We start from the raw sequence: 56,946 nt of genomic DNA on the forward strand, positions 1-56,946 counted from the left end.
AACGCTCGACTGGGAAACCCCAGCCGAGCGCCTGCATAAACTGCTCGCGACCTGATCAACACGACCACGTGTTGCGACGACCCCTAGAAACCGCCGCCTACAGGGGCCGTCTTCGAGCGATGCCAGAACTGGGCGACACCGGTGACGGACCGCTCCGCAAGATCGAGGCGGCAGCCGGGGCAGTACCGCCCACCGGCCGGCGGGACCTCCTCCCAGTCCACGCGCGGGTGAAGAGACCTCTCCGTGAAAACGGCTGTCTGAGAAGTCGCCGCCGTCGAAGGCCACGCCGTCGAAGTCGAGATCGCAGGCGCCTCAGGAGGTCGGTGCTCGTGAACATCGCCCTGACCGCCGGGCGGGTACCTCCCGCAGACCGACCTCACGGTGGAAATCGGCGCGCTGCGGAGATGCCGGGCCGGCGTGCTTGAAGCGGCTCAGGGTCCTCGCGGAATGCCCCGGTAGGAGGGTGTCACGCCTGCGGAGCAGCGCGTCGGCCGGTCGCCCGTTGGCTACCTGATGAGGCCGAGCCAGTGGCGGTACACCGAGGCAAAGGGTTCGATGCGGTCACCATCGCGACGGCCTGCCTCCATCAACCACGCGCAGGCCTGTCGGGCCTTGTCGGTGACACTATCGGGGTAGCCATAGCGCACTCGGTGTTCGGCGAACTCGTCCTCGTCCTCGATATGGACCTCGCCGCCACGAGGCCGCACGACATCAAGATCGAGGTCCACCGTGTGCAGGACCGTCCCGTCCGCGTTCCACTCGGGCACCGTGCACACGTCGCAGTACATCTCGGGGCCCGGGTCCACACAGAACGTGGCCGTCCACCACTCACCACGCGGGACCAACATCACGTACGCGAACCGGCTTGTCCAGCCGCCCGTTTCCGAACTGACGTGGACACCCTGCGCCGTGCCCAACCACACGCCGTACTCGTCCTCACCGAGCCGGGTAGCAGTCCACTGGGCGCTCGGGCTGCCGTCGTACTTCCGGATGTCGACCAGCACGGAGGTGCTCTCTGTGATCATGCCAAGACGCTAACCCGACGGGCAGCCACGGACCCTGCCCCGGAGGAACAGAAGCCCGACAACGGTCCAGAGGCCGAACGTTGTGGCGGTTGACTGGCCCACCACTCCTGGCGAGCAAGTCGGGGGCGTAACGCCTCACATGGCGGGGAGTCCGGTAGGGCACGTATATCGCTTTGTGGGTTCGGCGGTGCCGACATAAGGTCACCGGCATGTCTCTACGTCTTCGTTTGCGTCAAGCACTGCCGGAAGCGATGCGCGCCCGTGACAAGGCTGCGGTGAGTGCCCTGCGCGCAACGCTTGCTGCGCTGGACAACGCTGAGGCGGTGCCCGCCGACGAAGCTGAGCTCCGCGGCGTGGCCCTTGAGCAGTCGCCGGTTGGTGTCGGCACCACCGAAGCAGTGCGGCGTGAGCTGAGCGAGCGACATGTGGTGGATATCGTGCGCGCCGAGGCCGCCGAGCGGCTGGAGGTTGCAGCGCAGTTGACTGCTCCCGCGCACGCTGACCGAGCCGCGCGGCTTCGCGCGGAGGCCGCCGTACTGCATCGCTTCCTCGACGGCCCCAGCACCACATAGGACACCGCGTCGCATCACGTCCGAAGCGACGCAGGAGCAGGGCTGGAAATCGGTACGGCCACCGCGTGATCATCAGAGGTTGTGTGGACTCCTGAGGGTGGTGCGGTGGCCGCGGGCCATACCGTAGACCCTGCCCGCTGGCGGGCGATGTTGACCAGGCCATGGCCCGCATCGCGGGCCGGTTCCAGCGCGTTGAACCCCGGGCGACGGCAAGGGCGTTCCTTCTCGGATTATTGTCCGGCATCCAACGCAAGAACTGCTGGCAGCCGGCCGAACAGGCCGGTCACCAGCGTCCCGGCGCGATGCAGCGACTCCTGCGAAGCGCACGTGGGATGCCGACGAGGTGTGTGACGAGGTCCGCTCCTACGTCTTGGAGCACCTTGGCGGCGACGAGGTGCTGATCGTGGACGAGACGGGGTTCCTGTAGCACCATCCGTCGCAAAGGAAGCTCCAGAGGACGTCGGCAGCGGCGAGCGAGGCGTCACCCATTCGGCCCGTTGTGATTGCTGGTGCGCGGAGTTGGGGGTGGGCTGTCAGTGTGCCTGGCGATAGTCGCAGGCGCCAAGAGGGCGGGGCGCCCCCTGCCTAACGAGCGGGGCCAGCCCACGCCGACCCACACGAGACTTGGAGATTCCCCATGCCTTACCGCAAGGGACAGCACGTGGAGTACCGGGACCAGCAGGACGAGCTTCAGCGGGGCGAGATCCGAAGCGCCGAGGGCAGCGGGGCGCAAGCTCGCTACGCCGTCCAGAACGAGGCGACCATGCGCGAGGACAAGATCAGCGAGAGCCAGATCGAGCGCGAGCTGTAGTAACACCTCTGCCGACACAGCCCGTCGTTGCACCGAACCGAAGTGCAACGGCGGGCTGCCAGCTGTCCCGCGACAGTGGCTGCAGCGGCGGCAGCCGGTAATCCGAGTCAGGACATCGTCCGCAGCGACACCACTTGCCGCCGGATCTCACTCGCCTCCGCGCCTTGTCGCCGGAATCGTTCTCTATTCCGGCGCTGAGCTCCTCCACTTCGTAGAGCGGACGCGCTCTGCCCCCGTGCTCTGGTTGCCGAGCTCGTTGCTGGTGATCACGAGCTGTTCCGCATCCAGGCCGGAAAGCGCGAGTCGCGCAATCTGCGCCGGATCAACCTTGGGTACGACCGCCGACCCTCCATGTCTACTCCCCTGCGAGCCGGCTACGGACCTTCACCTCGGCGAGGGCCAAGGGATTGGTGTGCGACTCAAGCTGAATGCGCACATACCGGCCGGGTGTTTTGTCGAGGTCGATGCTCGTGGGCCGTCCAGCGACGTTCGACTGGTAGATCGCTGTGACACCCGGGGTCTTGCGAGCCTCGCTGAGAGAGCTGCTGGTGATCGGCGTTTCCGAGACGAGCACCCAGTATTCGGCCAATCGCTCAGAACAGCAGTCCGTGCGGTTCCAGATCTCGATCTGGTCGATCATGTGCTCGTTCTGAAGATCGACCTGCCACCATGCCTGGTTCGACGGCTCGGCCGTGTGGGTCGTGGAGTTGTCGCCGAAGTAGTCCCCACCCGTGTTGCCGTCGACGGCTCTGCCGGCCACGCCTCCCCACGCGGTACTCGCCTGCGTGGCGGGTTTACCGACCGCCACGTTCGGCAGGACGACGTTGACGTCGTTGGTCAGGCCGAGCACGCGTGCGTCGGTGTCAAGGTCCGAATGCAGCCGGTAGGTGCCCGGCTCGCCCTCGCGGGACACGGCCAGCTCGATCGGCTGGGTCCGAGTCGCACCCGGTGGCACCGTCACCGCCGCAGCCGGGCCGAGGGTGAACGGCCCCTGGCCGTCCAGTCCGACCTGACCGGTCACGGTCCGGCTGCTCAGGTTGGTCACGTGCACCGGGATCGGCGCCGTCGCTCCGAGCTCGACCGGGTTGGGCGGCTGCGACCACGCGACCGCGGTGCCGGTGGGCCCGACCATGACGGCGTCAATACTCACTCCGAGATCCTGGGATGTGTACTCCGGTTCGGCTCTGGTGATGGTGAGGGGCAGCACGCGGCCGGGTTGCACGACGAACGGTCCGACGGCCGATCCGACCAGTTGCTCCCCGGTCACGACCTGCTCGCGGCCCCCGAGCCGGACCCGGTACCGGGCGGCCGGGTCCGCGCGACCGGCAAGGGCGATCGAGACAGGTCCGCCCCGGTGGGCGCGCAGGTAGGCCGTGTGACGCACCACGGTGCGACGGGTGCTGGAGTAGGAGCCGTTGTCGGCGTAGCTGTAGCCCGTTTCGATGTCCTCGGGGGACAGCACCCACGCGCCTTCAGTGTCGGCAACCGTGCGCGTCGGAACGATCCGCAGGTTTCCGGCCAGTTCGACCCTGATGACCGGCAGCACCTTGTCCGCGGCTTCGGCGGGCAGGGTCACAACCAGGTCGTTTCCGTCCTGCCGCCACCCGAGCTCTCCGGCCCCGTCCTCGAGCACCCGCCTGACCTCGGTCGCCAGGCCGGGCAACCTCAGCTCCCCGTCAGCCGGCCATCGAGTGACGTGGAGAAACAGGTCGTGGCCGTTGACGGTCACCTCACCCCACGGTTGGCCGCCGAACCGGGTGGGAGAGGCCCCGAGGACCGCTCCGGGGTGGCGCTTGAGCCAGGCTCCCATGCCACGGAGGACGTCCGCCTCGAACTCGACGATGCTGCCGTCGCCACGGGGGCCGATGTTGAGCAGGTAGTTGCCGCCCCGGGCGCGAACGCTGGCCAGGCCCTTCACCAGGTCGCGCACCTTGCCGGGCAGGTCGTCGCGGACCTGCCAGCTGCGGTAGCCCCAGGTCGAGTGGTAGATCGACGCCGGTGTCTGCCATGCGCCGTCCACGGCGACCGATGGGATCTCGTTGTCTCCGAGGGTTCGGAAGTCGCCGACGTTGTTCCAGATCCGGCTGTTGATGACGGCATGCGGCTGCAGCTCACGCACGACGCCCGCAAAAGTCTCGCTCTGTTTTTTGGTCGGTGACGACATGTCGAACCACACCTCAGCGATGTCCCCGTAGTTCGTCATCAACTCGCGGAGCTGCGCCTTGATCACCGGCTCCATCGCCGGGGGTATCGGGTTGTTGTTGTTCCCGTCGAACGCGTGGCCCTGGTGCCAGTCGACCAGCGAGAAGTAGAAACCGAACTTCAGTCCCTGGCTGCGGCACTCGTCGGCGAGCAGCTTGAGCGGGTCCCTGCCGTACGGCGTCGCATCCACAACGTTGTAGTCGGTGGTGCCGGTGTCGAACATCGAGAAGCCGTCGTGGTGCTTGGAGGTGATCACGACGTACTGCATCCCGGCGTCCTTGGCCAACGAGCAGATCGCCTTTGGGTCGAACCGGTCCGGCCGGAACCGCTCGGCAACCTTGAGGTAGTCCGCCTCGGGGATGTTCGCCCACATCTGGATCTGTTCGCTGTAGCCCTGCCTGACCGGTTCGTCCTGCCAGACACCTCCGAGTTCGGAGTACAGACCCCAGTGGATGAACATGCCGTACTGCAGCCGCTGCCAGGCGGCCAGGTCCGCGTCCCCGCTGACAGGAATCGTGCCGGGGATGCCCTTCACCCGTTCCGGTGGCGTCCCGGCCGGCTCGGCCGCCGTGGCCGGGCCGGACAGCGGTACAAGAGCGGCGACGAGTAAACCGACCAGAATGGTCATCAACCAGTGACGGTGGCGCACATCAGGCTCCTTCGCAGGTGGGCAGGGGCCGAGCGATCATGGTTTCGCCCCTCACGCTCAGCCGATTCCGATATTCCGGACCCGGATATCGGGGAGCTTTGGTCACGCGGATGCAGGAGCTGCGCCCATCCCGGGAAATCCCGTCGCCGTCGCTCGGACGTTCATGACCTCTCCGGTCCGGGCACCCAGCATTGGGCCTTAGAGATCCGACGTCTAAGACCCACCTTCTCCAGCTTCCGACGATTGACTCTCAGTAATGGAAGTGCAGGCAGGAACATAGGATGACTCCGAGCGATCGTCAAGACCCGAGGTTCAAGAGCTTCCCGACGAGCGCCTCAGGAGGTCCTGGCCTGTAGGCTGCCACCAAGACCACACGGCTTTCACCAGCAATAATCGCCGCTGGAAAGCCCGACAGATCATCGGATGAATCGATCCATACAGCGTGATCGGACCGGCGATCTTGCTCGCCCATGCAGTCTTATTGGCTACTGTGCGCATTCACGAGCACGTATGCCGTAGATACGATCACCAATGAACTCTCAGACGCCCGCACACTCAGTGGCGAAAGATCCGACCTCATCTCGCACTCGGCGCGCTGATGACCGCCGTTGTCCCCGTGCTCGCACTCCCGGCACAGGCCGAACCTGGTGAGGCCGTCATCGGCCCGATCGCCGCGTCCGGACGATGCCGGCGTCGGCGAGGATCTTGTCGATCAGGGCGGGGTACTTCGCGTCGCGGTCGCGGATCGGGTAGTCGGCGTGCGCGCCCACGTCCTCAAGGTCCAACCTGATTGCCGCCGCCGCGGCCGTCGCCTGCGCACCGAATCACCAGAACCGGCCCAGGTCCCCTGAAGCAGTTTCGTGACTCCTCCCCCCTCATGAATTGAGGGGGCTTCTCGCTATGCCGGTTGGGCTTCGCGACGGACCAGCCCGGCCCGTAGAACGTTGAGAGCCCCGACGGTGTCCGCGTGCGCGGTGTGGCCGCACGCGACGCAGTGGAACTTCTCCTGTGTGGGCCGGTTCTCCTTGGCGGTGTGCCCGCATTCGGGGCACCGCCGGGAGGTGTTGCGGGGGTCCACGGCCATCACTTCCCGCCCGGCGCTCTCAGCCTTTGCGTTCAGGATCGCGAGGAACACCCCCCATCCGGCATCGGCGATCGAGCGGTTCAGCCCGGCCTTCGCGGCGGCCCCGTTGGGCAGGAAGCAGCCCGGCCGGTCGGGGTCCGGCTTCCGGGCCGGGATCCTGCTCATGTTGCGGATCTTGAGGTCTTCGTGCGCAATGACATCGTGCTCGCGGACCAGGGCCAGCGCGGTCTTGTGGGCGTGGTCGAGCCGCTGACGGCGGACCCTGCCGTGCAGCTTGGCGACCTTCTCGACCGCCCGGCGGTGATTCGCCGTCCGCTTGTCCCGTCGGACACGCGGAAACCGGGCGAGTGTCTGCTGCGCTGCTTCGAGCTGCGCGGCAGCGCTGCGTCCGTGCCGCGGGTTGGGGACGAACCCGCCGTTCGAGTCGGCGAGGAAGTTGGCTATGCCCAGGTCGATACCGACCACGCTGCCAGTCTTGGGCAGTGGTTCGGGCTGTGGCTGCTCGGCGGTCAGCACGACGAACCACTTGCGGCCCTCGCGCTTGACCGAGACGGTCTTGACCCTGCCGACCACGGGCCGGTGCTGGTGCACCTTGACGTGCCCGAGGCCCTGCAGACGAACGCGGGCGACCGGGTCGTGCGGGGTGGCATCCCACCGGCAGCCGTCGCCATCCCTGGGGAAGTCGACCGTGTCGAACCAGTTGACCCCACGAAAGCGCGGATACCCCGGCGTCCGGCCGGCCTTGACCCGACGGAAGAACGCCTGCATCGCCTTGTCCAGCCGGCGCAAGGTGGCCTGCTGCGACGAGAACGACCAACGGCCCTGGCGTTCCGGGTCGAACGCCCGGATCTCCTTGAGCTGCGCGGACTGCTGCCCGTACGTGATGCTCGTCTTCGAGGTGTGCCGGTAGGCGTCGCGGCGTTCCTGCAACGCCCCGTTGTAGAGCGAGCAGTGATCAAGCAGCATCTCTCCGAGCGCGATCTGCTGGCCCACGGTGGGCCGCAGGAGGAACTTGTACGCACGGATCATCCGGCCCACCCCCTTCCAGCCTGGTTTCGACGAACATACCGCGCTGGGCGTATGCCACCACGCTGGGAACCAAACCCCGGTATCCGCACCGGTCGTCACGTCGCCTGCAGCCTCCACGCACACTTGGTGTTCGTCACCAGGCACCGGCAGGATGTCCTCTACGACGACATGCTGACACGGTGCGAAGAGATCATGCGCGAGGTCTGCGCCGGCTTCGAGACGGATCTGCGCGAGTTCAACGGCGAGGCCGACCACGTCCACCTTCTGGTGCACTACCGGCCGAAGACTGCCCTCTCCAGGCTGATCAACAGCCTGACCTGAAGGGCGTCAGCTCCCGGTATCTGCGGGCCGAGTACACCGGCCGCATCAACCGGATCGGCACGGGATCCGTGTTCCGGTTCCGCTCCTACTTCGCCGGCTCCTGCGGCGGCGCACCGCTCACCGTCCGCCAGTACACCGAAGGACAGAAGCGGCCCACCTGACCGTCACCGACACAGACGCAGAGAACCCCCGGCGCTCCGCGCCTCCGCACACAGAGGGCGTTAAGTCTGCTTCTGGTAGCGGCCTCGTCCAGGTTGCGTGAGGAAGCCTTGGCGGGTGAGGCGTCCGAGGCGGCTGCGGGTGACGTTCAGGGCCGGGTCGTCGGTGGGCATGCCGAGGAGTTCGTGCAGTTCACGGACCCGGAATGCCTGGGCGGGGTGCTGGTTGAAGGCGTTCAGGATGGCCTGGTAGACGGTGGCTGGCTCGGGCGGGTCGGGTTCGGTCCCGGTCGGGGCGAGTTCCGCGATGACCTTCCGGGTCGTCGCGAGTTCCGTCAAACGTGCCTCGGCCTCAGCCAGAGCGGCGGTCAAGTGCTCAATTTGGTCGCGCAGTTCGCCCACCCGGGCGGTGGCCTCATCGTGGCGGGCCTGGAGGTCTGCCAGGAGTTCGATGACGTTCACGCGGCCATCTGGAGGCCGTCGCGCCAGGCCGGTGTGGGTGTGGTGAGGCGGCGGGCCATGTTCGCGGTGGAGGCCCAGTAGACACGCGAGGCGGAGTTGTCGGGCCGGTGGTCGTACTCGCGGGCCAGGCGCCGGTGCAGCATCAACGTGCCGTTGACCTGCTCGACTACCCACCTTTTCGGCTGCGGCACGAAGCCTTTGTCTTGGTCGTCCGGGTTGCGGCGGACGACCTCGACGGTGATGTCCTGCAGGGCGCCGTGGATGATGACCTCGTCCTTGAAGCCCTGGTCCACCAGGGCCTTTTCCAAGCGGTTCCCGCACCGCTCGGCTGCCTGGTCGAGCAGGGCCACCCCGGCCGTGTTGTCGTGTGCGGAGGCGGCCAGCACGACAACGCCGATAATCAGTCCCAGCACGTCGACGGCCAGTCCCCGCTTGCGCCCCGGCGTCCGCTTGTTGGCATCCAGTCCCGTCGTGGTCTTGGGGACGCCCGCGGCCGCGCGCACGGACTGGGTGTCGATGACCACGAGGGACGGGTCCTCTAATCGGCGGGCCTTCTCCCGTACCTGACAACGCAGGAGTTCCTGGATCCGCTGGTCAAACCCGTCCTCACGCCAGAGCGTGAAGTAGTAGAACACCGCCGACCAGGCAGGAAGATCGTGGGGCAGGTAGCGCCACTGACAGCCCGTCCGATTCTGATAAAAGATCGCGTTCACCACCTCCCTCAGATCGCAGGCCCCGGGGTCTCCAGTCGCCGAATGTGCCACCCGGCCCTGCTTCCAGGCCGTGACCATCGGCTCGATCAACGCCCACTGCTCGTCCGATAAGTCGCTCGGATACGGTCTTCGCTCCACGCCCCGCATCTCAGCATGCACATGACGAGCAGTCGACCGGTACGACGATCAACACCACGAACGAGCGATCACGAACCGAGAGAGAAGGGACTTAACGCCTGCTGCTCGTGTCGGTCTCGACCGGCACGAGCAGCAGGGGCGGCGAGGTCGCATCACGCGACGGCGGTTCCCTCGAGCTCGACCAGTTGGCCGGGGATCGCCAGTCGCGTCACCTCGAGCATCGTGGAGGTCGGCGCCACCCCGGCGGCCCCCAACCGCGCCGCCAGCACACCGTAGTGCGGGAAGAGCTGATCGACGTCGGTCGTGTAGACGTTGAGCCGGACGAGGTTCGCGAGAGACATGCCGGCCTCGCCGAGCACGGCCTCCAGGTTGTCGATGCTCAGCGCCAACTGCGCCGCGATGTCACCGTCGTGCTGGGGCTTGCCGTCGCCGTTCATCGCGGTCTGCCCCGAGATGTACAGGGTCCGTGTGTGCCCGGAGACGACCTCACCCTGGTTGAATCCCAGCTCCTGCGACCACGTCACCGGGTTGACCGCCGTTCGTTCCACTGCCACGTCAGCTCCATTCGATTCATGGGGAGTACGTACGTCCATCGCTCGGTAGCCGTAGCCGCCGCCTTTGGCGTCGTATCAACAAGCCTGCCAACAAATCACGACACCCTCAGTCATGTATTCCGTTAACGTTCTCGCATGCGTGCCGATCGGCTGGTCTCACTGGTACTACTGCTGCGCCAGGGCGGTCGGATGACAGCGGACGCGCTGGCCCGCGAGCTGGAGGTGTCCACCCGCACCGTGCTGCGCGACATCGAGGCGCTGTCCGTGGCCGGCGTCCCGGTCTACTCCGAACGCGGCAGGCACGGCGGTTTCGCGCTGTTGCCCGGCTTCCAGACCGAGCTTGCGGGACTGAACCACGACGAGGCCCTGGCCTTGCTGACCGCCGGATCGGGGCGCGGCGAGCAGGTATTCGGCCTCGGCTCGGCGCTCGCTTCGGCCATGCGGAAGGTGGTCGACGCGCTGCCCGAAGGCCACCGGGCCACCGCGAGCGAGGCGGCCCAGCGTTTTCTCGTCGATCCGGAGGCCGACCTGCTCTCACGTCGGGTGGTCGCTGAGGAGGTGCCCGACACCACCATGATCGAGGTCAGGCGCGCGGTGCTCGCCGGACACAAACTGCGCATCCACTACGCGGCCACAGGCCGGACACCACAGTGGCGCACGGTGGACCCGATCGGCCTGGTTACCGTACGCGACCGGGGCTACTTGCTGGCCACGAGATCCGGCGCGGACCGCACCTACCGACTGTCCCGCATCCTGGCCGCCGAGCAACTCCCCGAAACGGCACAGCGACCAAACCGGGTCGACCTGGACCGGATCTGGCGGGAACGCTCCGCGCAGTTCCTCTCCGACGGCGACCACATCACCGTGCTCGTACGGGTGAACCCTGCGCGGCGGGAGGACCTGCTGGACACCGCGCTGGCCGTCCGCGCAGAAGAACCCGACGCAGACGGCTGGCTATGGCTGGAGGTGACCTTCCAAGATTCCCGACACGCCGAATGGGCGCTGTGGCAGCTCAGCACGGACGCGGAAGCCCTGGCCCCGCAGTCGTTGCGCACTTCCCTACGCAACCGCGCCGCCGCGATTGCCACCCGCTACGGAGACTCATCCTGAAACGGACTTAACGCCCTCTCAGAGGTCGTTTTATCCCGCTGTTTTATCCCGGGATCGGTTGTTTGGTCTGTGGTGTCGGGTCGCGCCAGGAGACGGTGTTCTCGCCGGTGAGGCGGCGGGCCATGAGGTCGGTCATGGCGAGGTGGATCACGGCTTCGGAGCGGGTGGGCAGGGTTTCGTAGTCGCGGGCGAGCCGGCGGTGGAGCATCAGCCAGCCGTAGGTCCGCTCGACCGCCCACCGCTTCGGTATGGGGGTGAAGCCCCTGGTCCCGGGCTTGCGAGTGGTGATTTCCATGTCTATGCCGAGGGCGGCGGCGTGCTCGACGAGGTGCTGGCGGTAGCCGCCGTCCACCCAGACCTTGCGGATGCCGGGGTGGTCAGTGGCGACCTGGTCGATGAGCCGGGTGCCAGCGACGGAGTCCTGCATGCTGGCCGCGGTGACCAGCACGGCCAGCAGAAGGCCGAGCGTGTCGGTGACGATGCTCCGTTTGCGGCCCGCGATCTTCTTGCCTGCGTCGATGCCCTGGCTGGAGGCGGGAACGCTGGTGGAGGTCTTGACGCTCTGCGCGTCGATCACACACGCCGAGGGCTCCGCGTCCCGCCCTTCCTTCTCCCGTAGAAGTTGTCGGAGTAGACCGTTGAGCTGGGCGAACACGCCTTCGGCGGCCCATTTGGCGAAGTAGCCGTAGACCGTGTTCCAGTGCGGGAAGTCGTGTGGGAGGTAGCGCCACTGGACCCCGGTCCGGTCCACGTACAGGATCGCGTCCATGATGTCGCGCAGGTCGTGCTCGGGCGGCCGGGCGAAGTCCAGAGCCCTGCCACGGCGCTCGAAACGCCAGGCCGCCAGCACCGGCTCGATCAACTCCCAGCGGGCATCGGACAGATCACTCGGATACGGGCGTCGCTTGGTCATGCTTCCGACGTACCGCCGCAGACCGAGTGCGCCCAGGCGCACAGCCGCGACACCGGAAGCATGCAGGCCACGCAGGCCACGAAGTCCGGACGTTCTGGGATGAGACAGGAACAAGACCCAACCCGCCCCACCCGCCACCCCACCCGCCCCAGAGGCATCAACTGCACTCATGGCCACTACCGCACCACGATCACGCGACTTGAAAATCACCCCAAACATGCATAGTACATATGAAAACGACCTCTCAGGACGCGTTTCCCTCCCCGGCCGAAGCCGGGGATACCCACGCAAGATCAGGGATGGGTGCTTCGTGTCGCACTGCCACTTCCGCAGCACGCCCATTGCGTTGTTCAGTCTGCCGGGTCCCTGCTCACGGGGAACGGGGAGGGAACGTGTCCCCCCCGAACCGCGCCCCTCACGCCGCCCCGCTCCCGGCGGCCCAGTCCACGCCGTCCGCTGCGGTCCATGCCAGCCTGTCCGCGGTCCACAGCCTGCCGTGAGCGGTGATCCGCCGTGCGAAGTCGTCCCAGTCACGGACCTGTTGGGGCGACCAGGCGACCTCGGCGATGGCGGGCAGCCGGGGCAGCAGCATCCGCTGCAGGCCGGCGGCATCGGCGATGGTCTCCGTCCACAAGGGCGCCTCCACCCCGACGACCGCACCGCCCGGCAGGCCGGGCAGATACGCGGCCGGGTCCCAGTCGTACGCGTCGCGCAACCCCACCGTCCCGGCCCAGTCCGTGCCGAGCGGTGTGTCGGCGTCGTACTTCATGTCCAGGTAGGTGCGGTCGGCCGGCGACATCACCAGCCGGGCCCCGCCCCGCGCGGCAGCCCGCACGGCCTCGTCGACCGGGGGGCCGGTGTGCCGGCGCGGCCGCCACACCTGGACCACGTCGACGGTCGCAGGCCCGGCGAGCGCGGCCTCGTCCCAGGCCATGGGCTGTTTGCCGTGGGCGCGCACGATGCCGCCCACTCGCGTCATGAACCGCGCGTAGTCGGCGGCACCGATCCGCAGGGCCTCGTCGCCGCCCACGTGGAGCAGCGGCCCCGGGGTCAGGGCGGCCAGTTCCCGCACCACGGTGTCGACGAACGCGAAGACACGCTCCGAGTCGGTGTCGACGCGGCTGCGCCCCACCTCCCGTTCCACGTAGGGCAGTTGACTGGTCTCGCCCGGCACGGCCAGCTCCGGGTACGCCGCCAGCGCGGCGTTCGTGTGCCCCGGCAGATCGACCTCGGGCACGACCGTGATGTGCCGCTCCCCGGCGTACGAGACGATCCGCCGGTAGTCCTCGGCGCTGTAGTACCCGCCCGCCCCGCCCACCTCGGCGAGCCGCGGCAGTGCACCCACAGCGATGCGCCACCCCTGGTCGTCCGTCAGGTGCAGATGCAGGTGATTGAACTTGTACGCGGCCAACAGGTCGACGTAGTCCAGCACTTCAGGTACGCCGAAGAAGTGCCGGGCCACATCCAGCATCCCGCCGCGGTACGCGTACCGCGGCGCGTCCACGATCTCCCCGAGCGGCGGCGCCGCGCCCAGCTGTGCGAGCGTACGCACCCCGTGCAGCAGCCCGGCCCGCCCGGCAGCGGTGATGGTCACCCCGTCGGTGGCGGAGACCAGCCGGTATGCCTCAAGACACGCGCCGCCGCTCTCCTCCAGCCGCAGTTCGATGCGGCCGCGCCTCTGAGTGCCGCGCCCGCCGGTCTCGAGCCCGAGCAGCCGGGCCGCCGCCTGCGCGCCCTCCCCGTACACCGAAGCGGGCCGGGCTCCGGTTCCTCCGGTCCACACGGCATACGCGGGCCGGGGCACCAGACCAGGGACGGGAGCAGGGGCGGGGGCCTGTTCCGTCACGCGGCGACCGGCGGCAGCAACGCCGCCAACTCATCAGGGGTGAACACCCGTCGTCCTGGCGCCAGTTGGAACGACTCGGCGTACATCACCTGCGCCGCCTGCTTCTTCCCGTAGCGCACAGCAAGCGCATCGCGCATATCCTCACTCGCCTCGAACCACGGCCGCCAGTGCTCCAGCAGGTAGGCGCGGCGCCCCGCCCAGTCGTCGGCGGGCGGCACCGTGCGGTCCTGACCGTGGGAGGAGAACTCGTAGAACTGACTGGCGTGCGCATCGCAGCCGCGCAGTTTGCGCTCCAGGACCGGTGCGAGATCGACAGCAATGTCGTGCCGGTGCACATGCGTGGTGGCGTAGTCCGGCATCAGCAGGTACAGCGGAGCCGCCGACAGCGTCGGCACAGCTGGCAGCACATTGTTCAACTCGGTGAAATGCAGCGCGTCAGCGAGGATACGGCCGGCCGCCCGGTTGTCGGGGTGGCCGCCGCCATCGGGGTGGAAACCGACGACGACATCGGCCCGCCAGCGCCGCACCGAGCGGATGACGCGCATGCGCAGGTCGAGCGTCGGCACGAGGGAGCCGTCGTCGACGTCGTCGTAGATCTCGTACTCGGCGACGCCGAGCCGCTCGGCGGCCAGATGGGCCTCGCGGGCGCGGCGGGCTACGAGTTCGGCGGCGCCGAGTGTGGCGTGCCCGGCCGAACCGTTGGTCAGGGTGAGGAACTTGACGTGGTGTCCGGCCTCGGCGTACGCGGCGGCGAGGCCGCCCGCGTACTCTTCGGGCTCGTCCGGGTGGGCGGCGACGACGATGACCTGGAGCGGGCGGGGGGTGGGGGCGGTGCGGCTGGTCAAGATATCTCCTTCTGGGCGGATTCTGCGGGTTCTGCGGATGCTGCGGTCTGGACGGCGGTCAGGTGGTCGGCCGACCGGCAGATGAAGTCCAGGGCCCAGTCCTCGCTGGGCGGTTCGGGGTAGTAGTCGTCGAGGCCGGGCGCCGTGCCGGCTCGCATGCGTTCCTCGGACAGATCGCACAGCCGGACGAGTTCGAGGACGTCGGACATCGGGAGCTGGGGGTGGGCGGCCTGCCAGCGCGGGTCATGCAGCGGGATGCCGTTCCAGTCGCGGGCCATCGTGTTCTCGATGGTCAGGTTCAACGGGCCCCGGCCGTCCCGGTGCTGGGCCAGGACGTCGAGTACGGCCGCGAAGTCGATCACCCCGTCGCCACACGCCCGGATCTGCCGTTCCATGCCCTCGTCCGTGAAGGCGAGGACGATGTCGCGCATGTGGGTCTGGTGGGTGTAGGGGGCGACTCGGCGGGCCGCGGCCACCGGGGCCTCGCCGCGCACGACGACGTTGGCGAGGTCGAGCGTGATGCCGACGGCGTCCGGGCCGACGGCCTCCACGAGCGCCACCACCTCGTGGGTGGTGATCTCCTCGTGGGTCTCCAGGTTGATCCGGCAGCCGTTGGCCCGCAGCACGGGTGCCAGGCGTTTCAAGTACCGCTCGATGGCGGCAAGTTGCTCGTCCCAGATGACATCGGTGCGGAACCGGTCGACGGCGTGCAGCCCCCAGCTGTGCCGCTGGTAGTTGGCCGTGTCGGCCCACAGCTCGGTGATGCCGATCGCCGCCGCGGCCTCGATCATCCGGGTCATCCCGAGCAGATGGTCGCCGTCGCCGAGGTCGCGTACAGAGGTCTCCTCGGAGATGTTGTACGGGTTGACTTTGCCGAGCCCGGCCTCCAGGTACAGCCCGTCGGCGTCAGCCCGCGCCCGCAGCTCGGCCAGGTATCCGGCGTCCAGGTCCGGGCTCATGTCGGTGAGGGTGCGGAAGAACACGCCCGCGCGCCCGAGCCGGGCCGTTGCCGCCAACACCCCCTCGGGGCCCAGTCGTTCGACGCCGGGGAACTTCCGTCCGCACACCCCGACCCGCATCAGTGCCTCGCTCATGCCGCGCTGACCTTTCTGGCAGCCGCGTACTGGTCCGCCGCCCGGTGGCAACGGCTCCACCGTCCGTCGGCGACCTCGGTGACCGCGGGCTCCTCGGTGCGGCACTTGTCCACGGCCAGCGGGCACCTCGCGGCGAACGGGCAGCCCGTGGTCGCGGTCCCGGCGCGGGCCCGCTTGACGGGAGCTGTGGCGCGGCGCGGGTCGGGCACCGAGCCGACCAGCAGGTCCGTGTACGGGTGCGCGGGCCGGTCCACGACGCGCCCGGCGGGTCCCGACTCCACGACCTGGCCGGCGTACATCACGAGGATGCGGGCGCCCAGGTGCCGGGCGCTCGCGATGTCGTGGGTGATGTAGAGGAACGCGGTGCCGCGTTCGGTGCGCAGCTGCTCCATCAGTTCGAGTACGCCGAGCCGCAGCGACACGTCGAGCATGGATACCGGTTCGTCAGCCACGACGACCTCCGGTTCGACTGCGAACGCCCGGGCGATGGCGACGCGTTGGCGCTGGCCGCCGGACAGTTCGTGCGGATGCCGGTCGAAGAGCGACCGGGACAGACCTACCAGATCCATCAACTCACCGGCTTTGACGTCGAGTTCGCCGCGTGTGGCCCGCCTGTGCAGCAGCAGCGGCCGTACGAGGTGATGGCGCACGGTGTGGGCCGGGTTCAGCGAGCCGAACGGGTCCTGGAACACCATCTGCACCCGCGAGCGGTACTCCCGCTCCGGTACGTCGCTCGCGCCGCCCAGGCTGATCGTCCCGGCGGTCGGCTTCGTCAGCCGCGCGATCATCCGGGCCGTCGTCGACTTGCCGCACCCCGACTCGCCGACCAGCGCGAGGGTCTCGCCCCGGTGCAGGTCGAAGGAGACGTCCCGCACGGCCCGCACCTCGGTGCCGCGGGAGTGCGTGAACGGGAGCGACCCGCCCTGACGGAACGTACGACTCAAGTGCTCGACGGACAGTAGGGGTTGAGAGGGAGCGGCCATCACGCGTGCACCTCCTGGGAATCTTGTGAATAGAGGTGACATGCCGTCACATGGGTAGGGTCCGCGCCGTTCAGCGGCAGCAGCGGCGGCTCGTCCCAGCGGCACACGTCCATCGCTTTCTCGCACCGTTCGGCGAACCGGCAGCCCGGCGGCGGCGCCGACAGGTCGGGCGGTGTGCCGGGCAGGGCGGTGCGGCTCACGGAGCGTCGGCCGTGCAGATCGGGCGCGGCGGCGAGCAGGCCGCGGGTGTAGGGGTGGGCGGCGCCGTCGAGCAGCGGCAGCGAGGGCGCCGCCTCCACGAGTCGTCCTGCATACATGATCGCGATCCGGTCGGTGAACTCGGCGAGCAGCTCCAGGTCATGGCTGACAAAGAGCACGGCGAACCCCAACTCACCTTGAAGACCCTTGAGTTCATCCAGGATCTCGCGCTGCACAACCACGTCGAGCGCGGTCGTGGGCTCGTCCAGGATGACCAGCCGGGGCCGCAGCGCCAGCGCGATGGCGATGGCCGCGCGCTGCCGCATACCGCCCGACAGCTGGTGCGGGTACGCGCGCAGCCGGTCCCGGCCGATCCCGACGAGGTCGAGCAGCTCGCCGGCCCGCTCCCTGGCCTGCTCCGCGCTCACCTTGTCGTGGTGCCGAATCACGTCCACCAGCTGTGCGGACAGCCGCAGCACCGGGTTGAGGGCGTTCATCGCGTTCTGGAAGACGAGCGCGATGTCGCGCCAGCGCACGGCGCGGATCGCCGTGTCGTCCACGCCCAGCAGGTCCGTCCCGTCGAAGACCACCTGCCCGCCCGTTATCACGGCGGGCGAGCGCAGCAGCCTCGGCAGGGCGAGCGCGATCGTCGACTTGCCGCAGCCGGACTCGCCGGCGAGCCCCAGGATCTCCCCGGGACGCAAGGTGAACGAGACCCGGTCCACAGCCGTGACGAGCCCACCCCCGGACTCGTACGCGACGCTCAAGTCCCTGACATCGAGCAGCAGTTCATCGGCATTATCGCGCATCGCACGACCGGGGTCGGCGCACCCGCCACGCGGCGGATGCGGGAGCGGGCGCGCAGCCGGGGATGGGCGGCGCGGTCGATCGCGAAGTTCACGAGCGTGAGGCCGCCCGCGGTGGCGGCGATGGCCAGACCCGGGACGGTGAACGTCCACCAGGCACCCTGCAGCAGCGCCGAGTCGTTCTGCGCCCAGTACAGCATCGTCCCCCACGAGGCGGTCCCGGCGTCGCCGAGGCCGAGGAACTCCAGGGCCGAGCCGGCGGTCAGGGCGAAGACGACCTGGCCGAAGAAGAACGCGGCGATCACCGACCACATGTTGGGCAGGATCTCCACGAACACGGTACGCAGCGGCCGTTCGCCGACGACCGTCGACGCGGCCACGAAGTCCCGCTCGCGCAGCGTCAGGGCCTGCGAGCGGATGACGCGGGCGCCGTACGCCCAGCCAGTGACGGTCAGGACAAGCATGATCGTGCCGGTGCCCGGCGGCAGGAACGCCGCGAGCACGATGATGAGCGGCAGGCCGGGGATCGTCAGGACGACGTTCACAAGCAGGCTGATCAGCTCGTCGCCCATGCCGCGCACATACGCGGAGAAGATGCCGACGGCGACGGCGAGCACGGTGGTGCCGGTGCCGACGACGGCCGCCATCAGCAGCGACGACCGGGCGCCCCACACGAACTGGGCGAACACGTCCTGCCCCTGCCCGTCCGTGCCGAACAAGTGGTCGCCGGAGGGCGCGGCAAGCAGCCTCACGTCCGTGGCGGTCGGCCCGTCGGGCGCGAGCAGCGGAGCGGCCAGCGCGACCAGGACGAGCAGCAGCAGGACACAGGCGCCCGCCGTGGCACGCCGGTCGAACCCGGCGGTCTTGCCGACCTTGGTGACGAGGGTGTTCATGGACGTACCTCCTTTGGTACGGGTGGGGTTCACGCGGCGGCGCCGGACCGCACCCGCGGGTCGAGCAGCACGTACACCGCGTCGACCAGCAGGTTCACCAGCATCAGCGAGAGCGTGATGATCAGGAACAGGGCCTGCATCAGCGGATAGTCGTGGGTGGTGACGGCCTGGTAGAGCTGGTGGCCGACGCCGGGGTAGGAGAAGACGACCTCGGTGAGCAACTGGCCGCTGAAGACGGCGCCGATGGCCATGCCGAGGGTGGTGACGGTCGGCAGGATCGCGTTGCGGGCGGCGTAGGCGCCCATCACGCGGCGCTGGGTGAGCCCCTTCGCGTGGGCCATCGTCAGGTAGTCCTCGTCGAGGACACCGATCATGGTGTTGCGCATGGTCAGCAGCCAGCCGCCGATCGAGACGAGCACGACGGTCCCGGCGGGCAGGATCAGGTGCTGGGCGACGGAGCCGGCGAACCACACGTTCCAACCGGGGTCCGCATCGAGCCCGTACGCCTGGCCAAGCGGCAGCAGCGGCCACTTCACCGACAGCAGGTAGACGGCGACGAGCGCAAGGAAGAAGTACGGGAACGCGCCCACCAGCATGGTCAGCGGCGGCACGACCGAGTCGAAGCGGCTGCCCTGCCGCCACGCCGACAGCGTCCCGAGCCCGGCGCCGATCGCGAAGCCGAGCACGACGACGGTCGTGCCGAGCAGCACCGACCAGCCGAGCCCGTCGCCGATCACACTCGTGACCGGCGTCGGGAACTGCGACAGCGATGTCCCGAGATCGCCTTGGAACAAGTGCCCCAGATATTCGGTGAATTGGGACCACAATGACCCGCCGCTGAGCCCGTACGCCTCGCGCATCGCGTCGATGTCGGAGGGCGAGAGGTGGTCCTTGAAGCTGGCGAACATGGCGGTCGCCGGGTCGCCCGGCATCAGCCGCGGCAGCAGGAAGTTCAGTACGACGGCGGCCGCGGCGGCCAGCAGATAGAACAGCGCCCTGCGCAGAAGATAGGCCATCACGCCGTCCTCAGATGAGGGAAGACCAGGAAGGTGCTCGGGAATCGGGAGACCGGGCGCAGCGCCGCGTACGGGTTCTCCTTCGTCGGGAAACCGGTGTATCGCTGCGTGTTGTACGCGCCCCACTCCGGCTGCTCGTAAAGCGGCACGGCTGGCATCAACTCGGTGAAACGCGATGCCAGTTGGCGTGCCAGGTCCTTCTGTTCGGCCTGGTCGGACACGGCTGCCCAGCGGGCGAGCAGGTCGTCCGAGGCGGGGTCGGCGAGCCGGTGGAAGTTGAGCGTCGCCGCCTGCCCCTTGGGGGCCTTCGTCGCCTTCGACATCATCGCGCGGAAGTAGTTGTACGGCGTCGCGCCCCACTCGCCCGCACTGATGCAGGCCTGGAACGAGCCTCCGTACACATCCTGCGACCAGCTGTCGAAGCTCGTCGTGCGCATGGTCGCATCGATGCCGACGGTCCTGAGGTTGTCGGCGGCGATCCGCGCCACGGACACGAAGTCGGTCCAGCCGGCGGGCACGACAATGTCGAGCCGGACGGCCTTGCCGTCCTTCCCGACGCGCGTCCCGCCCCCGCCCTTGCGCTTCAATCCGGCTTTTTCCAGGGCGAGTTCGGCGGCCTTCGGGTCGTACGCGGTGAGCTTGTCCTCGCGGTGCAGCGTCTCCTTCTCGAACCAGCCGGGGTACGCGCCATCGGGCAGACCCACCGCGTTCGCGGGCACGCTCTTGCCCCACACCGCGATGTCCACCATCCGCTTGCGGTCGAAGGCGGGTGCGAGCGCGCGGCGCACGGCCGGGTCGTCGAACGGAGCCATCGTGGTGTTGAAGAAGATCTGCACGTCGGTGGCGTGCGGCCACCAGTAGCCGAAGTGCTCGGGATCGCGCCGTACGAAGGTCTTGTCGGGGTTCGGTATCAGTGCCCCCCAGTCGACGGCACCGCTCACGGTCGCGTTGTTGATCTGGTCGTTGCCCGACCAGCCCGACAGCTGCAGCCCCGGTATGTGGATCTTCTGCCAGTACAGCGGGTTGCGGTGCATCTCGTAGCCCTGCGGCCGGAACTGTGTGACCTTGAACGGGCCGGTGCCGACGGGGTTCGGGTTGGCGAACCGCAGCGGGTCGTCGATCTCGCCCCACACGTGCTGGGGCACGATCGCCTGCCCCACCAGGTCGTGCAGGGACGGGGTGTTGACCCGCTTCAACGTGATGCGCAGGGTGCCGTCGTCGGGCGCGGTGATCGTGTCGACGTCGGTGAGCGCGGGCGCCGCCCGCCCGATCAACCCCTTTGTCCTGCGGATGAGTTCGAGCGTGAAGGCGGCGTCGTGGGCGGTGAACGGCCGCCCGTCCGACCACCGCACGCCCTGCCGCATGGCGAGTGTCAGGGTGTGGTTGCGGTCCGACCAGCGGTAGCCCGTCGCGAGCTGCGGCTCCAGGCGGCCCTTGGCCATGTTCCAGACCATGAGGGGCTCGTGGAGCACGTATTGGGCGGCCCAGCGGGCGTTGGGCACGAACGGGCTGAAGTTCCGCGTCAGCAGCGAGCCGGTCTCCGCGATCACGGTGAGCAGCCGCCGGGAGCGGCCGGGCGGGCTGCCGCACGCCGTCAGCAGCCCGCCGGCCGCGGTCGCCGCGGCAGCGGACAGCAGGGCGCGCCTGCCGAGAGGGGGCATGGGGCCTCCAGGGCCGGGACAGAGGTGAACGAAGGAGGACACGAACGAACGGTCAGGGGATCGCATGGACCTTCCTTCACTAACAGTTCGTTCGAGAAGGTGACGCAAAATTAGAGCGGTGCAGGTGTCCGGTCAATACTTGCTGCACTCCGAGTATTAACTTCCTGTTAGAGAAAGCTCCGACACCGTACGATGAGGCCATGCCGTCGACCTCGCCGAGCCTGCCCGGCTCGCCCTCCCCGATGCCCTTCGGTGCCGCCCCGGTCCTGCGCTCCCTCAACGAGTGGTCGGTCGCTGCCCACCTCCTCGACGCCGGTCCCCTCACGCGCGTGGAGCTCGCCGAGCGCACCGGGCTCGCACTGCCCACCGTCGGCCGCGCCGTCGCCAGCCTGGAGCAGTCCGGGCTCGCCGCCCGCACCGGTCAGGACACCTCGCGCAAGGGCCCGGCCGCTCTGCTCTACGGCATCGAACCGCAGGACGGCGGCCTGTACGCGGCACTCGTCGTCACCCCGAGCGACCTGCGCCTGACCCTGCACACCATGCGCGGCGAACGCCTCGCCCTGGCCCAGGCACCCGCCGAGGCACTGCCTGCGGGCGCCCCCCTGGAGATCCAGGTCCAGGCACTGGCGAACCGCGCGCTGGCCCGCGCCGGCGCTACCCGCGACCGCATCTGGCACACGGTGATCTCGGTCCCCACCATCGTCGACGGCGACGGCCGCGTCCGCCGCGACCTCCCCTCGCCCCTGCCTCACTTCGACCAGGAAGCCATCGACGCGATCCGCATGGACCTGGGACAGGACGCGGCCGTCACCGTCGAGAACGACGTGAACCTCGCCGCCCTCGGCGAACGCGCGCAGGGCGCCGCCCGCGGCCTCGACGACTTCGTCTACCTCCACGTCAGCCAGGGCATCGGCATGGGCATCGTCATGCACGGCGAACTGCACCGCGGTGCCCGCGGCGCCGCCGGCGAGGTCTCCCGCATGCCGATGGCCGGCATCCACCCGCACGGCCCGCGCGAGCGCGAACTGGGACCGCTCCAACTCGCCCTCGGCCCGACCGCGTTCACCGCCCGCCTCACCGCCCACGGGCTGCCCGCCGACACCCCCCCGGCAACCGTCTTCGAAGCAGCCGCCCGCGGCGACCAGACCTGCACCGAGATCGTCCAGGCGCACGCAGCAGCCCTCGCCCAGGCCCTGGCCGGCATCGACGCCGTCCTCGACCCCGCCCTCATCGTCCTCGGCGGCGACCTGGCCGGCCACCCCGACCTCCTGCCACCACTACGCACCGCCCTCGGGGCGCTCGGCCCCCGTGTCCCGGAAGTCACCGCGTCCACCCTCGGCCCGGACGCGGTACTGCGCGGCGCGGAGGCGGTGGCGGCGGCCCAGGTCAGAGAGGAACTGTTCCGACGGATCACCGGGGCGTAGGCACACGCACACACGCACAGGCACCGCCGGATGAATAGATCCCCGGTGCGCCGGTGCCAGCAGACGCCGACCGGGATGAGCACATGCCGGATGAGGGGGTGGTCCTCCAGCCAGGTGCGCGTCGAGACGCTGTTGTGTGAGGACAGGTCGTCGATGACCACGTAGATGTCACCGACCAGGTTGACGTCCTCGAGTTTGTGCAGGAATTGCTGGTAAAGGCGCGTTTTCGGTCCGGGTCGGGTGTCCGCTCACAGGTCCAGGACGAGGCGGGGGCACAGGGCGCGGCCTACGCAGATCATCATCGTGTCGTTCGCGGTCCGCTCCTCCGGTGACAGCAGGCTGTCCCGGTGGTCGGGAATCCCTTCGAGGACCTTGGTCTCACACGTCCCGCAGATGCCCTCCCGGCAGGAGTTCGGCGGTTCGATCCCGTTGTCCTCCAGCGCCTCCAGGACCGCCTTGCCCGCGGGCACCGTGACGGTGCGTCCGGTGCGGTGCAACACCACCTCGAACGGCTGCTCGGCGTCGGGGTCCGCAGGCATCTGCGGCCTGGCGGCGAACCGCTCCAGGTGCAGCGTGCCCGTGGGCCATGCCGCGCAGAGCCGCTCGACAGCGGCCAGCAGCGGCTCCGGCCCGCAGCAGTACACCGTCGTGTTCTCCCGCGGCGCGCCGAGGAAGGAGTCCAGGTCGAGGAGTCCGTGCTCGTCCTGCGGGCGCACGAGCACCCGCTCGCCGTGCCGGGCCAGTTCCGGGAGGAAGGCCATGCTCGACCGCGAGCGCCCGCCGTACAGCAGTGACCAGCGGGCTCCGGAGGCCGAGGCCCGCGCGAGCATCGGCAGGATCGGTGTGATCCCGATGCCGCCGGCGATGAAGAGGTACTCCGCACAGTCGACGAGCGGGAAGTTGTTGCGCGGCCCGACGACGTCGACCTGATCCCCCGCGCGCAGGTTCTCGTGCACCGCCCGCGAGCCGCCGCGCGAAGCGGGTTCCAGCAGGACGGAGACCCGCCAGGTGGACCGGTCGGCGGATGCCCCGTTCAGGGAGTACTGCCGAACGATGCCGCCGGTCAGGTGCAGGTCCAGGTGGGCCCCCGGCGCCCAGGCCGGCAGTTCGCCGCCGTCGGGCCGCCGCAGATGCACGGAGACCACGCCCTCGGCCTCCCATTCCAGCGCTTTCACCCGCAGCCGCAGTCGCTGCTCCTCGTGCACGCCGTACACCGTAGTCACCTCTGCTTTCCATTACTGATCCGTGCGGTCCGCCGACTGCTCACGGAACCCAGGCCATGACCCGGCCGTCGGCCGGGCGCAGCCGGACCACCGCGACCAGCGAGCGTGAGCCCGATGGGCTCAGCACGCTCACGCCGAGCGGGTCGTCGCCCGCCAGCACCAACGCGTCCTCGTCGGCGAGCAGGTGCCGGTCCTCCACCAGTACCTGTCCGCCGCAGGCGAGCAGGACGACGATCTCGTCCCGCTCGCGGGCGACCGCCGACGGGGCACCGAGACCGACGACCTCCACGGTCGGGCTGACCGTCCCGGGCTCGGCCGCGACCTCCAGGGTCACGCCCGGGGCGAGGGACTCGGTGACGCGGTGGGCCCGGGGCAGGGGAACGTGCGACGGGCCGTGCGCGGCGTCGAGCAGCCGGACCTGCCACAGCCATCGTTCGCGGCCCGGGGTGTCCGGCGAGGCGGCGACCTCCCGGCAGCCGCCGTCGATCCGCCGGTGGGTGTTGGCGCGTAGCAGCAGCCTCATCTGGTGCCTTCCCTCGTCTCGCACGGGTGGGTCGGGGCGTCCCGGCGGGCCGTGGTACCGGTGTTCACCGGACCGCCGTCAGGAAGGCCTTGGTCCGGGCGTGCCGCGGGTCGGTGATGATCTGGCGGGCCGGGCCGGTCTCCACGACCTGGCCCGCGTCGAAGAACGCGACGCGGTCGGCGACCTCGCGGGCGAATCCCATCTCATGGGTGACCACGATCATGGTCATGCCGGATTCGGCGAGGTCCCGCATCACCTTCAGTACGTCGCCCACGAGTTCGGGGTCCAGGGCCGAGGTCGGCTCGTCGAAGAGCATCAGCTTGGGCCTCATGCACAGGGCCCGCGCGATGGCCACGCGCTGCTGCTGGCCACCGGAGAGGTGGCGCGGGTAGGCGTGCGCCTTGTCCTGCAGGCCCACCTGCTTCAGCAGGCCCATGGCCCGTTCGGTGACCGCCACCTTGGGCTCCTTCAACGCCAGCCGGGGCGCCTCGGTGAGGTTCTGCAGCACGGTCATGTGCGGAAACAGGTTGAAGTGCTGGAACACCATGCCGATCTCGGTGCGTCGGCGGCAGATCTCCTTGTCGCCGAGTTCGTGCAGCCTGGTCCCGCGCTGCTGATAGCCCACGATCTGCCCGTCCACCCACATCCGGCCGCCGTCGATGGTCTCCAGGTGGTTGATGCAGCGCAGAAACGTGCTCTTGCCGGAGCCCGAGGGGCCGATGAGGCAGACGACCTCGCCCGGAGCGACCTCCAGGTCGACGCCCTTGAGCACCTCCAGCCTGCCGAAGTGTTTGCGGACCTGCTCGGCCCGCACCATCGGAGCCGGAGCCGGGTCACCGGCCAGGGCGGTGGGCGTCGTGCCCGTGGAGACGTCGTCGGCCGTCATGAGGTCCTCCCGGTGGCGATCGGTGCGTGCGTGCGCAGCAACTCCCGCAGCCGCTGCAGCGGGGTGGGCGGAAGGGTGCGGTTGCCGCGGGCGTACCGGCGCTCGATGTAGAACTGCCCCACAGTCAGGACGGTCGTCACGACCATGTACCAGATGCTCGCCACGATGAGCAGCGGGATCGTCTGGAAGTTGCGCGAGTAGAGGATCTGCGCGGAGTAGAGCAGGTCGGGTACGGCCAGCACGCTGACCAGGGCTGTGGTCTTGAGCATGCCGATCGTCTCGTTGCCCGTCGGCGGGACGATGACCCGCATCGCCTGCGGCAGGATCACCCGGCGCATCGTCTGCATCCGGGTCAGCCCCAGCGCTCCGGCCGCCTCGCCCTGCCCGTGGTCGACGGACAGGATGCCGGCCCGCACGATCTCGGACATGTACGCCGCCTCGTTCAGGCCCAGGCCCAGGATGGCCGCGAACAGCGGTGTGATGAGCCGGTTGGCGTCCAGGGCCACGCCCGGGATGCCGAACGTGAGCGTCGGATACAGCGCCGCCAGGTTGTACCAGAACAGCAGCTGCACCAGCACCGGTGTGCCGCGGAAGAACGAGACGTACAGGAAGGCGGCGGACCGCACGACTGGGTTCACCGACAGCCGCATCACCGCGAGGACGATTCCCAGCAGGACGCCGACCGCCATGCAGATGGCGGTGAGTTCCAGAGTGATGGCGAGGCCGCTGCCGATCGACACGTCGCGCAGATAGGTGTTGACGACGTCCCAGCCGAAGCGGGGGTTGGTGAACACCGACCGCAGCCCTGCCGCGCCGATGAGCAGCAGCACGACTGCCGTCACCCACCGGCCCGGGTGCCGCTTCGGAAGGACGGTCAGTTCCGCTGACGGCACCGACTTGGCCGCCCCGGCGAGGGGCGTTGGGATCGTGGCCATGTCAGCTCCTGGGCTTGAGGGACGTGCTGGCGGGGAGGTTCCACTTCTTCATGAGTGATTCCACCGTGCCGTCGGTCAGCGCGGTTTTCATGGCCGCCTCCAGGGCCGCCTTGAGCGCAGAGCCCTTCGGCACCGCAATACCGGTGGGGGCGGGCTCGTAGTCGGGGCCGGGTACGAGCTCGAACTGCCCGTTGGACGCCTTGGCCTGCATACCGAGCGACACGGTGTCGGCCATGACCGCGTCGACGCGGCCGCTGACCACCGCGAGGTTGGCGCCGTCCTGCGAGGGGAACAGCTCGATCTTGACCGCGGGCTTGCCCGCGTCCGTGCAGATCTTGGAGATCGTCGGCAGTTGGTCGAGCCCCTGGATGGCGCCCTTCTGGGCCGCGATGGTGTGTCCGCACAGGGACATCGGGTCCATCTTCAACCCCAGCGGGTTGCCCGTCTTGGCCGCGAGGCCGGACCCGCCATTGAGGTAGGGCACGAAGTCGACGGTCTTGGACCGCTCCGGGGTGACCGAGAACGCGGAGGCGCCGATGTCGTACTTCTTGGCAGCGAGGCCGGGCAGGATGCTGTCGAAGCCCGCGTTGACGTGGCGCACCTTGAGGCCGAGCTTGGCGCCGAGGGCGTCGGTCAGGTCGATGTCGAAGCCGATCATCGTCCGGTTGTCCGTGTCGAAGTACTCGAACGGCCGGTAGGACGCGTCACTCGCCACGGCGAGCACGCCCTTGGACTTGATGGCGGCGGGGAGCAGCGCCGCGGCCGCGGCGTCGACTGCTCCCTTGGTGGCGGGCGAACCGCCGGTCGCCGAGGCGGGAGCGGCCTGGGGTGCTGAAGTACCTGCCCCTGCCGATGCGTTGGTGCAGGCGGTGACGGCCAGGGCGAGGCCGGCCACAAGGGCGGGAAGTCGGATCGGGTGGCGCACAGGGACGGGCCTTTCGGACAGGGACGGAACGAAGTGGGCGGTGCGTCAGCTGAAGCCGTGGGGGGTCAGACATCGGTCGGAGTGGTGGAAAGCCACATGCCGATCGGGGAGGTGGATGGTCAGATACCGATCGGGTGGTCGGCGGCCAGGTGGTAAAGGCAGTCGCCGAGGTCGACCAGTGGGGGGCGGCGGACAATGGCGACGACGCCGTCGCGGTGCGCGACAACCGGGACGCAGGGCCGGTCCAGCTCCTCGACCGGGTGGACCCGGCCGAGCAGGTCACCCTGCTTGACCTCGTCGGCGACGTGCGCGATGGGCTCGAACAGGCCCCGGACGGGGGTGTGGACGGCGCCGTCGGCAAGGAGGCCGATCCAGCGGGTCCGCGGTGCGGACGGGGTGTCCGGGGAGGCTTCGAGGATGCCCGCGCCCGCCAGCACCCGGCGCAGCCCGTGCACCGCGGCGGCGACGATCGCCGGAGTGACCTCGCCCCCGCCGCCGAGCTCGGTGGAGATCATCGCGACGCCGGCGTCGTCGGCCGCGGTCGAGAACGAGCCCGGCTCGAACCGCTCGGGGACGGCGACCGACCACGGCAGTCCCAGTTGCTCCGTCAGCCGGCACTTGGCCGCCCACCCCTCGGGGTCCGGGCCCTCGTAGACGAACGCCGACGGTACGTAATGGGAGCTCGATCCGCCGGAGTGCAGGTCCATCGCCAGATCGGCGCGCGGCAACAGCTCCGCAGTGAGGAAATGGGCGATCTGCTCGGTGGGTCCGCCGCGGGGGTTGCCCGGGTAGGAGCGGTTGAGGTTCTGTCCGTCGAGGGGCGAGACCCGGGCGGCGTCCCGTACCGCCGGCAGGTTCAGCGCCGGCAGGACGATGATCCGGCCGGCCACCTGTGCCGGGTCGGTCTCCCGCAGCAGGCGGTGCAGGACCACCTGCCCTTCGTACTCGTCGCCATGTGTCCCCGCGACGAGAAGGGCCGTCGGTCCCGGCCCTCCGGAGAGCACGGCGACGGGGACCGGAATGACGCCGTTGTCGTGGCGGTTGTCCGAGTGCGTCAGGTGGATGGACCCGACCTGACGCCCTGACGCGTCGAGGTCGATGCCGTGCAGGCGCGCCATCGTCGTCAGCCTCTCGCCGCGGCGACGGCCGGCGACGTCCCGGTGGTCCGGCTCGCCGGGGGTGCGCCGACGGCCTCCACCGCCAGCAACTGGGTGAGGATACGACGGGCCTTGGCCACCCCGGCGTCATGGCCGATGAGCACGTCGTGCTCGGTACCGGGGCGCTCCCGCATCCCGATCTCCTGGTCCCTGAGGGCGTCGGCGTCCTCGCGCAGCACGGTTTCGAGCCCGACCTCCAGCTCCCGGGTGGCCCACTCTGCGTCGACGGCGAAGTTCCGGCTGAACGCGTAGTAGTACCAGGTGGTCTTCTCGTCGACGGGCGTGATCCCGTTGAGCACCTTGATGAGGTGGCCCTCCTCACGCGGGCGCCCCTGCTCGGTGATCCCGGAGTGCAGCACGTGGTAAGTCGGGACATGGAACTCGGTGGCGTGGAACCGGTCGTACAGCCCTTCGGTGCCCATGGTCCGCGCGTACAGCGGCGGCGCCTCGACGCCGGGCATGAGCCGGTCGACGGTCACGACCCGGCCGTCCACCTCGACGGTGATGCCGTGCTCGTAGATGTAGTCGTCGCCGACGGTCGACTGGTGCAGGAACGACTCGTGGGTCAGGTCGAGCAGGTTGTCGTGGATGAGGTCGTGCCGGCACTCGAAGAGCATGGTGTGGGTGACCGTCGCCCACTCGGGGTCGTTCATCCAGTGCGTGTCGGGGACCAGGCTCAGGTCGGCGAGTTCGGCGTCGCCGGTCCAGACCCAGATCCAGCCGTCCTTCTCCACGACCGGGTAGCGGCGCACCCGGGCGCGCGTGGGGACGGCCGACTGCGCGGGGACGCGGGTGCAGACGCCGTCAGGGCCGTACGCGAAACCGTGGTAGCCGCACTCGATGGAGTCCCCGACCGTACGGCCGGCCGACAGCGGATAGGCGCGGTGGGCGCAGCGGTCGGCCAGGGCCACCGCCTCACCGGCCGGGGTGCGGTACAGCACGACGGGCTGCTCGCAGATGACCCGGCGCACCGGCTTGTCGGTCACCTCCTTGGACCACGCAGCGACGTACCAGGTGTTCAGGACAAACACAACGGCCTCCTTCGGATGCGGTACATGCACCGTATACAGTGTGTCCGAGGAGGACAACGGGGCGGCGAGATGGTTTTCTGTCCGCCGTGGCTGATGTCATCTCAGGCAGAGCCAACCGGCAGGGATGGAGATCAGACGTGCAGCCTTTGCGGAGTGGGCCGAGGGACACGCGGCCCTTGGGCATCCGGGTCTACGAGCGCCTCCGCGACGAGATCGTGTCGGGCGGCCTCGAGGCCGACACGCCCCTGGTGCAGGAGCAGGTGGCGGAGCGGCTCGGGGTCTCGCGCACGCCGGTCCGCGACGCGCTGAACCGCCTCGCCCACGAGAACCTGGTCACCTGGCTGCCGGGGAGCGGATACCTCGTCAACGCACTGCAGTCGAACGACATCGCCGAGGTCTACCAGGTGCGGCAGTCCCTGGAGACCCTGGCCCTGCGGCTGGCATGCGGCAACCACAACCAGGCTCAACTGACCCGGCTCACCGCGGTGATCGAGGACATGGCGGCGGCCGATCCTTCCGACGCCGCCGCCCAGTTCGAGCTGAACCGTACCTTCCACATGTCCCTGATCGAGCCGTGCGGCAACGCGCTGCTGCTCCGGATGATCGACACGCTCTGGGACCATCCGGTCAACCGGCGCATCACCCGCTCCTACGTCCACGACGCCGGCAACGTGCGGCTGATGGTGAGCGAGCACGGTGCGCTGCTCGACGCGGCCCGGGCCGGGGACGAAGAGCGCCTGATCCACTTGGCGACCCAGCACATGTACACCGGTTACCAGGAGACGCTGCCCGAGGACAGCGGTATCGATCTCATGCCCCGGCCGGGCACGGAGAGCGTGCACTGACTCCAGGTCGCCGGCCGAAACAGCCGGCAGCCGCGGGACCCGCACCACCGGCGTCGTTGAGCAGTGCCGCCTCGATCACCTGTCCGTGCGTCAGGCGGGCACTCGCGCCGCCCGGACACACCTCGTCGACGATTCCGGCCACGTCCAGCCAGCGCAGAAACTCGGCAGCGACGAGCAGAGCGCCCAGACGCTTCTCCACCACGGAGGCCACCGTCACTTCAAGGCGCTGACGCTGGGACCGTGGCCGCGGCGACCGGGCATTCATCGACACACCCAACGCCATGCCACCGGCCCAGGACACCCCCGGGTCGTCACGCCATACGAACCAACGACCCGCGAAGTCCGGTTCCAGACCCTGGAGTTGTCGGGCATGAGTGCGCTTGTCGGTGGAGCGGAGATCTCGCTTGTCGCGATCTCCTGCGCTGCGCGAGCGTCCCTGGACCGCGAGGTCGTCGGCCCCCAGCAGGCCATGGCCTGACCCGGCCAGGCCGCCGACCACCCACGTCCCAGCGCAAGGAGTTTCACCGCTATGAGCGACATCTTTCGCGCCGCTATGTTCCCGACCGCATGGACGGGCGACAAGGAAACCAAGCAGCCCCTGCGGGTGTTCACCGCCCGCAGGATCGAACCGCTCGACGGCACGCAGCCGGAGGCGTTCGCGGTCCGCGGCGCATGGGTGGTGGCGACCGGGTCGAGCGCCGAGCTGTCCGCCCGCTTCCCCCACGCCGAGCGCGTGGAGCTCGAAGGCGCCCTCGTGGTGCCCGGCTTCAACGACGCTCACTGCCACACCTCGCAGGCAGCACTGGCGCGGGTACGGGTGGACGTCTCCTCCGCGCGGTCCGCGGACGATGTGCTGACCGCGCTGCGGGCCCGGGCGGCGCTGGTTCCGGCGGGAGAATGGGTTGTCGGGCAAGGGCTGCATGAGGACGCCGTGACCGGGCCGGTCGACCGGAACCTCCTCGACCGTGTGTCGGCCGTGCACCCCGTCGTCGTCATCCAGTACACCTTCCATCAGGCTGTCGCCAACAGCGCCGCCCTGGAGCGGATCGGCTATCGGGCGGAGGCAGACGCGCCGCCCGGCGGGCAGCTGCGAGCCGACGCTGACGGACACCTCAACGGCTGGATGTACGAACGGGCCTGGCTGGATCCCTGGCTGCCAGGGATCGGCAGGGAGTCGATCGCTTCAGGCGGTGAGCAGTCCGCGCAGGTCGCCGCGCTGCGGGAGGTCAACACCGAGCTGCACCAAGTCGGAATCACCTCCTACTGCGACGCGATCGTCACGCCGCTGGAGAAGGACATGTATGCCGCGGCACGCCACCTCCGGCAGCTCACCCCGCGCGTGAGCATGCTGCTGTGGCACACCTACTTCGACCCAAAGGCGTGGCCCACTGAGCAACCCGACGCCCACCGACTGCAACTGGCCGGGGTGAAGCTGATGCTGGACGGCGCCCTCTCCGGCGGCACGTGCCTGTGCCAGCACCCCTATCCGAGCTCCACCGGGCGTGAGAACGGCCTGCAGGTGCTCGACGACGCCGAGCTCGGGGATGCGATCCGGTCCATCCACGCTGCCGGTGCGCGGGCAGCCGTGCACGCCAACGGAGACCTCGCCATCAGCAAGGTGCTGGATGCTCTCGAGTCGCTGGACCACCCCTCGGCGCTGCCGAGAACCAACCACAGGGTCGAACACTGCAGCATCGTCGACGAGCAGCTGATCAAGCGGATCAAAGCAGTCGGTGCAACGCCGGTTCCCTTCGGTGCGTTCATCGCACTCTTCGGTGACGCGATCGAGCGGTTCTACGGGACGCAGCGCGCCGCCATGGCCTGCGCCCACAGGTCCATGCTCGATGCCGACGTCGCGGTCGCAGGTTCCTCGGACTTCCCCATCATCCCGATCGACCCGATGCTGGCGGTTCAGAGCATGGTGACCCGTCAGACGGCCAATGGCACCGTACTCGGTCCGGAACAACGGCTGAGCGTTACTGACGCGCTCGGTGTCTATACCCACGGGTCTGCACACGCGACAGGCGAGAGCCATGTCAAGGGCCGACTCACAGCGGGGCAACTCGCTGACTTCGTGGTTCTCGACACAGACCTGACCACAGTGGACCCGCACGAGATCACCTCCGTCTCGGTGACCTCGACCTGGGTAGGCGGCGAATGTGTCTGGGCCAGGCACGCGTGAGACCCTCGCGGGCAAGGAATGAACTGCTCACGGCCCGGCCGACCCGCGTCTCGGCCCGCGGCTGGCGCCTCCCGGAGCTCGGACCCATGATCGAGGCCGACGCTGCCCTTGCCGAAAACTCATCCGTCCTGGTGAGAGCCGTCAACGGGGTCCGGGGCATGCCAGCTGCGGCTGATCGCACCGGGCCCTCGCACGGTTGGCGATCAGCGCGGCACGATGACCCGCCACGCTGCTGCGCCTGGTCCACTTCGGTGTGACGAACGCATTCGCGATGCCGCGCTTGCTGCCGGAGAGCGACCGGGACAGGGTCGTCGAGATCCTGGAGCTGCGCCACCAGATCACCGCACTGGAGCGCCAACTGGGCAAGGAGCGGGTGCAGTTCACGTCGACGGACCCTGTGTTCCTCGCCACGCTGCTGCACCGGCTGCCGTGAGATGTGCTGCGCACGTCGGCCGGCTCTGGCGCCTCGCCGACGTCTGCACCGCCTGCGCGGGCGCCACCCCGGGCAGTGAGCCTTTTCCAACCTCGCGCTGAAGCGGCGAGGTGAAGCGCGTGGGTGGAAATCCAGAGATCATTCCGCAGGTCACCGAGCGCTATGCCATCGCCCAAGCACCCGAGCGGTGGGGCATCTGCGACGGGAGCAGCGGCGGCAACTGCGCCTTCACTGTGGCGTGGCTGCGCCCGGACAAGTTCCGCCGGGTCATCGGCTATCTTTCGAGCTTCGCACAGATACCGGAGGGCAATCCCTACCCAGCCCTCATCTCCCGCGTTCCCCGCCAGCCACTGCGCATCTTCATGCAAGCCGGCCACCGTGACCTGCACTGGAATGAACCCAGGTTCAACTGGCTCGCAGAAAACCTGCGCGTGGCAGCCGCTCTCGCTGAAGCGGGCTACGACTTCCGCCTTGTCCTGGGCGAGGGCGGGCACAGCCCCAACCACGGAGGCGTCCTACTGCCGGATGCACTCCGTTGGTTATGGCGGCCGGATCAGGATTGACCGCTCCCCGCACCCGGAGCTCGGTGGCGGCGGGGCCTGAGCCTCTTCCGACCCGGAACTGGGCGCGGTGAGTTGGGCCAACACGCGAAGCTCCTGGTGGTGCCGGTTGATCTTGGTCGACGAACTTTCTGCCAGGGGCTTCACCGCTCCCAGCGCTGAGGAGGCCACCCGTCGCGCAAGCCAAGCAATCTGATTGGACCAGCTCAATGACTGGCTGCCGGGAAGCGAAGGAAGTATGCCGCGGAATAAGTCGCGCCTCTTGGTGGACCTCAGGCTGGTCATACTCGCCGTCGGAGCGGCCATTGGTGCCCCTGTGGCTGTTGTCTCCAAGCCGATGGATGTCGTAGAGCGTTTCGCATGGGGGGCACTTGGGCTACTCGCTTGGTGGTACCTGCTGCGGTGCGTGAAGGAAATGAAGGACATGTGGGCGCGTCGGCGCAAGAGTGGGGAGCCCGACGATGCAGGTGGCTCCGGCACCGCATAGGGGGTGCACCTTGCGAACTCCGCCGACGGCATCCACTCCGACGGACCCTTGTCCGCTCTGCTCTGGTTGGTCTTCGCGGTGACTGCCACGAGCGACCGGCCCTTCCCGCCCGGCACTGCCGGGCGGGAAGAAACGCCTCACCCGCCGCAGAGAACAGACGACAGTAGGTCAGACGAGATCGGCCACCGCACGGTACGCGGCATCGAAGGCGGCATGCGTGTAGCCGAACGCCTGCGCATCGGAGTTGGCGATGGCGATCCGACCGACGGTCCTGCGGGCTTTCGCGTAGGGCCGCTCTGACTCAGGCAGGAACAGGGCTGGGTCGTCGAGGGAGTTGTATTCGTAGGCGTAGCCGTGCGCCCACCGGTTGACGGTGATGGCGGTGATGTCGCGGGCCGGGTCGAAGCCGTGATCGGCGAGGGAGCGGGCCATCGAGTCGCGGATCTCACGCTCGAAGTCCTCGAAACGCATCCTGATGAGCTGTCGGCGGCCGGCCTTGTGCTGCTCGCGGCAGACTAGGCGGGGGGAATTGGGAGTGGCCGACAGGGAGACCACGGTGGGCAGTTCGGGTCGGTGCGGCATCGCGAAGTCGCCGATCTCGGTCACCGTCGGCAGGCCGAAGCTGCTGAAGAAGCCGGAAGGCGTGCTGACGCGGGAGACCCGGGCCGCAGCGAAGGGCCGCCAGTCCTTCAGCGCGACCCGCGCATACACCAAAGGCACCTTGACGCCGTAGCGCATCGCGGCCACCTGTTCGTCGGGCAGTTCGGGGACGAGGTAGGAGGTAACGGAGTTCCAGCAGGCCATGACAGCGCCCTTGGCCTTCACCCGGTAGCTGCGACCGCCCTTCGAGTAGGCGACGACCACGCTGTGCCGGCCGTCATTGCGTACTTCGAACGCCGTGCTGGACAGCCGGATGCGGACTCGGTTGCCGGGTTCGTCGAGTCTGCTGTAGTCGGCCTTTGCGGTGACGATCTCCCGCCAGTCGGGGCGGCGCACGTCGAAGGCGTCCGGGACGAGCTTGCTGATCAGCAGGCGGGCGATCGATGCGTTGCCCTCGGGGAAGTAGAAGTTGCCGTCTTCCTCTGTTTCCTTCAGCTGCATCAACGGCGTGAAGCCGGCACCCGGCCACGGGTCGTTGGTGAGTCCGAGTCCCCCGAAGCCCGGCTGCCCGGTCGCCCACGCGTCGGCCGCAGCGACCCGGTCGACGTTGACGCCCCACAGGCCGTTCGTGCCGCGCTTGACGATTTCCAGGGCGTCGTCGTCCAGGCCGATCTTCTCCCGCAGGTAGGTCTCGTACGGAGTGCGCGCAAGGATCTCCTTCTTCTGGGCGTCGGTCAGGCCGGGGTAGAAGTCCTCGGTCGTGGTATTCAGGCGGACCAGCGCCGACCGGCTTGCCGCGCTCATCGGCAGCTTGGCCGCGTACGACGCCCAGGATTCGCCCGGTTCTCGGGTCACCAGATGGTCCTTGCCCCACCGTTCGGCGGTGAACAGGGTGGCGCTGCGCAGGGAGTAGGGGGCGTAGGCGTCGCTCTTGACCGTGGCTGCAAGGGCCTTGAGGTCGACGCCGAGATCCTTGGTCAGCAGATCCCGGGCCTCGCGCGACCAGGTGCTGGGAGTGTCGATGTTGACGGTGCCACCGTTGGACAGCAGCATGGTGCGGCCGACGTGGAACTCGTTGCGCCGGGCATGCCCGCCGAAGTCGTCCAGGGCATCCAGGACCAGAACGCGGGCGCTGGGGCCTGCGTGTTTGCGGTAGAGGTAGGCCGCCGCGAGACCGCTGAGGCCGCCACCGACCACCACCAGGTCGTAGGACTCGTGCGTGTCGGTAATGAGTCCCGCCTCGAAGTCGCCGTCGCGGACGGCGTGCGCGATGTCGTAGGCGCCCGGCTGCTGCCCTCTCAGTCCGGTCTGGGTGGGCGGGTACGGTGCGTTCCGGTTGTGCTGGCCGTGGCCGTGTGCGGCAGGCGCGGCTTGCGCGGCACCCGGAAGGGCCGTGGCGGCCGCCACCCCGGCCGCAGTGACTGCCACGCCGTCCAGGAAGTCACGGCGTGTGATCTTGCGTCCCATGCCGAGCTCTTGATCGCTGAATCTGGGCATGCCATACCCCCACATTGGTTTGCGGATTTCGGAGATGGAGCGCGTGTTTGGCATGCTAACCAGTCATGGACGCGCCTTAAAGAACTGATTCAGTCGCAGAACAGCTTTTTGGGTGCGGAATTCGCAGTCGCACGATGCGGTGGAAGAAGGCTTGTCGCCGGCACGGCCTGCGCGCTCCCACTGTTTGGGCACAGGTCTGCGCAGGTCCGACGGGCAGGACGAGCGGGCCGGGAGCGCGCCGCTTCAGCGACGGTGGCGCGGAATTACAACGGCCGCTGCGTCTGCGTGCCCCTCAGTGGCGGCTCCATCCACGACCTGCGCGGCTACAACCTCAACGACCAGAACCGCTCCCTGAAGATCAACCGAAACGACTGCGGCTGAACACCCCCACAGGATCGTGCGCACCGACGGCACGCACCGGGTGACGGATCCCGCAGGTGTCGTGGGAGGAGCACACTGCCCACACCGTGACGGTGTATCAACCCCTGGTCCGGTGGCCGCTGCCCGCACCGTGACGGTGTACCTGCAGCACGGCGAGGACTTGGGGGCGCTACGGGCGCGCGCAGCTGCATCGTGCTGCGGTACGACGCCTCCTCCCGGACCGGCCGACGCTGGTCCGTTTCGGGTGCGGGCGCGGTCACGAGCCCGCGTCCACACCCTCTCCGTCCGCGCCGAAGTCCAGACGCCTCCGTAGACCCCAGGGGCGGCGGTCACGCAACGCGGCCGAGCGGCTCCGCACGTACGGCCTCAGCCGCCTTGCCGTAGGGGAGCGTCGCCCTGCTGCAGCCAGGCAGTGACAGGCTGGCTCCCGGGCGGCATGACACGTTCCAGGTCTCGCTGTATTCGCTGGGCCTCACCGCGTACCTGGGCAGGGATGTCACCTTGTTCGCTGACAAGGCGGTTGTAGATCGGGGTTTCCTGAAACACGGGCGAGGTCTGCCTTCTGGAGCGGGACTGCGGGACTGCGGGACTGCGGACGGCCTGCGGCAGCGGTGCGCTGTCGCCTCGTCCGTGGCCCGACGAACGTTGGCCGGGGATGGTTTTTAGCTGGGGGGCGAGGCCGAACTGAGTCATCAGGTCAGTGAGGGAACGCGGCCGACCTTCAGTACGAGCACGGTGATCATCTCGTCCTCAGGCTCGTACAGGATGCGCCAGTCGCCCACCGGCAGCCGCCAGTAGGCGGAGCCGCCCAGCTGGCGGGCCTCAGGCGGACGGGGGTCGTCGGCCAGGGCACGCACGACGGCGGCGCACTCCTTGGCCCCTTGGGGGTCGAGCTTGCGCAGACGGCGGAACTCGGTGGTGGCCTGGTGCTGCCACACAACGGTGTACATCACGACGCGGCGGCCTGCCCGTCCTCAGCCTCCAGCTCGGCCATGAACGCCTCGTGTGTCACCACCGGCCCGCCCGCGGCCTTGCGACCCTCGGCGTCGGCGATGTCGGCCTCGTCCCGCAGACGGCGCAGCTCATCGAGCTCGTCGACGGGGATCAGGGCCGCGGCGGGGGTGCCGTAGTCGCTGATCACGATGGTCTCGTGGCCGTGACGGACCCGGTTGACCAGCTGCCCGAGCTCGTTGCGGGCCTGAACCAGCGGATACGTCTCATCCATAGCCCCAAACTGTACACATCGACGGGTGTGTACGGGACGGGCTGGTGGAGCCGGATTCCCACCGGAGGGCGCAGCACCTGTCAGCCAGCCGGGGTGGCGGGTGTGGGATTCGGGCCTGGCACCACCGTCGGCTCCTTCCACCGGGCGTCACCGGGGCCCGAAACCTCTGGGGTGGCGCGGGCCCCGGTGCGAGGGGCAGCAGCCCAGATCGTCCTGTCATAGACCGCGGGCTGCACTTTCTCTGTCTACGGGCCCGGTGGTACCCCGGCGAGCTGAGCAGAGCAGCGTGACTACGGCTGTCACCCGTCCGGGCGGTCGCGGGGCTGCCGACGAACTGGGCCGCCACACCGCGTCGCCATCGAAGGCATGCGTATCGACGAGCAGCACATCACCGAGCCGGGCCTCGTGGTCCTGGACATCACCGCCGCCGACGAGGACGTTCACGTGCCGTTCGTGCTCCACGTCAATCAGGTGGCCCTCACTGCCGCCGAGACTTTAGACCCACGTGAAGTCCGCGGGCGGGTTCGGCTCGACCATGCGGCGGATGAGCGAGCCGGTGTCTCAGTCAGTGGGAGATCTCCCAGTCCTGACCGCCGGTTCGCCGAGGCGGAAAGGGAAGGCTGGCTCGGCGAGATCGAAGGGCTCCGCGTCAGCCTGACGGTGCCGAGCCCAAGATCAGCCAGATCGAAGCCGCTCCCGGCGACGGTACGGATGTCGTCGAACTGGCAGCTGAACGTTTCGCACTCGGCGCCGTCGCGGTGGTGTCCGACGTTCATCGTGAATGCCCCGGCGCGCACGGTGGATCCGTTGTCGAGGCGGAAGTGCGCCCGTAGGAGGTACGACAGGTCGAGCTTGCCGAGGGACTCGATCGTCAGGTTCCCCACCCGCGTCATGGCGGACGGTGTGGGCTTCGAGGTATATCTGCAGGTGCTGATGGCACCCGTGGACGCCCTGCGCCTGGCCCGAAGGGTGGCCTTGATCACTGACACCGATGTGCCGCCCGGTGCCGAGGAACCGGCCCGTCTGCAGACGCTGCGGGCCTTGCCCGGCACGTGGGCGTCTCCCGGCGCGCTGCATCTGGCCGCCGCCCCTCACACATTGGAGCCCGCACTGTGGGCACCGCACAATGCCGCGGCGCTGCCTGCCGCGTTCCTGCTGTGCGCGCCCCGCTCCGAGGACCGGTGGGAACAGGTTCTTGCCGCGGTCGAGGCCGTGGACGCCTCGTGACGCCGTAGGACCGAGCGCCCCGGATCGTCTTCCCGCCCAGCTGAACCGGCAACGGGGTAACGGACCGGCGCTCCGTCTTGAGGGCACCTGAACGGCCCAACTTCCCGAGCGGCCCCCACGTTCTGCTGACGATCCTTGATTCCGGCCGTCCAAGGCGCTCATGCGCGTGCGTGAAGTGCGCCGGTTGACCGGACTGCCCGGCCCGGCGAGCTGTGGCGCAGGCACGCGAGCCTTCTGGGGACCCCGAGGAAGGAAGCGCGATCAGACGCGGCCCACTGCCGGTGGGCCGCCACCACTCCGGAAAGGTACTCGCCCGATGCAGATCGATCTCAGTGGACGTACCGCCCTGGTCACCGGGTCAACGGCGGGAATCGGCGAAGCGGCCGCGCAGGCCCTGGCCGCCGCCGGGGCCGACGTCGTGGTCAACGGCCGCAACCCCGACCGCGTCGCCGAGGCGGCGAAGCAGGTCGGCGGACGCGGTATCGCGGCCGACGTCGGTACGGCCGAAGGGACGGCCGAGCTGATCCGGCAACTGCCCGATGTCGACATCCTGGTCAACAACACCGGCATCTTCGAGACCAAGCCCGTGTTCGAGATCCCCGACGAGGACTGGCTGCGCTTCTACGAGGTCAACGTGCTCTCCGGCGTGCGCCTGGCACGCCACTACACACCACGGATGGCCCGGCGCGGGTGGGGTCGCGTGATCTTCGTCAGCAGTGAGGCCGGCGTCCAGACGCCGACGGACATGGTCCAGTACGGAATGACCAAGACGGCGCAGCTGGCCGTGTCCCGCGGCATGGCCCAGGAGGTCGCCGGCACCGGGGTCACGGTGAACTGCGTGCTGCCCGGACCGACGATGAGTGACGGCGTGCTGGCCATGTTCGACGAGCTCTACCCCGGCCTCGACCCCGGTGAGCAGGAGCAGCGCTACCTGGCCGAGAACCGTGCGGCCGCGTCCCTGCTCAAACGGCTGATCCGCCCCCACGAGGTGGCCAGCATGATCACTTACGTGGCGTCGGAGCAGGCCTCGGCGACCACGGGCAGGGCGCTCGGCGTCGACGGCGGTCTCGTCCCCACGATCCTTCCCTGAGGCGGGCGCTCGGCATGGAGCCGATACCCGTGTCGGACGGCTCGCACCCGACGCGTCCGCGGAGGTGTCGGCCGGGAGCCCCGGCGAGTCGCGCAGCGTCCCCCATGGGATGTGGTGCGCCGTCGTCGGCGCGGGCGGGCGGGCGGGCGGGCGGTCATCGTGCGGGGCTCCTTCGGTTTGCGAGCCCGGCGGATCGCAGTGAGGTTGGCGGTGAGGAAGGCCCGTGCCTCATGGTCCCGGCGCCGGGGCCGGGCTTGGTAGTGCAGCCACTTGCATTACCCAGCGTCTGCAATTATTGTTCTTGCTCGTAAGGCGCTTCTGCATTTATCTGCGCCGTACGCCCGGCTCTGCCCAAGCGCCGCCGTGCATCCACTGCCACGGCTCCGCCCGCAGAACCGCCAACCGCAGAGGCATCCGTCCACTCATGCCTCACCCCCGTGCCGGGGATGCCGTCACACCCCGGCACCGCTGATCGAAAAGGCACTGTCATGTCCCTCAAGGAAATCCTTCCCGGCAAGCTCGGCTTCGGCACCGCCCCGCTCGGCAACATGTTCCGCGCGATCCCCGACGAGGAGGCCGCCGCCACCGTCGAGGCCGCCTGGGACCAGGGCATCCGCTACTACGACACCGCCCCGTTCTACGGCGCCGGCCTCGCCGAGTCCCGCCTGGGCGAGGTCCTGTCCACCAAGCCCCGCGACGCCTACATCCTGTCGACCAAGGTCGGCCGCGTCATCCTCGACGAACACGAGACCGCCGCCCGCGACCTCGGCGAGAAGGGCGGCCTGTTCGAACACGGCAACCCCAACAAGATGCTCCACGTCTGGACCGCCGAAGCCACCGAACGCTCCATCGAGGACAGCCTCAAGCGCCTCGGCGTCGACCGCCTCGACATCGTCTGGGTCCACGACATCGCCCAGGACTTCCACGGCGACCTCTGGCTGAGCAAGTTCGAGGAAGCCCGCACCGGAGCCTTCCGGGTACTGTCCCGGCTGCGCGACGAAGGCGTCATCAAGGCATGGGGCCTGGGCGTCAACCGCACCGAACCGATCGAGCTGACCCTCGCCCTCGACGAACCCCGCCCCGACGGCTTCCTCCTCGCCGGCCGCTACACCCTCCTCGACCACGAACACGCCCTCCAGCGCCTGCTCCCGACGGCCCAGGAGCACAACGTCGACATGGTCGTCGGCGGCCCCTACAGCTCCGGCGTCCTCGCCGGCGGCACCCACTTCGAGTACCAGCAGGCCCCGCCGGAGATCATCGAGAAGGTGTCCCGCCTGAAGACCCTGGCCCACAAGCACGGCATCTCCATCAAGGCCGCCGCCCTCCAGTTCTCCCTCGCCCACCCGGCCGCCGCCGCCGTCATCCCCGGCGCCACCCGCCCCAGCCGCATCGCCGAGGACACCGCCGCCCTGAACGAGACCGTCCCCGCCGCGTTCTGGACCGACCTCCGCGCCGCCGGCCTGGTCAGCCCCGCCGCCCCGCTGCCCCACGGCGCCTGACCCCCACGGCACCCGACCCCCACCCCAGCACCACGACCCAGGAGAAAGATCATGGCCTCCACCTCCGTCAGCCGCACAGTGCCCGCCTCCCCCGACAAGGTCTGGAACCTCATCGGCGGCTTCGACGCCCTGCCCGACTGGCTCCCCTACATCCCCGAAAGCACCCCGCTCGAAGGCGGCCGCGTCCGCCGACTGACCAACCCCGACGGCGAAGTGATCATCGAACGGCTGGTCGACTTCAACGAGACCGAGCGCCACTACAGCTACGCCATCCTCCAGGCCCCGTTCCCCGTCAACGGCTACGTCTCCACCATCCGGGTCCACACAGTCCCCGGCCGGGACGACATCGCCGAGGTCCAGTGGTCCGGCCGCTTCAACCCCGACAACGCCACCGAGGACGAAGTCGTCGACCTCTTCACCGGCATCTACCGCGACGGCCTCGACGCCCTCCACAAGGCACTCTCCGCCTGACACTGACACCACAGCCACGGCCACAGCCACGGCCACAGCGCCACTGAACCGCACAGCCCGGACACGCGTCACGCCTGCCCGGGCTGCGGTGCTTCGTCCCCCCTCCCCCCTCAGCAAACGGGCAGGGCAGAGCCTTCAGCGCAGCGGATCGTAAGGCGCCAGGTCGATCCCCGCATCCTCCCGCCGGGCCAACCGTGCCGCGATCGAGCCGACGTACGGGCCGACCATCAGTCCCGACGCCCCAAGACCGTTGACCACGACAAGGCCGGGCACCTGTGGCACCTCGCCGAGCAGCGGCCTGATGTCGGGGCCGACCGGGCGGAAGCCGATGCGGGTCTCCACGTGCGTGGCATCGGCGAGACCAGGGGCGACCGACAGCGCTTCGCCGAGCACTTCCGCCACCCCGGCCGCGGTGATCCGGTGGTCGAAGCCCGTATCGTCCTCGCGCGTCGCGCCGACCACTACCCGCGAGTCGTCGAAGGCCAGGAGGTAGTGCTTCGACCGTGGCAGGACGACGGGCCAGTTCACGGTGTCGACGCCCGGCAGCCGCAGGTGCATGATCTGGCCGCGTTGCGGCGCGACGCGTACGTGGACGCCGAGTGGTTCGAGCAGTTGCGGCGCCCAGGCGCCCGCCGCCACGACCACTGCGTCCGCGCCGACGAACACGTCATCGACCCGCACACCGTGCACCGCACCGTCGGCGACGATCGTGGCCGTGCCCTCGATGAGCCGAGCGCCGTGCCGCATGGCCGCGCGACACATCGCCTCGCGGACCGAACGGCCGTCCAGGCGCGCCCCTCCGGGAATGTGGATCGCCGGGCCGTCGTGTGCCAGGGGCGGGAACAGTTCGCGCGCCCGGCGCGCGCTGACCAGTTCCACCTCGCCCGCCAGCGGGGACTTCTCCGCACGCTCAGCCACGCGCCGCAGCACTTCCGTCGATTCGGCCTCGTCGACAAGACGCAGCGAGCCGACCTGCCGGTACCCGAACTCGGTCTCCCCGTCAGCGGCCAGCGCCGCCCGAAGCTCCCGGTAGTACTCCGCCCCGGCGACCGCGATGCGGTACCAGTCCTCGTCGTCCACCTCGGACGACCACGGACAGATGATGCCCGCGCCTGCCGACGTCGCGCGTCCTGGAGTCCGCGAGTCCACCAGGACCACGTCCACCCCGTTCCGCGCCAGCTCGTAACCCGCTGCCGCGCCGGCGATTCCACAGCCGACCACCACTACGCGCATCTTCCGCCCCTCTTCCATCGACTCCCCCTTCGACCGGATTCCGCTCACTTCACACCACCCATGCGCCGCTGCACCCACGGCACCAACAGGTGCATGACCACGCCTACCCCCATCACCGCGGCTCCGACCCCGGCGAAGTAGCCGATCTCGGTCCGGGGCCGGTAGAGCTGCACCAACTGCGCGTTGATTCCTCCCGCCGCGGCGGCGGCCAGGAACCACAGGCTCATCATCTGGGCCAGGAAGGCCCGCGGCGCGAGCTTGGTGGTGGCGGAGAGCCCCACCGGCGACAGACACATCGAGCCGCAGATCACGACGAAGTAGCTCGCGACGAGCCACCACGGACTGGCGGCTCCGTCCACACCATTCAGGAGACCGGGACCGCCCATCAGGACGAACGAGGCCCCGCCGAGCAGCAGTCCCGCGGCGAACTTGCGTGGTGTGGCGGGCTGCCGGTCGCCCAGCTTGATCCACAGCCAGGCGAAGGTCGGGGCCAGGATGAGGGTGGCGACCGGATTCAGCGACTGGAACCACGACGACGGCACCGCGATCCCGAACATCTCCGGGTCGGTTCGTGTGTCGGCGAACTGGGCGAGCACCGAGCCGGACTGCTCGTTGACCACCCAGTAGCACACCGCGCCGATGAACAGCGGTACGTAGGCGATCAGGCGGGACCGCTCCACGGCATGGGTGTGCGGACTGCGCAACATCATGATCAGGTACGCCACCGGCAGCAGCACCGCGAGCACCGACACGGCGTTGATCAGCGTCTCCACGGTCAGTGAGCCGAAGGGTGGACGTTCCGTCAATCGAACGGCAATGGCGCCCGGCGGCTGAAGAGCCGCACGTGCTCCGGTCCGAGTTCGGCGATGGACGTCACTCCGAGGAGCTGCATGGTCCGTTCCACTTCGGTGCGGAGTATGTGGGCCGCCCGGTCCACGCCGGCCTCGCCACCGGCCATGAGGCCGTAGAGATAGGCCCGTCCGAGGAGGACGAAGCGAGCGCCCAAGGCGATCGCCGCGACGGCATCTGCCCCGGTACGCACACCGGAGTCGATCATCACCTCCGTGTCCGCCCCGACGTCGCGGACCACGCACGGAAGCAGATGCAGCGGCGGAGCCGTACGGTCCAGCTGACGGCCCCCGTGGTTGGACAGCACGATCCCGTCGGCCCCCGCATCGACGGCGCGGCGGGCGTCGGACAGCGTCTGGATCCCCTTGATCACCAGGGGCCCGTCCCACGCTGCACGCACCCAGGCAAGGTCCTCGAACGTCGTCGTGTTGTCGTTGAACCCGGACACCTGCAGCTCGGACCGCGGCCGGCCCGGTTCTTCGTAGGTGAAGGTGTACGGCTCTGTGGTGAGGAGATTCATCCACCACTCGACCCGGTAGGACGCGTCGAGGAATGTCTTGAGGGTGAGCTGCGGTGGATAGGACATCCCGGTCCGCAGGTCCCGCAGGCGATTGCCAGAGACCGGCACGTCCACCGTGACGATCAGCGCGTCGTAGCCGTGCGCCTTCGCCTCGGCGATCATCCGGAGTGAGAGTTCGCGGTCCTTCAGCAGGTATGTCTGGAACCAGCGCCGTGCGCCCGGCTCCGCCGCCGCCAGATCCGCGATGGAGGTGGTGCCCACGGACGAGAGCGCGTACGGGATGCCTGCGCGCGACGCCGCCCGCAGCACCGCACGCTCCCCCGCGGCGTGCATCATGCGGGTGCCGCCCGTCGGGCCGAAGCCGAACGGCAGCGCGCTGGGACCGCCCAGCACGGTGGTGGTCATGTCCACGGCTTGCACATCGCAGAGGATGCCGGGCCGGAATTCCAGCTCGCGGAACGCCTCCCGCGCCCGGTCCATGCTGATCTCCTCCTCAGCCCCGCCGTCCACGTAATGGAACGGCCCGGACGGGGTACGCACCTTCGCGATGCGGCGCAGGTCCTCGATCGTGTGCGCGGCGGACAGCCGCCGCTGCACACGATCGAGCCCCTTGCTGCCCCTCAGTGCCAGGAACGGCCTGAGGTCACCCGGCCGTGGAATGCGGCGGTCCAGCCGCGGGTACTCCGGCATCCGGTCAGGATCCTTCCTTGTCAGCGGGCGATGAAGAGGGCGTCGACAAGGGTGACCTCGCCGGTCCCTTCCCTGATGAAGGCCGGGTTGAGGTCGGCTTCGACGATGAGGTCGCCCAGCTCCGCGGCCAGCGCGCTGAAGCGCACGATCACTTCGGCCAGCGGCCCGACGTCGGTCGGCTGGGCGAGCCTGCGGTACCCGGACAGCAGCCGGCCGAGGTGGGTCTGGGCGATCATGTCGAGGGCACCCTGCGGCGACACGGGCGCCAGGTCCACGGCCCGGTCGCCCACCAGCTCCGCCAGGGACCCGCCGGATCCGGCAACAACCAGAGAGCCCAGCGGCTCCTCCCGCGTGAATCCGAGGATCCCTTCGATGCTGCCGGTGACGGCCGCCTGGACCTCATATCCGTCCACCTCGGCATGCGGGAGCGCCCGCATGCGTTCGCGGATCCCGCGGACCGCCGCACGCAGCGCGTCTTCATCCTCGATGCCGACCACCACGCCGCCGACGTCCACGCGGTGCGGGACGTCCTTCGACGCGATCTTCACCACCACCGGGAACCCGCGGTCATGCGCGAACGTGACCGCCTCGTCCTCGTCCCGCGCCAACCGGGACCGGACGTACGGCAGGCCGTAGGCGGAGACGATCCGCTGGACGAGCGCGTACGGGAGCGGCCCGTGATGCACGGCGATCTCCTCCCGAAGCTCCGCGAGCAGAGCGGCGGGAACCGTCGGCCCGGTGTCCTCAGCCGCGGACCGCGGCACCGTGCCCAGCGTGTTCGTTGCGGCCAGGGCGGGTTCCAGGCCACGCAGGATCGTCACGTTCGTGCCGGCCGTCAGTTCCGCGAGGAGCGGATGGACCGGGGACGCCGTGCTGGACACCAGCACCACGGGCTTCGCGGACGGCCTCGCACCGTCCACGATCTGCCGCATGTGCTCCAGATAGTCGTGCCGTGGGGTGAGCGGCAGCTTCTCCTGGGCGTCCTGCACGACGACGATGGCGTCGACGGCGGGGTCCTCACCGACCGCTTCGACCGCCAGCGCCGTCCGGCGGGCCTCCTCGTCGATGCTGGCGCCGATGTCGACGGGGTTCTCCCCGGTGGTCCCCGGAAGCGCGGCCCTGACGCGCTCCACGGTGGCCGGGGCGAAATCGGCGATCGTCGCGCCCACCTCGGTGGCGATGTCGCACGCGAGCGCGCTCTGCCCGCCCGAGATGGACATGACCGCGAGCCGGTTGCCGCCCACGGGCCGCGAGCCGAGGCCCGAGTACAGCTGCAGGGTGGTCACCAGTTCGTCGTAGTCGCGGACCAGCGGCACACCGAGCTGCCGGAAGAGGGCCCGGTACGCGTCGTACCCGGTGACCAGGGCGCCGGTGTGTGCCTGGGTCGCCCGGCCGCCGGCCGACGTGCGCCCGACCTTGACGGCCACGATCCGCTTGCCCGCGGCCTGCACCCGCCGCACCGCCGCCCGGAACTTCTCCGGCTCCTTCAGCGACTCGAGCACCAAGCCCACGGCCGCCGTCTCGTCGTCGTCCGCCAGCCAGGAGAGGTAGTCGGCGGCGGACAGGGAGAGCTCGTTCCCGCTGGAGATCACGCGGGAGAACCCGAGGTCCGAGGTGGTGGTCACCGAGATCGCAGCGGATCCGGACTGTGTCACGAGGGCGACGTTCCCGGTGTGGAAGTCGCCCCGGATGTGGGCGGTCCACAGTGGGGCGGCGTCGGCGGCGCTCAGCGTGCCGAGGCAATTGGGGCCGTTGACCACGATCTGCAGCTCCTCCAGGACCGACCGCAGCCCGGCGAGCTCCTCCTCGGAGAACCCGGCGGCCGGCAGCACGGCGGCGGGACAGCCGCGGGCCGCGAGTTCGCGGAGCACCCCCGCGGCGCGGGAGGCGCGCACACTGACCACCGCGACGTCGACGTCGTTGGGCAGCTGCGCGACAGCCGGCACCGCCGGATACCCCTCGAGCACGTCGGCGCGCGGATGCACGGGGATGACCATGCCCGCGAAGCCGAAGGTGCGGAGGTTCCGCAGCACCTGGTTGCCCAGGGTGTGACGCTCCGGCGAGGCGCCGATCACGGCGATGGTCTTCGGCCTCAGCAGCCCGGTGATGCCCCGGGTGATCTTCGCAGCGGCATCCTTCTCGAAATCCACGGTGGCGGTCATTCGGTCCCCAGCACCCGGCAGGCGTTGCTGTACAGCCACTTCTCTTTGACCGACTCCTTGAGGGGCAGCGCCAGGTATTCGTCGATGATGTCCTCCATGGACATGCCGAGCAGGCCCCAGGAGAGCCCCACCATGACCTTGTCCTGGATCAGGGTGTTGCCGAATTGCATGAACTGCTCCCAGCCGGACCCGGGCTGGCCGAGGTACTTGGGTCGGTGCGCGGCGGTGTCGCAGAACAGGTTCGGGTGGCGACGCAGCAGGCCCACCATGTCGTTGATCCACGGCCAGCCGCTGAGGCCCGCGATGATGGTCAGCTCGGGGAAGTCCATGGCGATCGTGTCGAGGTGACGGGGGTGGGCCAGGTCGTAGGGCCGGTCGTTGGCGTAGGGCATGGAGGTGTAGATGCGCACCGGGATCCCTAGTTCCACGGCCTTCGCATACAGGGGGTAGTACCGGCGGTCGCTCGGCGAGACGACGTCGTACAGGGCCGCCACGGAGAGGCCGCCGATGCCCTCCTCGCGGACCAGCCGCTCGAGCTCGCGGACTGCCCGCATGCCGTCGTAGGGGCTCAGGTGGGCGAAGCCTATGAACCGGTTCGGGAACGCCTGGACCACTTCGGCGGTGACCGCGTTGGACGCCGCCGCCACCACGCTCTTGACCACGCCGGCCTGGTCCATGAGTTTCACCAGCTCAGCGGCCCGTTCGGCCGGCGGGCGGGTGTCACTCACGGCGTTCACGGCCGGTGCGTCCGGGGTGTCCGAGCGAGTGAAGATGGTGTCGTAATTGGACCAGCCGTACCCCTGCGGGTTCGGCAGGCGGTCCGGTCCGGCGGGGCCCCTCTGCCCGGTTCCCGGGTGCTCCCCGTCTCCACCGGGGAGCACGGTTTCAAGGTCGATGACACGCATGTGGGTTTTCCTTACTGGTTCGGTGGTGTTCAGGCGGCCGGTGCGGGTGCCGGCGCGGTGAAGACGATCTTGAGCTGGCCGGGTCTCGGGTTGACGGCTCGTTCGTAGGCGCCGTTGATGTCGTCCGGCCCGACGACGTCGGTGACGTAGGCGGAGGCCAGCCGCGGGTGCCGGGCGAGGTATTCGCCGGCTGCGGCGAGCCAGCGGCGGCGGTCTCGCGTGAGGCCGGAGCGCAGGGTGAGGTCCTTGGCAAGGAAGCGGTCCATGTTGAGCGGGTAGATCTGCTCGTCGGGAATGCCGAAGTAGTAGATCTGCCCGCCGTGAGCCACCGCCTCGACGGCGTCGTTGAGGGTGGCGGTCTGGTGCCCGATCGCCTCGACCACGATGTCCGGGCGCTCCTCCTCGGTGAGGGCGCGGGCCCACCGGTCGGCGGACGCCCACACCATCTCATCGACCCCGAAGTCGGCGGCGGCGTCCCGGCGGTCCACCCGGTCCACGCCGATGACCCGCGCCGCTCCGGCGGTCTTGAGCACGTGGCTGAACAGGACCCCGATCGGTCCCTGGCCCATGACTGCGGCGGAGCGGCCCGTGACGGCGCCCAGCCGGTCCACCGCGGCGAGCACGCACGCGAGGGGCTGCAGCATGATGGCCTCCTCGGCCGCCAGGCTCCCGTCGAAACCCGTCAGGCCCTCGCCACGGGTGACGACGTACTCGGCGATCGCGTCGTAGTTGGTCGCCCAGCCGACCACGGTCTCGCCGGGGCGCACGTCCTGGTGTTCGGAGGCGACCACCACTCCCACCACCTCGTGCCCGGGGAATCCCGCCGAGCCGGGGAGATGGGTGTGCTGTGGGGCGTCGATCTGCCGCATACCTCGGAAGAACTGAAGGTCGCTCCCGCAGATCCCGCCCACAAGAGTCCGGAGCAGCACGTCACCGGGCCCGAGATCCGCCTGGTTGGGCTCCGGTGCGTCGTACGGCGCGAAGCGTTGCGGCGCCACCAAGCGCATCGCCCACATTCAGATCATCCCGTCCGGGCTGATGCGGATGTCGATGAGCAGCGGACCGCTCCGTTCGGCGATGGCGCTCTTGATGCCGTGCAGCTCGTGCAGGGTGGTGACGGTGACGCCGGTGCCGCCGAGCGCCGTCGCCACGCCTTCGAAGCCGGGCCAGTCGAAGAGGGTCAGGTCCCGGTTCTTCCCCAGGTCCCGGAACTGGACCTCCTCCGCGCCGTAGCAGCCGTCGTTGAGGACCACGCAGATCAGGTCCCTGCCGTAGCGGACGGCCGTGTTGAACTCGGTGAGCCCGGTCATCATGAAGCCTCCGTCGCCGCAGATGAGCAGCGTGGGCCGCTCGGGACGGGCGAAGCTCGCACCGATGGCGGTGCCCATACCGATGCCCACGGCACCGTAGCTGGCGCCGTAGATGTAGGAGCGGGCGTCGGGCGCGTGGACCCGACGGACGGTCTCCTCCATGAACCGCCCCACATCCACGGCGAGGGTGCGGTCCACAGGCACCACTTCGTCGATGACGGACAGGGCGGTGCGGAGGTCGACGACGCCGTCGCCACTGCTGTCGCGGTATCCGTCGTCGCGGAGTCCGGCAAGGAGGCCGGCGGCCTCTTCGTGGAAGCGGGTGGGGGCGATCTCGGCGAGGTCGAGGAAGCCCACGATCGCCTGGGCCACGTCCGCGGCGTCACCGGCGATCACGGCGTCGACGTCCAGGTTCGCGCCGAGGCGGGCCGGGTCGGCGTCGCATTCGATGACGGCCTTGCCGCGGAAGAGCGCGCCGCGCTCGGTGGTGAGCTTGGACAGGCTCGCGCCGAGGGCGATGATGCAGTCCGCGCGGTCGATGACCGTGGAGCCTTCGGGGCTGGCGAGGCCGCCGCAGATGCCGATGGAGCGGGGGTCTCCGCGGAACAGTTCCTTGGCGCGGAGGGTGGTCGCGACGGGTGCGCCGATGCGGTCCGCGAGCGCGAGGATGCTGTCCCCGGCGCCGCTGAGCACCGCGCCGTGGCCGGCCAGGATGAGCGGTCGGCGGGCGAGGCTGATGATGCCGAGTGCCGCGTCCATCTCGTCCTCGTCGAGGACGGCGGGTGGCACCTCGGCCGCGCCTTCCGGTGTGCGGTACAGGACGTCGTCGTGCTGGATCTCCACCGGGACGTTGAGGACGATGGGGCGCCGCTCACGGCGCGCACGGTGGAGCGCGTTCGCGACGTCGTGGAGCACTGAGTGGCGGGATTCGACGGCGATGAAGCCGGCGCCGGTGGGCGCGATGTACTCCGCCTGTTCGATGTACTGCTTGTTCTCCACGTCCCGGGTGTCGCCGGCGAGGAGGACCAGGGGTGTCCCGGCGCTGACGGCGTCGCGGAGGGCGGTGATGGTGTTGGTCAGACCTGGGCCCTGGGTGACGGTGGCGACGCCGACTCCCCCGCCGGCCTGGGCGTAACCGTTCGCCATGGTGACGGCTCCGAATTCGTTCGCCGTGGCCACGTAGTTCAGGCCGAGCTCGTGAACGAAGTGGTCGATGATCAGGAGGTTCCCCTCCCCCATCAACCCGAAGATCGTGTCCACGCCGTGGTCGGCGAAGGCCTTCGCCACGGCTGCGCTGAGTTTCACGCTGATGCCCTCCTCTCACTCATCGCGCGGGCCAGGAACGCCCTGGTGCGCTCTTCCTTGGGGTTGGACAGGACCTCGGACGCCGGCCCTTGTTCCACGACCTTCCCATCGCTCATGAACGTCACCGTGTCCGCGACGTCCTGGGCGAAGCCCATCTCATGGGTGACCACCACCATGGTCATGCCGTCCCGGGCCAGCTGTTTCATGACGGAGAGGACCTCGCCCACCAGTTCAGGGTCCAGGGCGGAGGTGGGCTCGTCGAAGAGCATCAGCTTGGGGTCCATGGCGAGGGCCCGGGCGATGGCGATGCGCTGCTTCTGGCCGCCGGAGAGCTGGGCCGGGTACGCCCACACCTTGTCGCTGAGGCCCACCCGTTCCAGCAGCTCGTAGGCGCGGGCCTTCGCCTGCGCCGCCGGGACTTTCCGGACGCCGCGGGGCGCTTCGATGATGTTCTCCAGGACGTTCTTGTGCGGGAACAGGTTGAAGTTCTGGAACACCATGCCGATCTGCTCGCGATTGCGGCAGACCTCGGCGTCGCGGAGTTCGTGGAGGCGCCCGTCCACCTCCCGGTAGCCGACGATCTTGCCATCCACATAGATGCGGCCGGCGTTGATCTTCTCCAGGTGGTTGATACAGCGCAGGAAGGTGGTCTTGCCGGAGCCGGAGGGTCCGATGATCACGGAGACCTCGCCGCGCTGCACTTCGAAATCGACGCCGCGGATGATCTCCAGGGGGCCGTACCGCTTGTAGACGCCGGCGGCTTTCACCATGGGGCCGTCGTGGCGCTCTGTGGAGGGGGCCGCGGATGTGTGCGTGCGGAACATCATGGGGGTCCTCTCTCAGGCCTTCGGCGGAAGCTGGTGCATGCCGGGGTGGAAGTCGCCGAGCATCCGGCGGAGCCGCTGGAGCGGGGTGAGGGGTTGATTCCGCACGGAGCCGCGCGAGTAGCGGCGTTCCACGTAGTACTGACCCACGGTCAGGATGGACGTGACCACCAGATACCAGAGGCTCGCGACGATCAGCAGCGGGATGGTGTCGTAGGTGGAGGCGTAGATCAGCTGGACGGAGTGCAGGAGTTCGACGACAGTGATGACGCTGGCCAGGGAGGACATCTTGAGCATGCCGATGGTCTGGCTGCCGGTGGGCGGGATGATGACCTTCATGGCCTGGGGCAGGATGATGCGGAACATGGCACGACGGCGCGTCATGCCCAGGGACTGGGCGGCTTCCTCCTGGCCTTCGTCCACGGAGAGGATGCCGGCCCGGACGATCTCGCACATGTACGCGGCCTCGTGGAGGCCCAGGCCGAGCAGGGCCGCCAGGAACGGGGTGATGAAGGTGTTGGCGTCCAGGGAGACGAAGACCGGGCCGAACGGGATACCGACGTCGATCTTCGGGAACATGTAGCTGAGGTTGTACCAGAACAGGAGCTGGACCAGCACGGGGGTTCCGCGGAAAAACCAGATGTAGAGGGCGCTGGCGCCGGAGAGCATCACGTTGCTGGAGAGGCGCATGACGGCGAGGATGACACCGCCGATGATGCCGATGGCCATGGCGGCCACGGTGAGCTCCAGGGTCATGAGCAGGCCGTTGAAGATGTTCGGGGACAGGAAGTACTGGCCCACCACCTCCCAGCCGAAGCGGGTCTGCATCAGATCGCCGCGCTGGATCTTCTCGAATCCCAGCGTGTACACGCCCCAGGCGGCGATGAGGGTGAGCACCACCACCGCCACCCATCGCCCGGGGCGGGGAACCGGGACCGGCTTCTCATCGATGAAGGTGGGCCCGGCGACAGGCCTGGTCTTCTCCTGGGGATCCGTCATGATCCCGGCTCCTTCCGGCATCTTCTGCTCCTGTTCAGTCAGCGTGAGTCGGCTGCGTTGGGCCCGGCTCAGCTGGCGGATCCCGTGTCGTTGATGGCCGGCTGCTTGATCATGATGGGTGAGACGCCCCAGTCGTCGAAGATCTTGGCGTAGGAGCCGTCGGCCATCATCTCCTCCAGGGCCTTCTGGATGGCCTTGTCCAGGCCGGAGCCCTTCGGAACGGCGATGCTGCTGGGGATGTTGGCGGCGATGGTGGAGCCGGTGAGCTTGAACTGGCCATTGGTCTGCTTGATCAGGTAGTTGATGGTCTCCTGGCTGTCGAAGCCGACGTCGGCGCGGCCGCTGCCGACGGCGAGGGTCTCTTCGCTGCCGTTGCCGAAGGTGAGGACCTTGACGGCGGGTTTGCCGTCGGCTGTGCACTTCTTGGACTGGTCCTCCAGCATGGTCTGCAGAGTGGTGCCGAGCTGGACGGCGACGCCGGCACCGCAGAGGCTGTCCAGCCCGTCGTAGCTCTTGGAGGACTTGTTGCTGGTGAAGAGGGTGGAGCCGATCTTGGCGTAGGAGACGAAGTCGGCCTTCTCCAGGCGTTCCTTTTTGGCGTACATGCCGGCCTGGCCCACGTCGATCCGGCCGGAGGCGAGGCCGGGGATGATGGTGTCGAAGCCGGCGTTCTCCAGTTCCAGGGTGATGCCGAGCTTCTGGCCGATGCCCTTGATGAGGTCCGCCTGGTAGCCCAGGATCGTCTTGCCGTCCTTGTCGATGTACTCGCCGGGAGGGGTGGAGGCGTCCAGGCCGATCACCAGCTTGCCCTTGTCCTTGTACTTCTGCGGGAGCAACTCGGCGGCCTTGCCGGCCTTGGAGGGATCGGCGGGTGAGATGTTGCCGTTGGCGGAGGCGCCGGCGGTGGAACCACCCGAGGCGGCGCCGGAGGCGGAGGGGCTGCTGGTGACGCCGGCGCTGGAGCCGCAAGCGCTCAGCGTGAATGCGACGGCGATCCCGGCGGCGCCGAGGACGGCGGCTCGCAGCCTGGTCGGGTGCACGGGTGGGGTGTCCTGGGTCTTGAACAGCATGCGATGAACTCCTTCGGTCGCGCACGTGGCTGAGAGGTGACGGTGTGGACGGTGTGGTGGTGTGAGGCCGCGGCTGGCGGCGGGTCTGACGAGGTCCACCGAGGATCCGATTTCTCATCGCTTGATCACCTAGGCGGAGATCGGATTGTCCATGAGGCCAGGCTCGGCGCGACTGGCGTTCGCTTGGCGCAGCCAATTGGCCTGCAACTACGTGTGAGCGCGATGCTTTTCGGGGCGAAGAGTGCCCTGAGGTAGTGGTCCACCTGGATTCCTCCTGTCCTCACTGACTCACGTGGCTGACCTGGTTTTTCAGTCGCGGCCTGCGTCAGCGGGAAGTTGGAGGGACTGCGGTTCGAGGTACTCGGCCATGCCGTGCACGCCGAGTTCGCGGCCGTAGCCGGAGTGCTTGAACCCCCCGAAAGGGGCGGCGGGGTTGAAGGAGCCGCCGTTGACGTCGACCTGTCCGGTGCGGATGCGCCGGGCGACCCGTACGGCGTGGTCCGTGTCGTGTGCCCAGACCGACCCACCGAGTCCGTACCGTGTGCCGTTCGCGATCTCGATGGCCTCGGCTTCGTCCCGGTAGCCGATGATGGACAGGACAGGGCCGAAGATCTCGTCCTGCGCGAGGGTGGACGCCGGATCGACGTCGATGAAGATCGTGGGTCGTACGAAGTAGCCGCCGTCGCATCCGTCGGGAGACGTTTCCCCGCCCGCGAGGAGTCGGGATCCGTCGCTGAGGCCCGCGCGGATGAACGCTCGTACGCGTTCCCGCTGCTGGTCACTGATCACAGGGCCCATCCGGGTCCTGTCCTCCGTCGGATCGCCCACGGTGTGCTTTGCGGCGGCCGCCTGTGCCCGGATCGCGCCGATGGTGCCGGACTGCAGGGACCGGCGCCTGATCTGCTCCGGTCTCAAGGTGGCGGCGGTGGCCATGGGATCTCCGTTGATCGGGGACGGAACGGGGCGACTCAGGGACTGGAGGGAGGAAGAGAGCGAGGCGGGCGGCGTGTCGGACCAGGTCAGGCGCGGGGGGCGCTCGCGTAGTGGTCGGTCCACGTCAGCGGGACGCCGGCGTACTTGGCGGCACGGACGTCGCCGGAACGGGCATGCCCCTCGAACAGCTCGACGCGGGCGGCCCGGCCGCACAACTCTCCCAGCGCCGCGGACGACTTCGGGTCGCGGACCTCCTGGTACGTGGCGGTTCGCAGGTACATGCCCACCCACAGGCCACCGGTGTAGCGTGCCGCGCCACGGGTCGGCAGGACGTGGTTGGTGCCGATGACCTTGTCGCCGTAGGACACGCAGGTGCCCTCGCCGAGGAAGAGGGCGCCGTAGGCGTGCATCTTGTCCAGGGCCTCTCGGGGGTTCTCGGTGAGGACCTGGACGTGCTCGTAGGCGAAGGAGTCGGCAATGCGGTAGGCCTCGTCGAGGTCGTCGGCCAGGATGATCTGGCCGTGGTCACGCCAGGCGGGGCCGGCGATGTCGCCGGTCTGCAGTCCGGGCAGGATCTCCTCGATGTGCTGCTGCACGGCGGTGGCGACGCGCTCGCTGGTCGTGATCAGGACGGCGGGCGAGTCCGGGCCGTGCTCCGCCTGGGAGAGCAGGTCGACCGCGGCAACGAACGGGTCGGCGGTGTCGTCGGCGAGGACCAGGATCTCGGTCGGACCGGCGAACAGGTCGATGCCGACCTCGCCGAACAGCTGACGCTTGGCCTCGGCCACGTAGGCATTGCCGGGGCCGGCCAGCATGTCCACGGGCGTCATGGTCTCGGTGCCGACGCTCATCGCGGCGATGGCCTGGACGCCGCCGAGGATGTGGATCTCGTCCGCGCCCGCGAGGTGCATTGCGGCGACAGTGGCGGCGGGGATCTCGCCGCGGATCGGCGGGGTGCAAGCGACCACGCGCGGCACACCGGCGGCCTTGGCGGTCACGATGGTCATGTGCGCGGAGGCGGTCAGCGGGTAGCGGCCGCCGGGGATGTACGCGCCGACGGACCGGATCGGCACGTGACGGTGGCCGAGGAAGACGCCGGGCTCGGACTCGATCTCGATCTCGGACATCGACGCGCGCTGGGACTCGGCGAACCGGCGGACATTGGCCTGGACGGTCTTGATGTCCTCGATGACCTGCGGGTCGAGGCCGTTCATGATCTCGGTGAGCTGTGCCTCGTTCAGCCGGAAGGACTCCGGCTCCCAGCGGTCGAAGCGCGCCGAGAGCTCACGGACCGCTTCGTCGCCGCGGCTGCGGACGTCGGCGATCAGCTCGCGGACGGTCCGCCCGACAGCGTCGTTGCCCGACGGGGCGGTGGACGGGCTGACAGCGGCCTTGATGGTACGGGACACGCCGAGCTCCTCACTCGTCGATGGATACGTATCCATTGGATACGTATCCACAGCATGGGAGACGGATGGGCCGATGGTCAAGAGGTGATTCAAGAGCGGTTCAGAAACCGTTCACGCACGGAAGGCACGGACGATCCGCACGCCCAGGGATCGGGCGCGCCGCGGAATCAAGCGCTATGGGATCAGGCAGGTTCAGGATCGAGCGGGAGGCGCCGTGGTGGAGCGTCCGACGAACTCCACCGGCAGGACCTCGTGCCGATGCGGCAGGTCGGGGGTCTCCAGCCGGTCCAGGAGCAGCTCCACGCCCACCTGCGCGATCCGCTCCAGCGGCTGGCGCACCGTCGTCAGGTCGATGCGCTCCCACGCAGACAGCGGCACGTCGTCGCAGCCCACCACGCTCAGCTCGCCCGGCACCGCGACGCCCGCCGCCGCGGCCGCGTTCAGCGCGGCGTACGCCATCACATCGTTGTGGCAGAACAGTGCCGTGGGAGGCTCGGCGCTCACGAGCAGGGTGCGCACCGCCTCGTACGCGGTGGCGTAGTCGTAGGCTCCGTCGATCTCCGTGAGAGTGACGCCGTCCGCGGCCCCGACCCTGCGACGGAAGGCGAGACCGCGCTGCTGGGCGGTGCTCGCCCCGGCCAGGCCGCACACCATCGCGATCCGGCGGTGCCCCAGGTCCAGCAGATGCTCGGCCGCGAGTTCGCCGGCAGTGGGGTTGTCGGCCTCGACCTGATCGGCCGGGAAGTCCTCGAGCGTGCGGTGACACAGGACCACCGGGATCCCGTGACCGACCATCCGATGCGCGAGGGGCTCCCCCTCGACCGCTGACGTGAACACGACTCCGTCGACGCCTTCGCGGCGCAGCAGCGCCAGCCCCTCCTCGGCCGACATCACATCGGTGACCAGCGACAATCGCAGGCCGCGCTCATGCAGAACGCTCTCCATCGCCTTGACCATCACCGGATAGAACGGATTCGTCAGGTCGCGGATCACCACACCGATCAGCCCCGAGCGCGCGCCCACGAGACTCCGCGCCGCCTGACTGGGCTGGAA

The 56,946-nt window shown here is 69.0% G+C and carries 51 protein-coding genes and 2 pseudogenes (1 of these 53 only partly in view); 13 read left to right on the forward strand and 40 right to left on the reverse strand.

From position 1 onward, the window contains the following. Positions 1-506: 506 nt before the first annotated feature. On the reverse strand, positions 507-1,025 hold the full coding sequence (locus ACFU8W_RS35180; protein WP_384046182.1) for a DUF402 domain-containing protein: 519 nt from the start codon (positions 1,023-1,025) through the stop codon (positions 507-509). A 251-nt stretch (positions 1,026-1,276) separates the two neighbouring features. Here ACFU8W_RS35180 and ACFU8W_RS35185 point away from each other — a divergent pair, with 251 nt between their 5' ends. Further along, complete coding sequence (locus ACFU8W_RS35185) at positions 1,277-1,597, forward strand: hypothetical protein (protein ID WP_384046410.1); 321 nt, start codon at positions 1,277-1,279, stop codon at positions 1,595-1,597. A 637-nt stretch (positions 1,598-2,234) separates the two neighbouring features. After that, entirely contained in the window at positions 2,235-2,408 is a 174-nt protein-coding gene (locus tag ACFU8W_RS35190; RefSeq protein WP_345509601.1) for a hypothetical protein, read from the forward strand. A gap of 355 nt (positions 2,409-2,763) precedes the next feature. Here ACFU8W_RS35190 and ACFU8W_RS35195 read toward each other — a convergent pair whose 3' ends face one another. Both ACFU8W_RS35195 and ACFU8W_RS35200 read right to left on the reverse strand, forming a co-directional pair. After that, positions 2,764-5,259 carry an alpha-L-fucosidase gene (locus ACFU8W_RS35195; protein ID WP_384046186.1) on the reverse strand — a complete coding sequence of 832 codons (2,496 nt, stop codon included), beginning with the start codon at positions 5,257-5,259 and terminating at the stop codon, positions 2,764-2,766. Positions 5,260-6,157: 898 nt separating this feature from the next. Further along, entirely contained in the window at positions 6,158-7,372 is a 1,215-nt protein-coding gene (locus tag ACFU8W_RS35200) for an RNA-guided endonuclease InsQ/TnpB family protein (protein WP_384046189.1), read from the reverse strand. A gap of 51 nt (positions 7,373-7,423) precedes the next feature. On the opposite strand from ACFU8W_RS35200, the pseudogene tnpA reads away from it, so the two are divergent. Further along, positions 7,424-7,854: pseudogene (gene tnpA, locus ACFU8W_RS35205) on the forward strand (IS200/IS605 family transposase). A gap of 60 nt (positions 7,855-7,914) precedes the next feature. On the opposite strand, the gene ACFU8W_RS35210 reads toward tnpA, so the two are convergent. The 3 genes from ACFU8W_RS35210 to ACFU8W_RS35220 form a co-directional block, all read right to left on the reverse strand. Continuing rightward, positions 7,915-8,313 (reverse strand): hypothetical protein, encoded by a 399-nt coding sequence (locus ACFU8W_RS35210; protein ID WP_384046192.1) that lies wholly within the window; start codon positions 8,311-8,313, stop codon positions 7,915-7,917. Further along, complete coding sequence (locus tag ACFU8W_RS35215) at positions 8,310-9,164, reverse strand: IS5 family transposase (protein WP_384046195.1); 855 nt, start codon at positions 9,162-9,164, stop codon at positions 8,310-8,312. The genes ACFU8W_RS35210 and ACFU8W_RS35215 overlap by 4 nt, the downstream gene beginning before the upstream one ends. A gap of 152 nt (positions 9,165-9,316) precedes the next feature. Further along, positions 9,317-9,712 carry a RidA family protein gene (locus tag ACFU8W_RS35220; protein ID WP_384046413.1) on the reverse strand — a complete coding sequence of 132 codons (396 nt, stop codon included), beginning with the start codon at positions 9,710-9,712 and terminating at the stop codon, positions 9,317-9,319. Positions 9,713-9,853: 141 nt separating this feature from the next. Between ACFU8W_RS35220 and ACFU8W_RS35225 the strand changes: the two genes are divergently transcribed. After that, entirely contained in the window at positions 9,854-10,828 is a 975-nt protein-coding gene (locus tag ACFU8W_RS35225) for a helix-turn-helix transcriptional regulator (protein WP_384046198.1), read from the forward strand. Positions 10,829-10,871: 43 nt separating this feature from the next. Here ACFU8W_RS35225 and ACFU8W_RS35230 read toward each other — a convergent pair whose 3' ends face one another. The 9 genes from ACFU8W_RS35230 to ACFU8W_RS35270 form a co-directional block, all read right to left on the reverse strand. Beyond that, a complete protein-coding gene (locus tag ACFU8W_RS35230; protein ID WP_384046201.1) occupies positions 10,872-11,741 on the reverse strand; it encodes an IS5 family transposase in 870 nt (289 codons plus the stop codon). A gap of 415 nt (positions 11,742-12,156) precedes the next feature. Beyond that, a complete protein-coding gene (locus ACFU8W_RS35235) occupies positions 12,157-13,587 on the reverse strand; it encodes a family 20 glycosylhydrolase (RefSeq protein ID WP_384046204.1) in 1,431 nt (476 codons plus the stop codon). Then, a complete protein-coding gene (locus tag ACFU8W_RS35240) occupies positions 13,584-14,432 on the reverse strand; it encodes a PIG-L deacetylase family protein (protein WP_384046207.1) in 849 nt (282 codons plus the stop codon). Before ACFU8W_RS35240 ends, ACFU8W_RS35235 begins: the two co-directional genes overlap by 4 nt. Beyond that, positions 14,429-15,526, reverse strand: a complete 1,098-nt coding sequence (locus ACFU8W_RS35245; protein WP_384046210.1) for a sugar phosphate isomerase/epimerase family protein — start codon at positions 15,524-15,526, stop codon at positions 14,429-14,431. Before ACFU8W_RS35245 ends, ACFU8W_RS35240 begins: the two co-directional genes overlap by 4 nt. Continuing rightward, on the reverse strand, positions 15,523-16,509 hold the full coding sequence (locus ACFU8W_RS35250; RefSeq protein ID WP_384046213.1) for an ABC transporter ATP-binding protein: 987 nt from the start codon (positions 16,507-16,509) through the stop codon (positions 15,523-15,525). Before ACFU8W_RS35250 ends, ACFU8W_RS35245 begins: the two co-directional genes overlap by 4 nt. Then, positions 16,509-17,516, reverse strand: a complete 1,008-nt coding sequence (locus ACFU8W_RS35255) for an ABC transporter ATP-binding protein (protein WP_384046217.1) — start codon at positions 17,514-17,516, stop codon at positions 16,509-16,511. The genes ACFU8W_RS35250 and ACFU8W_RS35255 overlap by 1 nt, the downstream gene beginning before the upstream one ends. Then, positions 17,471-18,406, reverse strand: coding sequence for an ABC transporter permease (locus ACFU8W_RS35260; RefSeq protein WP_384046220.1), 936 nt, complete (start codon positions 18,404-18,406; stop codon positions 17,471-17,473). The genes ACFU8W_RS35255 and ACFU8W_RS35260 overlap by 46 nt, the downstream gene beginning before the upstream one ends. 29 nt (positions 18,407-18,435) lie before the next feature. Then, positions 18,436-19,422, reverse strand: a complete 987-nt coding sequence (locus ACFU8W_RS35265) for an ABC transporter permease (protein WP_384046222.1) — start codon at positions 19,420-19,422, stop codon at positions 18,436-18,438. After that, entirely contained in the window at positions 19,422-21,083 is a 1,662-nt protein-coding gene (locus tag ACFU8W_RS35270; RefSeq protein WP_384046226.1) for an ABC transporter substrate-binding protein, read from the reverse strand. Before ACFU8W_RS35270 ends, ACFU8W_RS35265 begins: the two co-directional genes overlap by 1 nt. A gap of 200 nt (positions 21,084-21,283) precedes the next feature. On the opposite strand from ACFU8W_RS35270, the gene ACFU8W_RS35275 reads away from it, so the two are divergent. Further along, positions 21,284-22,507, forward strand: coding sequence for an ROK family transcriptional regulator (locus ACFU8W_RS35275; RefSeq protein WP_384046229.1), 1,224 nt, complete (start codon positions 21,284-21,286; stop codon positions 22,505-22,507). Between the two features lie 248 nt (positions 22,508-22,755). Here ACFU8W_RS35275 and ACFU8W_RS35280 read toward each other — a convergent pair whose 3' ends face one another. From ACFU8W_RS35280 to ACFU8W_RS35310, 7 genes are all read right to left on the reverse strand, one after another. Beyond that, a complete protein-coding gene (locus tag ACFU8W_RS35280; RefSeq protein ID WP_384046232.1) occupies positions 22,756-23,730 on the reverse strand; it encodes a PDR/VanB family oxidoreductase in 975 nt (324 codons plus the stop codon). A gap of 40 nt (positions 23,731-23,770) precedes the next feature. Continuing rightward, complete coding sequence (locus ACFU8W_RS35285; RefSeq protein WP_384046235.1) at positions 23,771-24,253, reverse strand: hypothetical protein; 483 nt, start codon at positions 24,251-24,253, stop codon at positions 23,771-23,773. Positions 24,254-24,317: 64 nt separating this feature from the next. Then, on the reverse strand, positions 24,318-25,070 hold the full coding sequence (locus ACFU8W_RS35290; RefSeq protein ID WP_384046416.1) for an amino acid ABC transporter ATP-binding protein: 753 nt from the start codon (positions 25,068-25,070) through the stop codon (positions 24,318-24,320). A gap of 65 nt (positions 25,071-25,135) precedes the next feature. After that, positions 25,136-26,074: an amino acid ABC transporter permease gene (locus ACFU8W_RS35295; RefSeq protein WP_384046238.1), complete on the reverse strand. Its 939-nt coding sequence runs from the start codon at positions 26,072-26,074 to the stop codon at positions 25,136-25,138. Position 26,075: 1 nt separating this feature from the next. After that, a complete protein-coding gene (locus ACFU8W_RS35300; protein ID WP_384046241.1) occupies positions 26,076-26,999 on the reverse strand; it encodes an ABC transporter substrate-binding protein in 924 nt (307 codons plus the stop codon). A 119-nt stretch (positions 27,000-27,118) separates the two neighbouring features. Then, entirely contained in the window at positions 27,119-28,117 is a 999-nt protein-coding gene (locus ACFU8W_RS35305) for a succinylglutamate desuccinylase/aspartoacylase family protein (protein ID WP_384046244.1), read from the reverse strand. A gap of 5 nt (positions 28,118-28,122) precedes the next feature. After that, positions 28,123-29,187, reverse strand: a complete 1,065-nt coding sequence (locus ACFU8W_RS35310) for a Rieske 2Fe-2S domain-containing protein (protein ID WP_384046247.1) — start codon at positions 29,185-29,187, stop codon at positions 28,123-28,125. A 176-nt stretch (positions 29,188-29,363) separates the two neighbouring features. Here ACFU8W_RS35310 and ACFU8W_RS35315 point away from each other — a divergent pair, with 176 nt between their 5' ends. Continuing rightward, entirely contained in the window at positions 29,364-30,032 is a 669-nt protein-coding gene (locus ACFU8W_RS35315; protein ID WP_384046251.1) for a GntR family transcriptional regulator, read from the forward strand. Here the strand turns inward: ACFU8W_RS35315 and ACFU8W_RS35320 are convergent. Continuing rightward, positions 29,998-30,234, reverse strand: a complete 237-nt coding sequence (locus tag ACFU8W_RS35320; protein WP_384046254.1) for a hypothetical protein — start codon at positions 30,232-30,234, stop codon at positions 29,998-30,000. The genes ACFU8W_RS35315 and ACFU8W_RS35320 overlap by 35 nt on opposite strands. A 327-nt stretch (positions 30,235-30,561) precedes the next feature. Here ACFU8W_RS35320 and ACFU8W_RS35325 point away from each other — a divergent pair, with 327 nt between their 5' ends. From ACFU8W_RS35325 to ACFU8W_RS35335, 3 genes are all read left to right on the forward strand, one after another. Continuing rightward, on the forward strand, positions 30,562-32,214 hold the full coding sequence (locus ACFU8W_RS35325; protein ID WP_384046257.1) for an amidohydrolase: 1,653 nt from the start codon (positions 30,562-30,564) through the stop codon (positions 32,212-32,214). 271 nt (positions 32,215-32,485) lie between these two features. Beyond that, the gene (locus ACFU8W_RS35330) at positions 32,486-32,647 is read left to right on the forward strand and encodes a hypothetical protein (protein ID WP_384046259.1); all 162 of its coding nucleotides are present in this window, start codon (positions 32,486-32,488) and stop codon (positions 32,645-32,647) included. A gap of 119 nt (positions 32,648-32,766) precedes the next feature. Beyond that, on the forward strand, positions 32,767-33,210 hold the full coding sequence (locus ACFU8W_RS35335) for an alpha/beta hydrolase (RefSeq protein WP_384046263.1): 444 nt from the start codon (positions 32,767-32,769) through the stop codon (positions 33,208-33,210). Positions 33,211-33,696: 486 nt separating this feature from the next. Here the strand turns inward: ACFU8W_RS35335 and ACFU8W_RS35340 are convergent. The 4 genes and pseudogenes from ACFU8W_RS35340 to ACFU8W_RS35355 form a co-directional block, all read right to left on the reverse strand. Continuing rightward, positions 33,697-33,801 (reverse strand): annotated as a pseudogene (locus ACFU8W_RS35340) (HNH endonuclease); the annotation flags it as partial. Between the two features lie 61 nt (positions 33,802-33,862). Continuing rightward, complete coding sequence (locus ACFU8W_RS35345) at positions 33,863-35,791, reverse strand: NAD(P)-binding protein (protein WP_384046266.1); 1,929 nt, start codon at positions 35,789-35,791, stop codon at positions 33,863-33,865. 1,073 nt (positions 35,792-36,864) lie between these two features. Continuing rightward, positions 36,865-37,122, reverse strand: coding sequence for a type II toxin-antitoxin system RelE/ParE family toxin (locus ACFU8W_RS35350; protein WP_384046421.1), 258 nt, complete (start codon positions 37,120-37,122; stop codon positions 36,865-36,867). Continuing rightward, on the reverse strand, positions 37,122-37,397 hold the full coding sequence (locus tag ACFU8W_RS35355; protein ID WP_345509593.1) for a type II toxin-antitoxin system prevent-host-death family antitoxin: 276 nt from the start codon (positions 37,395-37,397) through the stop codon (positions 37,122-37,124). The genes ACFU8W_RS35350 and ACFU8W_RS35355 overlap by 1 nt, the downstream gene beginning before the upstream one ends. A 366-nt stretch (positions 37,398-37,763) precedes the next feature. On the opposite strand from ACFU8W_RS35355, the gene ACFU8W_RS35360 reads away from it, so the two are divergent. The 4 genes from ACFU8W_RS35360 to ACFU8W_RS35375 all read left to right on the forward strand — a co-directional run bounded on the left by ACFU8W_RS35360 (position 37,764) and on the right by ACFU8W_RS35375 (position 41,684). Further along, a complete protein-coding gene (locus tag ACFU8W_RS35360; RefSeq protein ID WP_384046272.1) occupies positions 37,764-38,624 on the forward strand; it encodes a DUF6207 family protein in 861 nt (286 codons plus the stop codon). Between the two features lie 316 nt (positions 38,625-38,940). After that, positions 38,941-39,714 (forward strand): SDR family NAD(P)-dependent oxidoreductase, encoded by a 774-nt coding sequence (locus tag ACFU8W_RS35365; protein WP_384046275.1) that lies wholly within the window; start codon positions 38,941-38,943, stop codon positions 39,712-39,714. A 488-nt stretch (positions 39,715-40,202) separates the two neighbouring features. Continuing rightward, entirely contained in the window at positions 40,203-41,213 is a 1,011-nt protein-coding gene (locus ACFU8W_RS35370; protein WP_384046278.1) for an aldo/keto reductase, read from the forward strand. Positions 41,214-41,264: 51 nt separating this feature from the next. Next, positions 41,265-41,684, forward strand: a complete 420-nt coding sequence (locus tag ACFU8W_RS35375) for an SRPBCC family protein (protein WP_384046281.1) — start codon at positions 41,265-41,267, stop codon at positions 41,682-41,684. Between the two features lie 135 nt (positions 41,685-41,819). Here ACFU8W_RS35375 and ACFU8W_RS35380 read toward each other — a convergent pair whose 3' ends face one another. From ACFU8W_RS35380 to ACFU8W_RS35440, 13 genes are all read right to left on the reverse strand, one after another. After that, the gene (locus ACFU8W_RS35380) at positions 41,820-42,935 is read right to left on the reverse strand and encodes an NAD(P)/FAD-dependent oxidoreductase (protein ID WP_384046284.1); all 1,116 of its coding nucleotides are present in this window, start codon (positions 42,933-42,935) and stop codon (positions 41,820-41,822) included. A gap of 26 nt (positions 42,936-42,961) precedes the next feature. Then, positions 42,962-43,723, reverse strand: coding sequence for a peptide MFS transporter (locus tag ACFU8W_RS35385; RefSeq protein WP_384046287.1), 762 nt, complete (start codon positions 43,721-43,723; stop codon positions 42,962-42,964). Beyond that, on the reverse strand, positions 43,720-44,976 hold the full coding sequence (locus ACFU8W_RS35390; protein WP_384046290.1) for an alpha-hydroxy acid oxidase: 1,257 nt from the start codon (positions 44,974-44,976) through the stop codon (positions 43,720-43,722). Before ACFU8W_RS35390 ends, ACFU8W_RS35385 begins: the two co-directional genes overlap by 4 nt. Before the next feature lie 20 nt (positions 44,977-44,996). Next, positions 44,997-47,138 (reverse strand): acetate--CoA ligase family protein, encoded by a 2,142-nt coding sequence (locus ACFU8W_RS35395; protein ID WP_384046293.1) that lies wholly within the window; start codon positions 47,136-47,138, stop codon positions 44,997-44,999. Continuing rightward, positions 47,135-48,043: an amidohydrolase family protein gene (locus tag ACFU8W_RS35400; RefSeq protein WP_345509582.1), complete on the reverse strand. Its 909-nt coding sequence runs from the start codon at positions 48,041-48,043 to the stop codon at positions 47,135-47,137. Before ACFU8W_RS35400 ends, ACFU8W_RS35395 begins: the two co-directional genes overlap by 4 nt. Positions 48,044-48,072: 29 nt before the next feature. Next, positions 48,073-49,050: a zinc-binding dehydrogenase gene (locus ACFU8W_RS35405; protein WP_384046296.1), complete on the reverse strand. Its 978-nt coding sequence runs from the start codon at positions 49,048-49,050 to the stop codon at positions 48,073-48,075. A gap of 9 nt (positions 49,051-49,059) precedes the next feature. After that, on the reverse strand, positions 49,060-50,658 hold the full coding sequence (locus ACFU8W_RS35410) for a thiamine pyrophosphate-binding protein (RefSeq protein ID WP_384046299.1): 1,599 nt from the start codon (positions 50,656-50,658) through the stop codon (positions 49,060-49,062). After that, positions 50,655-51,428 (reverse strand): amino acid ABC transporter ATP-binding protein, encoded by a 774-nt coding sequence (locus tag ACFU8W_RS35415; RefSeq protein ID WP_384046302.1) that lies wholly within the window; start codon positions 51,426-51,428, stop codon positions 50,655-50,657. Before ACFU8W_RS35415 ends, ACFU8W_RS35410 begins: the two co-directional genes overlap by 4 nt. Before the next feature lie 69 nt (positions 51,429-51,497). Next, positions 51,498-52,481 carry an amino acid ABC transporter permease gene (locus ACFU8W_RS35420; RefSeq protein WP_384046305.1) on the reverse strand — a complete coding sequence of 328 codons (984 nt, stop codon included), beginning with the start codon at positions 52,479-52,481 and terminating at the stop codon, positions 51,498-51,500. 68 nt (positions 52,482-52,549) lie between these two features. Next, positions 52,550-53,551 carry an ABC transporter substrate-binding protein gene (locus ACFU8W_RS35425; RefSeq protein ID WP_384046308.1) on the reverse strand — a complete coding sequence of 334 codons (1,002 nt, stop codon included), beginning with the start codon at positions 53,549-53,551 and terminating at the stop codon, positions 52,550-52,552. A gap of 309 nt (positions 53,552-53,860) precedes the next feature. Further along, on the reverse strand, positions 53,861-54,484 hold the full coding sequence (locus ACFU8W_RS35430) for an aldehyde dehydrogenase family protein (protein WP_384046315.1): 624 nt from the start codon (positions 54,482-54,484) through the stop codon (positions 53,861-53,863). Positions 54,485-54,570: 86 nt separating this feature from the next. Continuing rightward, complete coding sequence (gene hisD, locus ACFU8W_RS35435) at positions 54,571-55,893, reverse strand: histidinol dehydrogenase (RefSeq protein WP_384046318.1); 1,323 nt, start codon at positions 55,891-55,893, stop codon at positions 54,571-54,573. A gap of 192 nt (positions 55,894-56,085) precedes the next feature. Then, positions 56,086-56,946 carry the 3' portion of a LacI family DNA-binding transcriptional regulator gene (locus ACFU8W_RS35440; RefSeq protein ID WP_384046321.1) on the reverse strand. The gene runs 117 nt beyond the window's last position, so only the last 861 of its 978 coding nucleotides appear in the window; its start codon lies off the right edge, out of view; its stop codon occupies positions 56,086-56,088.

Origin of the sequence: Streptomyces sp. NPDC057565, assembly GCF_042801455.1 — a bacterium.
GTDB classification, from domain to species: domain Bacteria; phylum Actinomycetota; class Actinomycetes; order Streptomycetales; family Streptomycetaceae; genus Streptomyces; species Streptomyces yanii.

Excerpts from the sequence above, each read along its gene's own strand:
- ACFU8W_RS35355 (WP_345509593.1), bottom strand. The coding sequence starts at position 37,397 with ATGGATGAGACGTATCCGCTGGTTCAGGCCCGCAACGAGCTCGGGCAG.
- ACFU8W_RS35295 (WP_384046238.1), bottom strand. The coding sequence starts at position 26,074 with ATGGCCACGATCCCAACGCCCCTCGCCGGGGCGGCCAAGTCGGTGCCG.
- ACFU8W_RS35265 (WP_384046222.1), bottom strand. The coding sequence starts at position 19,422 with ATGGCCTATCTTCTGCGCAGGGCGCTGTTCTATCTGCTGGCCGCCGCG.
- ACFU8W_RS35380 (WP_384046284.1), bottom strand. The coding sequence starts at position 42,935 with ATGGAAGAGGGGCGGAAGATGCGCGTAGTGGTGGTCGGCTGTGGAATC.
- ACFU8W_RS35190 (WP_345509601.1), top strand. The coding sequence starts at position 2,235 with ATGCCTTACCGCAAGGGACAGCACGTGGAGTACCGGGACCAGCAGGAC.
- ACFU8W_RS35245 (WP_384046210.1), bottom strand. The coding sequence starts at position 15,526 with ATGAGCGAGGCACTGATGCGGGTCGGGGTGTGCGGACGGAAGTTCCCC.
- ACFU8W_RS35415 (WP_384046302.1), bottom strand. The coding sequence starts at position 51,428 with ATGGTGAAAGCCGCCGGCGTCTACAAGCGGTACGGCCCCCTGGAGATC.
- ACFU8W_RS35285 (WP_384046235.1), bottom strand. The coding sequence starts at position 24,253 with ATGAGGCTGCTGCTACGCGCCAACACCCACCGGCGGATCGACGGCGGC.
- ACFU8W_RS35270 (WP_384046226.1), bottom strand. The coding sequence starts at position 21,083 with ATGCCCCCTCTCGGCAGGCGCGCCCTGCTGTCCGCTGCCGCGGCGACC.
- ACFU8W_RS35390 (WP_384046290.1), bottom strand. The coding sequence starts at position 44,976 with ATGCCGGAGTACCCGCGGCTGGACCGCCGCATTCCACGGCCGGGTGAC.
- ACFU8W_RS35225 (WP_384046198.1), top strand. The coding sequence starts at position 9,854 with ATGCGTGCCGATCGGCTGGTCTCACTGGTACTACTGCTGCGCCAGGGC.
- ACFU8W_RS35350 (WP_384046421.1), bottom strand. The coding sequence starts at position 37,122 with ATGTACACCGTTGTGTGGCAGCACCAGGCCACCACCGAGTTCCGCCGT.
- ACFU8W_RS35275 (WP_384046229.1), top strand. The coding sequence starts at position 21,284 with ATGCCGTCGACCTCGCCGAGCCTGCCCGGCTCGCCCTCCCCGATGCCC.
- ACFU8W_RS35250 (WP_384046213.1), bottom strand. The coding sequence starts at position 16,509 with ATGGCCGCTCCCTCTCAACCCCTACTGTCCGTCGAGCACTTGAGTCGT.
- ACFU8W_RS35395 (WP_384046293.1), bottom strand. The coding sequence starts at position 47,138 with ATGACCGCCACCGTGGATTTCGAGAAGGATGCCGCTGCGAAGATCACC.
- ACFU8W_RS35370 (WP_384046278.1), top strand. The coding sequence starts at position 40,203 with ATGTCCCTCAAGGAAATCCTTCCCGGCAAGCTCGGCTTCGGCACCGCC.
- ACFU8W_RS35180 (WP_384046182.1), bottom strand. The coding sequence starts at position 1,025 with ATGATCACAGAGAGCACCTCCGTGCTGGTCGACATCCGGAAGTACGAC.
- ACFU8W_RS35255 (WP_384046217.1), bottom strand. The coding sequence starts at position 17,516 with ATGCGCGATAATGCCGATGAACTGCTGCTCGATGTCAGGGACTTGAGC.
- ACFU8W_RS35420 (WP_384046305.1), bottom strand. The coding sequence starts at position 52,481 with ATGACGGATCCCCAGGAGAAGACCAGGCCTGTCGCCGGGCCCACCTTC.
- ACFU8W_RS35305 (WP_384046244.1), bottom strand. The coding sequence starts at position 28,117 with ATGGCGCGCCTGCACGGCATCGACCTCGACGCGTCAGGGCGTCAGGTC.
- ACFU8W_RS35330 (WP_384046259.1), top strand. The coding sequence starts at position 32,486 with ATGCCGCGCTTGCTGCCGGAGAGCGACCGGGACAGGGTCGTCGAGATC.
- ACFU8W_RS35375 (WP_384046281.1), top strand. The coding sequence starts at position 41,265 with ATGGCCTCCACCTCCGTCAGCCGCACAGTGCCCGCCTCCCCCGACAAG.
- ACFU8W_RS35400 (WP_345509582.1), bottom strand. The coding sequence starts at position 48,043 with ATGCGTGTCATCGACCTTGAAACCGTGCTCCCCGGTGGAGACGGGGAG.
- ACFU8W_RS35260 (WP_384046220.1), bottom strand. The coding sequence starts at position 18,406 with ATGAACACCCTCGTCACCAAGGTCGGCAAGACCGCCGGGTTCGACCGG.
- ACFU8W_RS35365 (WP_384046275.1), top strand. The coding sequence starts at position 38,941 with ATGCAGATCGATCTCAGTGGACGTACCGCCCTGGTCACCGGGTCAACG.
- ACFU8W_RS35430 (WP_384046315.1), bottom strand. The coding sequence starts at position 54,484 with ATGGCCACCGCCGCCACCTTGAGACCGGAGCAGATCAGGCGCCGGTCC.
- ACFU8W_RS35290 (WP_384046416.1), bottom strand. The coding sequence starts at position 25,070 with ATGGTGCGGGCCGAGCAGGTCCGCAAACACTTCGGCAGGCTGGAGGTG.
- ACFU8W_RS35230 (WP_384046201.1), bottom strand. The coding sequence starts at position 11,741 with ATGACCAAGCGACGCCCGTATCCGAGTGATCTGTCCGATGCCCGCTGG.
- ACFU8W_RS35360 (WP_384046272.1), top strand. The coding sequence starts at position 37,764 with ATGCGTATCGACGAGCAGCACATCACCGAGCCGGGCCTCGTGGTCCTG.
- ACFU8W_RS35200 (WP_384046189.1), bottom strand. The coding sequence starts at position 7,372 with ATGATCCGTGCGTACAAGTTCCTCCTGCGGCCCACCGTGGGCCAGCAG.
- ACFU8W_RS35425 (WP_384046308.1), bottom strand. The coding sequence starts at position 53,551 with ATGCTGTTCAAGACCCAGGACACCCCACCCGTGCACCCGACCAGGCTG.
- ACFU8W_RS35185 (WP_384046410.1), top strand. The coding sequence starts at position 1,277 with ATGCGCGCCCGTGACAAGGCTGCGGTGAGTGCCCTGCGCGCAACGCTT.
- ACFU8W_RS35325 (WP_384046257.1), top strand. The coding sequence starts at position 30,562 with ATGAGCGACATCTTTCGCGCCGCTATGTTCCCGACCGCATGGACGGGC.
- ACFU8W_RS35345 (WP_384046266.1), bottom strand. The coding sequence starts at position 35,791 with ATGCCCAGATTCAGCGATCAAGAGCTCGGCATGGGACGCAAGATCACA.
- ACFU8W_RS35405 (WP_384046296.1), bottom strand. The coding sequence starts at position 49,050 with ATGCGCTTGGTGGCGCCGCAACGCTTCGCGCCGTACGACGCACCGGAG.